The 55,692-nt window shown below is 67.8% G+C and carries 56 protein-coding genes and 1 riboswitch (1 of these 57 only partly in view); of the genes, 21 read left to right on the top strand and 35 right to left on the bottom strand.

The window, feature by feature from the left end; all coding sequences use genetic code 11:
* The 3 genes from QGN32_RS15550 to pdxH all read right to left on the bottom strand — a co-directional run.
* Positions 1–195 carry the start of a citrate synthase gene (locus QGN32_RS15550; RefSeq protein ID WP_326545256.1) on the bottom strand. The gene continues 1,113 nt to the left of window position 1, outside the view, so only the first 195 of its 1,308 coding nucleotides appear in the window; the start codon lies at positions 193–195; its stop codon lies beyond the left edge, outside the window.
* A 95-nt stretch (positions 196–290) separates the two neighbouring features.
* Positions 291–941, bottom strand: coding sequence for a TetR/AcrR family transcriptional regulator (locus QGN32_RS15545; RefSeq protein WP_442791712.1), 651 nt, complete (start codon positions 939–941; stop codon positions 291–293).
* A 105-nt stretch (positions 942–1,046) separates the two neighbouring features.
* Positions 1,047–1,718, bottom strand: coding sequence for a pyridoxamine 5'-phosphate oxidase (gene pdxH / locus QGN32_RS15540; protein ID WP_326545254.1), 672 nt, complete (start codon positions 1,716–1,718; stop codon positions 1,047–1,049).
* 86 nt (positions 1,719–1,804) lie between these two features.
* Between pdxH and QGN32_RS15535 the strand changes: the two genes are divergently transcribed.
* Complete coding sequence (locus tag QGN32_RS15535) at positions 1,805–2,923, top strand: citrate synthase 2 (protein ID WP_326545253.1); 1,119 nt, start codon at positions 1,805–1,807, stop codon at positions 2,921–2,923.
* Positions 2,920–3,054 (top strand): hypothetical protein, encoded by a 135-nt coding sequence (locus tag QGN32_RS15530; RefSeq protein WP_326545252.1) that lies wholly within the window; start codon positions 2,920–2,922, stop codon positions 3,052–3,054. The genes QGN32_RS15535 and QGN32_RS15530 overlap by 4 nt, the downstream gene beginning before the upstream one ends.
* A 119-nt stretch (positions 3,055–3,173) precedes the next feature.
* Here QGN32_RS15530 and QGN32_RS15525 read toward each other — a convergent pair whose 3' ends face one another.
* The 3 genes from QGN32_RS15525 to QGN32_RS15515 all read right to left on the bottom strand — a co-directional run bounded on the left by QGN32_RS15525 (position 3,174) and on the right by QGN32_RS15515 (position 6,529).
* A complete protein-coding gene (locus QGN32_RS15525) occupies positions 3,174–4,862 on the bottom strand; it encodes an FAD-dependent oxidoreductase (RefSeq protein WP_326545251.1) in 1,689 nt (562 codons plus the stop codon).
* Positions 4,863–4,871: 9 nt separating this feature from the next.
* Positions 4,872–5,888, bottom strand: coding sequence for an AurF N-oxygenase family protein (locus tag QGN32_RS15520; protein WP_326545250.1), 1,017 nt, complete (start codon positions 5,886–5,888; stop codon positions 4,872–4,874).
* A 155-nt stretch (positions 5,889–6,043) separates the two neighbouring features.
* A complete protein-coding gene (locus QGN32_RS15515; RefSeq protein ID WP_326545249.1) occupies positions 6,044–6,529 on the bottom strand; it encodes a CAP domain-containing protein in 486 nt (161 codons plus the stop codon).
* A gap of 150 nt (positions 6,530–6,679) precedes the next feature.
* Between QGN32_RS15515 and serC the strand changes: the two genes are divergently transcribed.
* The gene (serC, locus tag QGN32_RS15510; protein WP_326545248.1) at positions 6,680–7,825 is read left to right on the top strand and encodes a phosphoserine transaminase; all 1,146 of its coding nucleotides are present in this window, start codon (positions 6,680–6,682) and stop codon (positions 7,823–7,825) included.
* 116 nt (positions 7,826–7,941) lie between these two features.
* On the top strand, positions 7,942–8,757 hold the full coding sequence (gene sepH / locus QGN32_RS15505; RefSeq protein ID WP_326545247.1) for a septation protein SepH: 816 nt from the start codon (positions 7,942–7,944) through the stop codon (positions 8,755–8,757).
* A gap of 17 nt (positions 8,758–8,774) precedes the next feature.
* Here the strand turns inward: sepH and QGN32_RS15500 are convergent, their stop codons facing one another.
* Together QGN32_RS15500 and QGN32_RS15495 are read right to left on the bottom strand one after the other, a co-directional pair.
* Positions 8,775–9,044, bottom strand: a complete 270-nt coding sequence (locus QGN32_RS15500) for a DUF2537 domain-containing protein (RefSeq protein ID WP_326545246.1) — start codon at positions 9,042–9,044, stop codon at positions 8,775–8,777.
* Positions 9,041–9,859 carry a TrmH family RNA methyltransferase gene (locus QGN32_RS15495; protein WP_326545245.1) on the bottom strand — a complete coding sequence of 273 codons (819 nt, stop codon included), beginning with the start codon at positions 9,857–9,859 and terminating at the stop codon, positions 9,041–9,043. The genes QGN32_RS15500 and QGN32_RS15495 overlap by 4 nt, the downstream gene beginning before the upstream one ends.
* A gap of 30 nt (positions 9,860–9,889) precedes the next feature.
* Between QGN32_RS15495 and QGN32_RS15490 the strand changes: the two genes are divergently transcribed.
* Both QGN32_RS15490 and QGN32_RS15485 read left to right on the top strand, forming a co-directional pair.
* A complete protein-coding gene (locus tag QGN32_RS15490) occupies positions 9,890–10,129 on the top strand; it encodes a DUF2530 domain-containing protein (RefSeq protein WP_326545244.1) in 240 nt (79 codons plus the stop codon).
* A gap of 29 nt (positions 10,130–10,158) precedes the next feature.
* A complete protein-coding gene (locus QGN32_RS15485) occupies positions 10,159–10,611 on the top strand; it encodes an SRPBCC family protein (RefSeq protein WP_326545243.1) in 453 nt (150 codons plus the stop codon).
* Here the strand turns inward: QGN32_RS15485 and QGN32_RS15480 are convergent.
* Positions 10,608–11,369, bottom strand: coding sequence for a DUF3027 domain-containing protein (locus tag QGN32_RS15480; RefSeq protein ID WP_326545242.1), 762 nt, complete (start codon positions 11,367–11,369; stop codon positions 10,608–10,610). The two genes, QGN32_RS15485 and QGN32_RS15480, sit on opposite strands and share 4 nt — an antisense overlap.
* Before the next feature lie 88 nt (positions 11,370–11,457).
* On the opposite strand from QGN32_RS15480, the gene QGN32_RS15475 reads away from it, so the two are divergent.
* Both QGN32_RS15475 and QGN32_RS15470 read left to right on the top strand, forming a co-directional pair.
* Positions 11,458–13,143, top strand: a complete 1,686-nt coding sequence (locus tag QGN32_RS15475; RefSeq protein WP_442791711.1) for an MFS transporter — start codon at positions 11,458–11,460, stop codon at positions 13,141–13,143.
* The gene (locus QGN32_RS15470; protein WP_326545241.1) at positions 13,140–13,619 is read left to right on the top strand and encodes a DUF2771 domain-containing protein; all 480 of its coding nucleotides are present in this window, start codon (positions 13,140–13,142) and stop codon (positions 13,617–13,619) included. Before QGN32_RS15475 ends, QGN32_RS15470 begins: the two co-directional genes overlap by 4 nt.
* Positions 13,620–13,626: 7 nt before the next feature.
* Here the strand turns inward: QGN32_RS15470 and QGN32_RS15465 are convergent, their stop codons facing one another.
* Together QGN32_RS15465 and QGN32_RS15460 are read right to left on the bottom strand one after the other, a co-directional pair.
* Positions 13,627–14,640 (bottom strand): glutathione S-transferase family protein, encoded by a 1,014-nt coding sequence (locus QGN32_RS15465; protein WP_326545240.1) that lies wholly within the window; start codon positions 14,638–14,640, stop codon positions 13,627–13,629.
* A 49-nt stretch (positions 14,641–14,689) separates the two neighbouring features.
* The gene (locus tag QGN32_RS15460) at positions 14,690–15,100 is read right to left on the bottom strand and encodes a cold-shock protein (RefSeq protein WP_326549090.1); all 411 of its coding nucleotides are present in this window, start codon (positions 15,098–15,100) and stop codon (positions 14,690–14,692) included.
* A 174-nt stretch (positions 15,101–15,274) separates the two neighbouring features.
* Here QGN32_RS15460 and QGN32_RS15455 point away from each other — a divergent pair, with 174 nt between their 5' ends.
* The 4 genes from QGN32_RS15455 to QGN32_RS15440 all read left to right on the top strand — a co-directional run bounded on the left by QGN32_RS15455 (position 15,275) and on the right by QGN32_RS15440 (position 18,548).
* A complete protein-coding gene (locus QGN32_RS15455) occupies positions 15,275–15,691 on the top strand; it encodes a YccF domain-containing protein (protein ID WP_326545239.1) in 417 nt (138 codons plus the stop codon).
* Positions 15,688–16,734: a GTP 3',8-cyclase MoaA gene (moaA, locus tag QGN32_RS15450; RefSeq protein WP_326545238.1), complete on the top strand. Its 1,047-nt coding sequence runs from the start codon at positions 15,688–15,690 to the stop codon at positions 16,732–16,734. Before QGN32_RS15455 ends, moaA begins: the two co-directional genes overlap by 4 nt.
* Before the next feature lie 13 nt (positions 16,735–16,747).
* Positions 16,748–17,014 carry a MoaD/ThiS family protein gene (locus tag QGN32_RS15445; protein ID WP_326545237.1) on the top strand — a complete coding sequence of 89 codons (267 nt, stop codon included), beginning with the start codon at positions 16,748–16,750 and terminating at the stop codon, positions 17,012–17,014.
* Between the two features lie 250 nt (positions 17,015–17,264).
* Positions 17,265–17,447, top strand: a riboswitch (cyclic di-AMP (ydaO/yuaA leader).
* Between the two features lie 9 nt (positions 17,448–17,456).
* On the top strand, positions 17,457–18,548 hold the full coding sequence (locus QGN32_RS15440) for a transglycosylase family protein (protein ID WP_326545236.1): 1,092 nt from the start codon (positions 17,457–17,459) through the stop codon (positions 18,546–18,548).
* Between the two features lie 14 nt (positions 18,549–18,562).
* Here QGN32_RS15440 and QGN32_RS15435 read toward each other — a convergent pair whose 3' ends face one another.
* The 4 genes from QGN32_RS15435 to QGN32_RS15420 are packed head-to-tail and all read right to left on the bottom strand — an operon-like array spanning position 18,563 to position 20,138.
* Positions 18,563–18,991 (bottom strand): molybdenum cofactor biosynthesis protein MoaE, encoded by a 429-nt coding sequence (locus QGN32_RS15435; RefSeq protein ID WP_326545235.1) that lies wholly within the window; start codon positions 18,989–18,991, stop codon positions 18,563–18,565.
* Positions 18,988–19,464 carry a MogA/MoaB family molybdenum cofactor biosynthesis protein gene (locus QGN32_RS15430; protein WP_326545234.1) on the bottom strand — a complete coding sequence of 159 codons (477 nt, stop codon included), beginning with the start codon at positions 19,462–19,464 and terminating at the stop codon, positions 18,988–18,990. Before QGN32_RS15430 ends, QGN32_RS15435 begins: the two co-directional genes overlap by 4 nt.
* Positions 19,461–19,889 (bottom strand): cyclic pyranopterin monophosphate synthase MoaC, encoded by a 429-nt coding sequence (gene moaC / locus QGN32_RS15425; RefSeq protein WP_326549089.1) that lies wholly within the window; start codon positions 19,887–19,889, stop codon positions 19,461–19,463. Before moaC ends, QGN32_RS15430 begins: the two co-directional genes overlap by 4 nt.
* Before the next feature lie 51 nt (positions 19,890–19,940).
* Positions 19,941–20,138, bottom strand: coding sequence for a hypothetical protein (locus QGN32_RS15420; protein WP_442791710.1), 198 nt, complete (start codon positions 20,136–20,138; stop codon positions 19,941–19,943).
* Between the two features lie 59 nt (positions 20,139–20,197).
* On the opposite strand from QGN32_RS15420, the gene QGN32_RS15415 reads away from it, so the two are divergent.
* Positions 20,198–22,456, top strand: a complete 2,259-nt coding sequence (locus QGN32_RS15415; RefSeq protein ID WP_326545232.1) for a helicase-associated domain-containing protein — start codon at positions 20,198–20,200, stop codon at positions 22,454–22,456.
* 97 nt (positions 22,457–22,553) lie between these two features.
* Positions 22,554–24,203 carry a DNA repair helicase XPB gene (locus QGN32_RS15410; protein ID WP_326545231.1) on the top strand — a complete coding sequence of 550 codons (1,650 nt, stop codon included), beginning with the start codon at positions 22,554–22,556 and terminating at the stop codon, positions 24,201–24,203.
* Here the strand turns inward: QGN32_RS15410 and QGN32_RS15405 are convergent.
* Positions 24,200–24,544, bottom strand: a complete 345-nt coding sequence (locus QGN32_RS15405; RefSeq protein WP_326545230.1) for a cupin domain-containing protein — start codon at positions 24,542–24,544, stop codon at positions 24,200–24,202. The genes QGN32_RS15410 and QGN32_RS15405 overlap by 4 nt on opposite strands.
* A 142-nt stretch (positions 24,545–24,686) precedes the next feature.
* On the opposite strand from QGN32_RS15405, the gene QGN32_RS15400 reads away from it, so the two are divergent.
* On the top strand, positions 24,687–25,262 hold the full coding sequence (locus QGN32_RS15400; RefSeq protein ID WP_326545229.1) for a hypothetical protein: 576 nt from the start codon (positions 24,687–24,689) through the stop codon (positions 25,260–25,262).
* 11 nt (positions 25,263–25,273) lie between these two features.
* Here QGN32_RS15400 and QGN32_RS15395 read toward each other — a convergent pair whose 3' ends face one another.
* On the bottom strand, positions 25,274–26,266 hold the full coding sequence (locus tag QGN32_RS15395; protein ID WP_326545228.1) for an LLM class F420-dependent oxidoreductase: 993 nt from the start codon (positions 26,264–26,266) through the stop codon (positions 25,274–25,276).
* 263 nt (positions 26,267–26,529) lie between these two features.
* Between QGN32_RS15395 and QGN32_RS15390 the strand changes: the two genes are divergently transcribed.
* The 3 genes from QGN32_RS15390 to QGN32_RS15380 are packed head-to-tail and all read left to right on the top strand — an operon-like array spanning position 26,530 to position 27,808.
* A complete protein-coding gene (locus QGN32_RS15390; protein ID WP_326545227.1) occupies positions 26,530–26,739 on the top strand; it encodes a hypothetical protein in 210 nt (69 codons plus the stop codon).
* Between the two features lie 45 nt (positions 26,740–26,784).
* The gene (locus QGN32_RS15385) at positions 26,785–27,210 is read left to right on the top strand and encodes a pyridoxamine 5'-phosphate oxidase family protein (protein ID WP_326545226.1); all 426 of its coding nucleotides are present in this window, start codon (positions 26,785–26,787) and stop codon (positions 27,208–27,210) included.
* 4 nt (positions 27,211–27,214) lie between these two features.
* Positions 27,215–27,808 carry a class I SAM-dependent methyltransferase gene (locus QGN32_RS15380; RefSeq protein ID WP_326545225.1) on the top strand — a complete coding sequence of 198 codons (594 nt, stop codon included), beginning with the start codon at positions 27,215–27,217 and terminating at the stop codon, positions 27,806–27,808.
* Here QGN32_RS15380 and QGN32_RS15375 read toward each other — a convergent pair.
* From QGN32_RS15375 to QGN32_RS15365, 3 genes are all read right to left on the bottom strand, one after another.
* Positions 27,784–29,274, bottom strand: coding sequence for a class I adenylate-forming enzyme family protein (locus QGN32_RS15375; RefSeq protein WP_326545224.1), 1,491 nt, complete (start codon positions 29,272–29,274; stop codon positions 27,784–27,786). The genes QGN32_RS15380 and QGN32_RS15375 overlap by 25 nt on opposite strands.
* Positions 29,275–29,367: 93 nt before the next feature.
* On the bottom strand, positions 29,368–31,512 hold the full coding sequence (locus QGN32_RS15370; protein ID WP_326545223.1) for a 3-hydroxyacyl-CoA dehydrogenase NAD-binding domain-containing protein: 2,145 nt from the start codon (positions 31,510–31,512) through the stop codon (positions 29,368–29,370).
* Positions 31,513–31,514: 2 nt separating this feature from the next.
* A complete protein-coding gene (locus QGN32_RS15365) occupies positions 31,515–32,726 on the bottom strand; it encodes an acetyl-CoA C-acetyltransferase (RefSeq protein WP_326545222.1) in 1,212 nt (403 codons plus the stop codon).
* 203 nt (positions 32,727–32,929) lie between these two features.
* Here QGN32_RS15365 and QGN32_RS15360 point away from each other — a divergent pair, with 203 nt between their 5' ends.
* The gene (locus tag QGN32_RS15360) at positions 32,930–34,102 is read left to right on the top strand and encodes a pyridoxal phosphate-dependent aminotransferase (RefSeq protein WP_326545221.1); all 1,173 of its coding nucleotides are present in this window, start codon (positions 32,930–32,932) and stop codon (positions 34,100–34,102) included.
* On the opposite strand, the gene QGN32_RS15355 is transcribed toward QGN32_RS15360, so the two are convergent.
* Together QGN32_RS15355 and QGN32_RS15350 are read right to left on the bottom strand one after the other, a co-directional pair.
* A complete protein-coding gene (locus QGN32_RS15355) occupies positions 34,099–34,539 on the bottom strand; it encodes an SRPBCC family protein (RefSeq protein WP_326545220.1) in 441 nt (146 codons plus the stop codon). The two genes, QGN32_RS15360 and QGN32_RS15355, sit on opposite strands and share 4 nt — an antisense overlap.
* Before the next feature lie 57 nt (positions 34,540–34,596).
* Positions 34,597–35,676, bottom strand: coding sequence for a CaiB/BaiF CoA transferase family protein (locus tag QGN32_RS15350; protein ID WP_326545219.1), 1,080 nt, complete (start codon positions 35,674–35,676; stop codon positions 34,597–34,599).
* A 109-nt stretch (positions 35,677–35,785) separates the two neighbouring features.
* Here QGN32_RS15350 and QGN32_RS15345 point away from each other — a divergent pair, with 109 nt between their 5' ends.
* On the top strand, positions 35,786–39,025 hold the full coding sequence (locus QGN32_RS15345; RefSeq protein ID WP_326545218.1) for an ATP-binding protein: 3,240 nt from the start codon (positions 35,786–35,788) through the stop codon (positions 39,023–39,025).
* Positions 39,026–39,071: 46 nt separating this feature from the next.
* On the opposite strand, the gene QGN32_RS15340 is transcribed toward QGN32_RS15345, so the two are convergent.
* The 5 genes from QGN32_RS15340 to QGN32_RS15320 form a co-directional block, all read right to left on the bottom strand.
* The gene (locus QGN32_RS15340) at positions 39,072–41,630 is read right to left on the bottom strand and encodes an ABC transporter permease (RefSeq protein WP_326545217.1); all 2,559 of its coding nucleotides are present in this window, start codon (positions 41,628–41,630) and stop codon (positions 39,072–39,074) included.
* Positions 41,630–42,367: an ABC transporter ATP-binding protein gene (locus tag QGN32_RS15335; RefSeq protein ID WP_326545216.1), complete on the bottom strand. Its 738-nt coding sequence runs from the start codon at positions 42,365–42,367 to the stop codon at positions 41,630–41,632. The genes QGN32_RS15340 and QGN32_RS15335 overlap by 1 nt, the downstream gene beginning before the upstream one ends.
* Positions 42,364–42,687, bottom strand: coding sequence for a hypothetical protein (locus QGN32_RS15330; RefSeq protein WP_326545215.1), 324 nt, complete (start codon positions 42,685–42,687; stop codon positions 42,364–42,366). Before QGN32_RS15330 ends, QGN32_RS15335 begins: the two co-directional genes overlap by 4 nt.
* 99 nt (positions 42,688–42,786) lie before the next feature.
* Positions 42,787–45,363: a helix-turn-helix transcriptional regulator gene (locus QGN32_RS15325; RefSeq protein ID WP_326549088.1), complete on the bottom strand. Its 2,577-nt coding sequence runs from the start codon at positions 45,361–45,363 to the stop codon at positions 42,787–42,789.
* A gap of 102 nt (positions 45,364–45,465) precedes the next feature.
* Complete coding sequence (locus QGN32_RS15320) at positions 45,466–45,906, bottom strand: SRPBCC family protein (RefSeq protein ID WP_326545214.1); 441 nt, start codon at positions 45,904–45,906, stop codon at positions 45,466–45,468.
* A 31-nt stretch (positions 45,907–45,937) separates the two neighbouring features.
* Here QGN32_RS15320 and QGN32_RS15315 point away from each other — a divergent pair, with 31 nt between their 5' ends.
* Positions 45,938–46,381 carry a nuclear transport factor 2 family protein gene (locus tag QGN32_RS15315; RefSeq protein ID WP_326545213.1) on the top strand — a complete coding sequence of 148 codons (444 nt, stop codon included), beginning with the start codon at positions 45,938–45,940 and terminating at the stop codon, positions 46,379–46,381.
* Between the two features lie 83 nt (positions 46,382–46,464).
* Here QGN32_RS15315 and QGN32_RS15310 read toward each other — a convergent pair whose 3' ends face one another.
* From QGN32_RS15310 to QGN32_RS15275, 8 genes are read right to left on the bottom strand one after another with little or no spacing between them, the layout of a single operon-like run.
* Positions 46,465–47,904, bottom strand: coding sequence for an MCE family protein (locus QGN32_RS15310; protein ID WP_326545212.1), 1,440 nt, complete (start codon positions 47,902–47,904; stop codon positions 46,465–46,467).
* 1 nt (position 47,905) lies between these two features.
* Positions 47,906–49,027 (bottom strand): MCE family protein, encoded by a 1,122-nt coding sequence (locus tag QGN32_RS15305; RefSeq protein WP_326545211.1) that lies wholly within the window; start codon positions 49,025–49,027, stop codon positions 47,906–47,908.
* Complete coding sequence (locus tag QGN32_RS15300) at positions 49,024–50,277, bottom strand: MCE family protein (protein ID WP_326545210.1); 1,254 nt, start codon at positions 50,275–50,277, stop codon at positions 49,024–49,026. The genes QGN32_RS15305 and QGN32_RS15300 overlap by 4 nt, the downstream gene beginning before the upstream one ends.
* Before the next feature lie 2 nt (positions 50,278–50,279).
* Positions 50,280–51,617, bottom strand: a complete 1,338-nt coding sequence (locus QGN32_RS15295) for an MCE family protein (RefSeq protein WP_326545209.1) — start codon at positions 51,615–51,617, stop codon at positions 50,280–50,282.
* Positions 51,614–52,606, bottom strand: coding sequence for an MCE family protein (locus QGN32_RS15290; protein ID WP_326549087.1), 993 nt, complete (start codon positions 52,604–52,606; stop codon positions 51,614–51,616). Before QGN32_RS15290 ends, QGN32_RS15295 begins: the two co-directional genes overlap by 4 nt.
* Positions 52,607–52,641: 35 nt before the next feature.
* Positions 52,642–54,027 (bottom strand): MCE family protein, encoded by a 1,386-nt coding sequence (locus tag QGN32_RS15285; RefSeq protein ID WP_326549086.1) that lies wholly within the window; start codon positions 54,025–54,027, stop codon positions 52,642–52,644.
* A 19-nt stretch (positions 54,028–54,046) separates the two neighbouring features.
* A complete protein-coding gene (locus QGN32_RS15280) occupies positions 54,047–54,853 on the bottom strand; it encodes an ABC transporter permease (RefSeq protein WP_326545208.1) in 807 nt (268 codons plus the stop codon).
* Entirely contained in the window at positions 54,850–55,614 is a 765-nt protein-coding gene (locus tag QGN32_RS15275; protein WP_326545207.1) for an MlaE family ABC transporter permease, read from the bottom strand. The genes QGN32_RS15280 and QGN32_RS15275 overlap by 4 nt, the downstream gene beginning before the upstream one ends.
* Positions 55,615–55,692: the final 78 nt, after the last annotated feature.

The following is a 55,692-nucleotide window of genomic DNA, read 5'->3' as shown; positions in this document are numbered from 1 at the left end:
GTAGGTGATCGCGCTCTTGGTCGACGCGGTGTTGACGAAGCCCTCGTCGTACGTGGTGTAGCCCGTCTTCGACAGCAGTGAACCCAACGCGATTCCATCGGCACCCTCGGAGGCGGGAACGACGTCAAGGTCGAGCGTGCCACCGGGGTACGAGAGGGTGGCTTGCCCTTCCCCACTCTTCGCGTTATCGGCCACGAGGATCCCTTCGTCGCTGCTGGGAATTGAACATTGCTTCTTACAAAAGGTAGTCCCATTCCGGCGGGGGTGTCCCGCCGGGGGCGGTCAGTTGCTCAGACGACCTGCCGAAGGTCACCCAGCAGGCCCGTGAATTCCGCGAATACCGTCTCCAGGCGGTCGATCAGGTCGTCAATGGTCACCCGTGACCAGTCCCTGCTGTTGTGCACGACGTCGCCGAGCGCAGTCATGATCACCGCACCCCACGTCACCGAGGCCAACCGGACCCGGCGGTCACCCAGAGTGACTCCCATCCGCGCGGCCAGCACGACATCGACCGCGTTGCCGCGGAACTCGACGGTGACCTGCCGCAGCGTCGGCGACGACACGATGATTCGGGTGATGCACAGCACCCGGTCTTCGGTCAGCTCACCCGGTGCCGCGTGCTTGGCCGTCTCGGCCATCGCGACGTAGGCGCGCAGGATCGCGTCGAAGTGGTTCGTTTCGAGCGGTTGACGACGCAGTTCGACGGCGGTTCGGTCGATGATCTCGTCCACCAACGCCAGCGCGATGGAGTCCTTGGTCGGGAAGTACCGGCTGAAGGTGCGTGGCGAGACATCGGCGATCGCGGCGATCTGGTCCACCGTGGTGTTGTCGAACCCCTGTCCGTTGCACAGTTCGACAGCGGCATCGAGAAGAGTCGCACGCGTGCGCTGTTTCTTGCGCTCGCGCAGCCCGAGAGTCTGCGCCCCCCGACCATCAGGCACGAAGGGCATCGTAATCCGCGAACAAATAATGAGGCACAGATTGGGCTAGTTGATACATCTCCGGCGTTAGGCCTACAGGCGGCGTCCCCGGGTCGCGAACGAATGCTACGGCTGCAACCGCTCGATACGATCGCCCTGAACGCGGATCCTGTTGTGCACACGATTCTCCCGGCCTTGCCAGAATTCGACGCTTTCGGGCGCGATCAAATAGCCGCCCCAATTCGGCGGCACAGGCACAACGGCGTGCGTCTCGAAGCGACGCGTCACCTCGGCGAGCTGCTCCAGGAGCGCAGCCCGCGAGGCGATCGGCTTGGACTGGTAGGACGCCCATGCGCCGAGCTGCGAACCCCGCGGCCGCTTCGACCAGTAGTCGGCGGTCTCCTCGGCGGACACCTTCGTCACCGGTCCGCGGAGGTGGACCTGGCGACCCAGCAGGTACCAGGGGAAAGTGGCCGACGCGTACGGCGCCGCGGCCAACTGCTCGCCCTTGTCCGAGTCGTAGTTCGTGTAGAACGTGATGCCGGCCTCGGCCACGCTCTTGCAGAGCACCGACCGGGTGACGGGCCGGCGATGCGTGTCGACCGTGCCGACCACCATGGCGTTGGGTTCGGCGACGCCGGCCCGCTCGGCCTCGGCTAACCACCTGCGCAGCAACGCAACCCAGCCGTCGGCCAACCAGTCGACGTCCAGATCGGGACTGCCGTCCTTCTCCGCCGAGCCGTATTCCGCCCGCATCCGCGCCAAGCGCTCTGGGTTTTCCGGGCCTACCTCCGCCATCGCGACAACGCTACGCCCAAGGCGTTTGCCGCTGTGTCATCAACCGGCAGGATGTGCCTCTGGCCGGCAGTGCGAGAATCTGGCCCATGAGTGCGGTGCCTGAAGATTTCGTACCCGGCCTCGAAGGCGTCGTCGCCTTCACCTCCGAGATCGCCGAACCCGACAAGGACGGCGGTGCGCTGCGGTACCGCGGCGTCGACATCGAGGATCTCGTCGACCGGCGGGTGACCTTCGGCGATGTCTGGGCGCTGCTGGTCGACGGCAGGTTCGGCAACGGTCTGGCGCCTGCCGAACCCTTCCCGCTGCCCATCCACAGCGGCGACGTGCGCGTCGACGTGCAGGCCGGCCTGGCGATGCTCGCCCCGATCTGGGGTTATCCCCCGGTGCTCGACATCGACGATGCGACCGCCCGTGACCAGCTGGCCCGGGCGTCGGTGATGGCGCTGTCCTATGTCGCACAATCCGCCCGCGGAATCTACCAACCGGCCGTCCCCCAGCGGGCCATCGACGAATGTTCAACTGTCACAGAGCGATTCATGACCCGCTGGCAGGGTGATCCGGATCCCAGGCACATCGAGGCCATCGACGCGTACTGGGTCAGCGCCGCCGAGCACGGCATGAACGCGTCGACGTTCACCGCCCGCGTGATCGCGTCGACCGGCGCCGACGTCGCCGCTGCGCTGTCCGGTGCGATCGGCGCGATGAGCGGGCCGTTGCACGGCGGCGCCCCGGCGCGAGTGATCCCGATGATCGAAGAGGCCGAGAAAACCGGCGACGCCCGCGCCGTCGTGACGGGCATCCTCGACCGCAACGAGAAGCTGATGGGCTTCGGGCACCGGGTGTACCGCGCCGAGGACCCCCGCGCCCGGGTGCTGCGCGCGACGGCCAAGCGGCTGGAGGCGCCGCGCTACGAGGTGGCCGCCGCGCTCGAGCAGGCCGCGCTGGCGGAGTTGCGCGAACGGCGACCGGACCGCGCCATCGAGACCAACGTCGAGTTCTGGGCGGCGGTGGTCCTGGACTTCGCGCAGGTGCCGACCAAGATGATGCCCGCGATGTTCACCTGCGGCCGCACCGCCGGCTGGTGCGCGCACATCCTCGAGCAGAAGCGACTCGGCAAGCTGGTGCGCCCGTCGGCGATCTACGTCGGGCCGGGCCCGCGCAGCCCCGAGTCGGTCGAGGGGTGGGACCAAGTCGTCCGGTCGTGACGACACCGTTCGCCGCTGCGGCCCACAGTTTCGCGGATCTGGTCCGCCGCATTCCCGACGACGCATGGCCCCGGCCGGGCCTGGGCGACTGGGTCGCCGCCGTCGTTCTCGATCGTCTGAGCCTGTCGTAGCGGCTGGGCCTTAACTGGTTGACTGCCCTCATCTCCTGCGTGCGATCAACCGTTTAGGGCGCGCATCGTTGAGCGCGGTCAGCCGTCGGGTACTCGTAGCCGAACAACCGAGCGGAACTCTAGCGCCGCAGCCCGGCCAGTAGGCGCCGACCGAGCGACGGCGCGGGAGCGTCCGCCGCGGCGGCCAGCATGTCGGCGACGGTAGTGAACTTGACGCGTGGCCGCTCGTCGCCGCCGCGGGCGACCTCGGCGGCGTCGATCGCCTGCCACCCCGCGGAGTCGACGACGTCGGCTCGCCTGCTACGCACGAAGTTGTCGAGCGCGGCGAGCTTGTGAACCGGGGCGCGCAGCTTGCCGTCGTTGTAGTCGGCGACGAGGTTGTGCACTGTCTGCGCGGCGCACGACTTGTTGGTGCCGATGAACCCGGTCGGTCCGCGCTTGATCCACCCCGCGACGTAACTGCCGGGTACGGCCGCGCCCGACTGAGGGTCGACGACGCGTCCGCCATCGTTGGGCACGACCGCCGCCGTCTCGTCGAACGGAAGTCCGCGAATCGGCTTGCCGCGGTATCCGATCGACGTCAACACCAGCCCGGCGTCCAGCCGGCGCACTTCGTCGGTGCCGGTGACGGTGAACTCGATCGCACCGGCGCAGTCGATGCCCACCACCCGCTTCGGTGTCAGCCGATAGGCCAGTCGGATATGCGGCCCCTGCTTTTCCGACACGACGCCGAGCTTGCTGAGGATCTCCAGCTTGTTATGCGTCAAGGGATCCTGCGCGGCAGCCAGGTCGCGGCCCACCAACTCATGGTCGGCGGGCGATAGCACCACCTCGCACGTCGACGTCAGCCCGATCACCTCCGGCAGCGTGAATGCCGAATTTGCGGGGTCGCGACGAGCCGCGATCACCACCTCGGACACCTTGGAGTCGCGCAGGACGGCGAGTGCGTGATCCGCGATATCGGTGCGCGCCAAGTCGTCCGGCGGTGTGGTGAGGATTCGCGCGACATCGAGGGCGACGTTGCCGTTGCCGACGATGACTACCCGCTCGTGGCTCAGATCCATTGGCAGCAAGGTGAAGTCAGGGTGGCCATCGGGGTGGGCGTTGTACCAGGCCACCATCTCGGTGGCGGTGCCGGTGCCGGGCAGGTCCATGCCCTCGATGTCGAGGCGGCGGTCGTTGGCCGCACCGACCGCGTAGAGGACGGCGTGGTGGTGCTCGAGCAATTCCTCATGGGTCACGTCCGACCCCACCTCGACGTTGAGATAGAACGTGAACCCAGGCTGCGCTGCCACCCGGTCGAACAGCTTGGTCACCCGTTTGGTGCTCTGGTGATCGGGGGCGACGCCGGCGCGCACCAAACCGTATGGCGCGGGCAGCCGTTCGAAAACGTTGACCCGCACACCCTTCTGGGTGAGCAACTCGTCGGCGGCATACATCGCCGCCGGGCCGGAACCGACGATCGCGACCCGCAGCGGTCCGCCGGAGCGCGGATACACCACCGGCGCCTCGATGACCGGCGCCAGCTTCGACGTCGGAGGCAGCTTCCCATCCGGTTCGGGGTAGAACGCGGCGTTCAGCGCGACGAACGGAAGTTGTGCCGGCTCCAGTTTCGAGTCGTGCGCAATCGCCCCGACCGGGCACGCCGACACACAGGCCCCGCAGTCGACACACGCCACCGGATCTATGTAGAGCATCTCGGCGGTGGCGAACCCCGGCTCGTCGGGTGTCGGGTGGATGCAGTTCACCGGGCACGCATAAACACAGGACCCGTCGCTGCAACACGACTGGGTTATCACATGCGGCACGAACGCCCCCTACGCGGCAGCGACCACGTGCTGGCGGGCCGGTTCGCTGCGGTAGCGGCTCGGCTTACCGTCGATCTTGCACAGCCGCCACATGAGCTTGGCGGGCCGGTTCATCAGACCGGTCTCGTCGCACAGCATCCGGACGTCACCGAACATGTCGCGCAGGAACTGGCGGGACTTCGGTGCGCGGAAGAACAACTCCTTGCGCACGGACCGCGGGATGTCGAACTCCCGCCAGAACGCCTTGGGCGGCACGATGATCGCCTGGCACAGCACCCGCATGATGATCGGCACGTTCAGCGACAACCAGAACCGCTGACGACGGCTCAGATTCGGCACCCGCTTGCGCAGATACTCGTGGGCGAACGAAATGTGGCGGGCCTCCTCGGCCACGTGGATCGCCATCACCCGCTCCATGATCGGATGCAGGTCCTTGCCTTCGCGCAGCACGTTCTTCTGGGTGTGGTCGATGGGCTCCTCGCCCGCGAGCACACCGAAGAAGAACGGGATCGGCAGCGGACCGGCGACCAGCGGTATGAACGGCGAGAGCCAGCGCAACATCCGCGGCATGCCCGGCACGTCGGCGCCGATGCGGTTGATCATCTCCTGGAACATCATGGTGTGGTTGCACTCTTCGACCGACTCGTGCAGGCAGTAGCGGTACTCGGGTGAGCCGTTGGGCACCCAGAACGCGTAGTTGGTCAGGCCGCGGATGAGGATGATCTCGAACTGCAGCCCGACCTTGGCGACGTTGGCTTGGCGCCACATCCCGATCTCGATCTGCCGCTGCAGCGGTTGTGCCTGATACCAGGGATGTCCACCGAGCGGGTCGGTGGCCGGCAGCACCCAGCGGGCGTCGTTGTCGGTGACGGCGAACTCCGGGGAGTTCCAGTCGATGTCGGTATACGGGTTGAAGTTGCGCCGCACCGAACCCTCGGACAGCGTCGTGAGCGTGTCGACGTACTGGGCGTCGTCGCCGACCTCCATGTTGCGACGCCAACGCCTGACCACTCGAGTCCGGGCCATCTTCAAACCTTCCCTTGAGGTTTACATTCACGCCTTCGATGTCCAAGAACGGTACCGCAGGTACCGCCTACTGAACATACCCCGATGCGGGATGTGTCACACCGTCGCCAGCCGGCAGCCATGTGATCGCAGTCACACGCAGGACCTCCGCGGTGCTACTTCCTGCCGAACTCTCCTACGGCGGCGGCCCTGGCGCCATTGCGCACTACAGCGACCCCGGCTTCGGTCATCCCGCAGTCGGTGATGATCGCGCGGTGTCCCGGGCTGTTCATCCACCAGTTGACCGCCGCGGCCGGGACCGCGCCCACCCCGGTGCTCCAGAAGATGATCTCGCCGACGTTGGCGTATTGCGTGTAGCCGGCGGCGGTGATGCGCTGGCCGACGGAAGACCCGTCCGAGCCGGTGTGGCTCCGCACATTGTTGGCCAGCATGTCGTTGGCCTGCCGGGCGGCGGCCGCGCTCAGTTGCGGATTGGCCGCGACGGGGCCGCAACCGTTGGCCGCGCGCGCGGCGTTGATCTCGTTCAGCAACGCGCCGTTGTCGGCGCCGTCGGCGTGGGCCGAAACCGCGAACATCGAGGTGGACACCGCCACCGCCGCGGCGAAGACCGGAACGAGCTTCGCTCTGCTCTGACTGATCACAGGGCCCCCATGGGCTCGGGTGCAGTCCCCGACAGGTCACAGTATGGACACGCGGAGGTTTCGATAAACGCCGTTTACCCACTTTTCTAGAAAATCTCTGCCACCCCTCCCCGCCGCGGACGCGCACATCCGGTCATTAGTGTTGACCGCATGGCCCCGCCAGATGCTCTTCGCCCGAGCGGCTCATCGCCCCTGACAATCCCTGCCGACCTCAAACCGCGCGACGGCCGCTTCGGCTGCGGGCCCTCGAAGGTCCGGCCGGAACAGCTGGCAGCGTTAGCCGCCGCAGGTGACCTGTTCGGCACGTCGCATCGCCAGGCGCCGGTCAAAAACCTGGTCTTCAGGGTCCGCGACGGATTGCGGCAACTGTTCTCGGTGCCCGACGGCTACGAAGTGATCCTCGGCAACGGCGGCGCCACCGCGTTCTGGGATGCCGCGGCGTTCGGGCTGATCGACAAGCGTTCGCTGCACCTGACCTACGGCGAGTTCAGCGCGAAGTTCGCCTCGGCGGTGGCCAAGAACCCGTTCGTCGGCGACCCAGTCGTCGTCAAGGCCGACCCCGGCACCGCGCCGGCACCGCAGGCCGACCCGTCGGTCGACCTCATCGGCTGGGCGCACAACGAGACCTCGACGGGCGTCGCGGTGCCCGTACGACGCCCGGACGGGTCGGGGGATGCGCTGCTCGCGATCGACGCCACGTCCGGGGCGGGCGGCCTGCCCGTCGATATCACCGAAGCCGACGCCTACTACTTCGCGCCGCAGAAGAACTTCGCCAGCGACGGCGGCCTGTGGGTGGCCATCCTGTCGCCGGCTGCGCTCGCCCGGGTCGAGGCGATCGCCGATGCCGGTCGCTGGGTGCCGGAGTTCCTCTCGCTGCCGATCGCGATCGAGAACAGCCTGAAGAACCAGACCTACAACACGCCCGCGATCGGGACCCTGATCCTGTTCGCCGAGCAACTGGACTGGTTACTGGGCAACGGCGGCCTGGACTGGGCGGTCAAGCGCACCGCGGACTCCTCGCAGCGGCTCTACGGGTGGGCCGACGCGGCCGAGTTCGCGACGCCGTTCGTCACCGACCTCCAGTTGCGCTCGCAAGTGGTCGGCACCGTCGACTTCAACGACGACATAGATGCCAGCGCCGTCGCGGCCACTTTGCGGGCCAACGGCATCGTCGACACCGAGCCGTATCGCAAACTCGGCCGCAACCAGCTACGGGTCGGGATGTTCCCGGCGGTCGACCCCGAGGACGTCAGCGCGCTCACCGCGTGCATCGACTGGGTGGTGGAGCGGCTTTAGCCGCGACGAACAGCGAGGCGGCGGCTTCCTGTCCCCGCGTGTCCTACCAGGTAACGGGCGGATAACGCAGTAGTGTCCGGTTGATCGGGCTTGGCGCTAGCCCGGAGGAGGTCGCCATGCGGGAACTCAAAGTCGTCGGACTCGACGTTGACGGCAAACGAATCATCTGCGAGGCCGACGGCTCCGGCGAGAAGTTCATCCTGCGGCCCGACGACCGGTTGCGTGCCGCCGTCCGTGGTGACCACGTGGGCTCGAGCCAGCCGCGAGACGATGTCGAGGTACAAATCATGCTGCGCCCCAAGGAGATTCAGTCCCGGATCAGGGCTGGTGCGTCCGTCGAGCAGGTCGCCCACGCGTCGGGAGTCGACGTGGCCCGAGTCGAGCGGTTCGCCCATCCGGTGCTGCTCGAGCGCTCCCGGGCCGCCGAGCTGGCAACCGCCGCGCATCCGGTGCTCCCCGACGGTCCCTCGGTGCTGACCCTGCTGGAGACGGTCACGACGGCGCTGATCGCCCGCGGCCTTGACCCGGACGCCCCGACTTGGGACGCGTGGCGCAACGAGGACGGGCGCTGGACGGTGCAGCTGGCGTGGCAGGCCGGGTTGTCCGACAACGTCGCGCATTTCCGGTTCACGCCCGGCGCCCACGGCGGAACGGTGACGGCGTTCGACGACGCGGCATCCGAGTTGATCGATCCGAATTTCACGCGTCCGCTGCGTCCGGTGGCAGCGCTGCCCCAACCCAGACTCGAAGTCGAGGAGCCGATGCTGCCGATCGAGCCGCCGGTGCAGGTGAGCGTGCCCGAACCGACGACCGAGGCGGCGCCTGAACCGGTCGCAACGCCGCAGCCGAAAGCCCGCAAGGGCAAGCCCCATCCGGCGGTGCCGGCGTGGGAGGACGTCCTGCTGGGGGTGCGCTCCAGCGGCCAGCGCTGAGTTTCCCAACGCGAGGGTCAGCGGAGCGCGACGGCGAGCACGACCAGCCACGCGGCGGCCACCCCGACGCCGGAACCCAGTACGAACCACCGCCACACCGGCCGGTTGCGCCAGCCCCAGACCGTCGGCGCCAGGCCCCCGACGGCGACCAGGTTCAGCCCGATCGCCAGCAGCGGGTGCAACCGCGTCAGCCCGAGACTGAGCACCACGATCGCGGCCGCGATGACCGCGGCGACGAAGCCAGCCACCGTCAACCCCATCGCCCACGGCGTCGAGTCGTCGGTCATTTCGCCAATCTAACCCGCTCGTAGAACGCCAAGGCGGCAGCGGTCGCGACGTTGAGCGAATCGGTGCCGCGCGACATCGGGATCCGCACCCGCAGGTCCGCCGCCCGCATCGTCCGCTCGGTCAGCCCCGGCCCCTCGGCGCCGACCAGCATCGCCACCTTGTCGTCGCCGATACTGGACATGGCGTCGGCGAGGGTGCGCGCCGTCGCCGCAGGCGTCATCGCCAGCAGACGAAAACCATTGTTGCGCAACTGCTCCAGATCAGCCGGCCAAGTCTGCGCCCACGCGTACGGCACGAGCAGCGCATGGCCCATCGACACCCGCACGGCGCGTCGATACAGCGGATCGGCGCAGCCGGTGCCGAACACGACCGCGTCGACACCGAGGCCGGCCGCGTTGCGGAAGATCGAGCCGAGGTTCTCGTGGTCGTTGACGCCTTCGAGGACGGCGACGGTGCGGGCGCCGTCGAGTACCTCGCCGATCGCCAACTCACGCGGGCGCGACGCCGACGCCAGCACACCGCGGTTGAGGTGAAAACCCACCACCTCGGCCATCACGTCGGATTGCACGCGGTAGTACGGGGCCGAGACGCCCGCCAGGTCGGCCGCGAGCTCCTGTAGGCGGCGGTCGGTGCCCATCACCGCGCGGGGGACGAACCGCGACGCGAGCATGCGCTGCACCACCAGCACGCCCTCGGCGATCACCAGGCCCTTGCCGGTGGGCAGGTCGGGCCTGCGATCGACGCTGTTCAGGTCGCGGAAGTCGGCCAGCCGTGGGTCGGACGGATCGGCGACGTCGATGACGTTCTCACTCATGGGCGATGCAGTGGGCTACCTTTCATAGCGATGACCCCGCATCCGCCCCCGCTGCCCGACATCCTGCTCAAGCCGTGGCCGGTCGTCGTCGCGATCGCGGCCGGGTGGGTCGTCGCTGCAATCCTGGCGTTCACGGTGACCGGTCTACACGAGTGGCGGCCGTACACGGTGGCCGGGCTCGGCGTCGGCGCCCTTGGCACGGCGATCTGGTTGTGGCAGCGTCGCGCCGTGCGCCAAGGCTCGCGCGGGGCGCAGAGCGGACTGACCTGAGTACGAGCACCACAAGATAGGAGGGCGCGATGGGAGCGCCGCTGTTGCAGGCCGAAACCACGATCAACGCCCCGGTGGCGAAGGTGTGGGAGCTGATCTCGGACCTCAAGAACATGCCGCGATGGAGTCCGCAGTGCCGGCTGATGAAGACGTTCGGCCCGCTTCGTCCCGGGGCGAAGACGTTCAACCTCAATCGGCGGGGCTACCTGTTCTGGCCCACCAGGAGCCAGATCACCGAACTGATTCCGCAGAAGAAGCTGGCGTTCCGGGTGAACGACAACGGCACGGTGTGGAGCTACGAGCTCGAGCCCACCGAGTCCGGCACCCGGCTGGTGGAGACCCGGCACGCGGAGAACGGCGTGAAGCCGGTCTCCAATATGTTGGTCAACGCGTTCATGGGTGGGGTGCCGAACTTCGAGCGTGAGCTCGTCGAGGGCATGAACGAGTCGCTCGCGCGGATCAAGGCCGCGGCCGAAAGCTAGTCGGACGGCTCGGTCAGATCCAGCACGCCGTCGTCGTACGGGTCATGAAGCGGAGAGCCGCCGCCCGCGGCCTGCGGCGTGTCCGAGTGTGCGCCGCAACCGTATTCGGAGTCGACAACGTGACCGTCCGCGGAGAACTCGTTCGCGCACACACCGAACGTCGTGCCCAGCGATCCGGCGAGCGGCACGTAGAAACCACAGTCCCGGCAGACGCGCCGCGTCGAGCGCGCCATCGCCGAGTCGGGGCCATGCTCGCCGTCGTGCCAGCGTTGCGCGGCGTCCATGCGGCCCCACGGGCTGAGCACCTGGCGCCGCCCCAGGCCCACTTCGGCGGCGACCTCGTCGATCTGTGGGTCGCCGCTAGCCATATAGCCGGGCACGAGGCGGGGGTCGTCGGCGCGCGGGGCGAGCAGATCTCCCGGGCCCAGATCGCCGGGGCGGACGCGGTCCTGCCACGGCACCCACTTCGGCGCCAGCAACGCCGTCGGTCCCGGCACCAGCACGACCTCGCTGATGGTGGCGTGGTCGGCGCCCGGCCACGCCGCGACGACGACAGCCCACTGCCAGCCGCGGTAGCCCGGCATGTCGGCGAGGAACCGGTGCGTGGCCGCGGTGGGGTCCTCGAAGCTCGCGCCGAGGTACTCCCCGACGGTGTCCTCGCCGCTGAACTCGACGATCGCCGCGCGCGCGTCATCGACGGCGCCCAGGAGTACGGCCTCCAGGTCCGGGCGCTCGGCGGATTCGGTCACGCTGTCCATCGTCCTCAATAGTGCCTGACCGGCCGACCGGTAGCCACACCGGTTGGCTGCACGCCCGCTACCGCTTGGATGGTGGAGAATCGACATCGTGACAGGACCGCGTCGTGACCCCCGCGACTCGCCGGGCCGGCGCTACTACCCTCCGCGTCCGCCCGCCGACGACCCGCGCGCCGACGAGCATCCTGGCATGGCCAATTACCCGAGCGACCCCAGCTACCGCCGTCCTCGACGCAGTGGGCCCACGCCCAGCGCCAACCGCTGGCTCCCGCCGCTCGATGAGCCGGCCCGCGAGTTCGGTTACCAGCCTCCGCCGCACGGCATCGGCAGCGCGGCGGGCGAAAAAGTCACCGTCACAAGGGCGGCCGCACAACGCAGCCGCGAGATGGGCTCCAAGATGTACGGCCTGGTGCATCGGGCCGCCACCGCCGACGGCGCCGACAAGTCCGGGCTCACCGCGCTCACATGGCCGGTGGTCGCGAACTTCGCCGTCGACGCCGCGATGGCCGTCGCACTGGCCAACACCCTGTTCTTCGCCGCGGCCACCGGGGAGAGCAAGGGCAAGGTCGCGCTGTACCTGTTGATCACCATTGCGCCGTTCGCCGTCATCGCCCCCCTGATCGGGCCGGCCCTGGACCGGTTGCAGCACGGCCGCCGCGCCGCGCTGGCCGCGTCGTTCGCGCTGCGCACCGGGCTGGCGGTGGTGCTGATCGCCAACTACGACGGCGCCACCGGCAGCTTCCCGTCGTGGGTGCTCTACCCCTGCGCGCTGGGAATGATGGTGCTGTCCAAGTCATTCAGCGTGTTGCGCAGCGCGGTGACACCGCGCGTGCTGCCGCCGACCATCGACCTGGTGCGGGTGAACTCGCGGTTGACGACGTTTGGTCTGCTCGGCGGCACCCTGGTCGGCGGGGCGGTCGCCGCGGGCGCGGAGTACTTCTTCAATTTGTTCTACATGCCCGGGGCGCTCTACGTCATCGTCGCGGTCTCGGTGGCGGGTGCGGCGCTGGCGATGCGGATCCCGAAGTGGGTCGAGGTCACCGAGGGTGAGGTGCCCGCGACGCTGAGCTACCACGGCCGCCCGGACGAACCGCGGCGCCGCCCCGAACACCTGCCGCCGACGAAATCGGCGCGACAGCCTCTGGGCCGCAACACGATCGCCGCGCTGTGGGGTAACTGCACCATCAAGGTGATGGTCGGCTTCCTGTTCCTCTATCCGGCCTTCGTCGCCAAGTCCCACGACGCCAGTGGCTGGGAGCAGCTGCGCATACTCGGGCTGATCGGCGCGGCCGCGGCCATCGGCAACTTCGCGGGCAACTTCACCAGCGCGCGCCTCAAGCTGGGCCATCCCGCGCAGGTGGTGGTGCGCTGCACGGTCGTCGTCACCCTCGCCGCGCTGGCCGCCGCCCTGACCGGTGACCTTCTGGTGGCGGCGGTCGCCACCCTGCTCACCTCGGGGGCCAGCGCGATCGGCAAGGCGTCGCTGGACGCGTCGCTGCAGGACGACCTGCCCGAGGAGTCGCGTGCCTCGGCGTTCGGGCGCTCGGAATCGGTGCTGCAGTTGGCCTGGGTCGCGGGCGGCGCCGTCGGCGTGCTCGTCTACACCGAGCTGTGGGTGGGCTTCACGGCCATCACCTCGGTGCTGATCCTCGGGCTGGCGCAGACCGTGGTCAGCTACCGCGGCGATTCGCTGATTCCCGGCCTGGGCGGAAACCGGCCCGTGCTGGCCGAGCAGGAGGGCGGGCGCCCGGACACCGCGGCGGTGGCGCACGAGTGAAACGCGTACTCGCCGCGCTCGCGGTGGTGGTGGTCCTGGCGTCGGTGGGTACGGGTGTGCTCATCTGGCGGCTCAGCGACGACGAGTCACCGAAATACCCTGAAATCAGCGCATATTCGCACGGCCAGCTGGTCCGTGTCGGACCCTACCGCTACTGCGAGGTGCTCAACCCCACCGATTGTGTGGTCTTCGAAGATCAGGGCGAGCTGGGAGTGACAGAGCGCGGTGCGGTGCAGTTGTCGGTGCCGCCGGCGATCGCCAGGGCGCCGTGGGTGCTGTTGCGCCAGTACGAGGATTCCGACGTCATCGAGGAGTTCCGGCCCAACACACGGCTGGCGGTGACGATCCCCACCGTCGACGCGCAGCGCGGCAAGCTCACCGGGTTCGCGGTCCTGCTGCCCACGCTGATCCGCCTCGACGGCGAGGAGGTGCCCGCCCCGCACGCCGAGTGGTCGGTGCGGACGGTGTGGGCCTAGACCAGACCTAGGCCGAATGCGCCTGCGGGACCCGTTCCCCCTCGCGGGTCGGTCCCGGCGGTGTACCGTCGCCGAACGGACTGCCGCCCAACGACTCTCGGCCGTGCGGTGTGAGCCAGTTGGACAGTTCCGGCCCTTTCGGCACGACCCGCGTCGGATTGATGTCCGCATGCACGATGTAGTAGTGCTGCTTGATCTGGACGAAGTCGATGGTGTCGCCGAAGCCCGGGGTCTGGAACAGATCGCGGGCATAGGACCACAGCACCGGAAGCTCGGCGAGCTTGTGGCGGTTGCACTTGAAGTGCCCGTGGTAGACGGGATCGAAGCGCGCCAACGTGGTGAACAGCCGCACGTCGGCCTCGGTGATGGTGTCGCCCACCAGATATCGCTGGTTTTCGAGGCGGTCTTCGAGCCAGTCCAGCGCGGTGAACAGGCGGTCGTAGGACTTATCGTAGGCGCGCTGTGAGCCTGCGAAGCCGCACCGGTAGACACCGTTGTTGACCTCGGTGTAGATGCGCTGCGCCACTTCGTCGATCTCGTCGCGTCGGTCTTCGGGGTAGAGGTCCGGGGCGCCATCGCGGTGATAGTCGGCCCATTCGGTGGAGAAGTCCAACGTGATCTGCGGGAAGTCGTTGGTGACGACCTCACCGGTCGGCACGTCGACGACCGCGGGAACCGTGATGCCCTTGTCGTAGCCACCGAAGCGCTTCAGGTAGGCGTCCTTGAGTCGGGGGATGCCCAGTACCGGGTCTAGACCGTCGGGGTCGAGGTCGAACGTCCAGCTGTCCTCGTCATGCGTGGGACCGCAAAAGCCTATGGAGAGGACGTCTTCCAGCCCAAGGAGCCTGCGGACGATGATCGTACGGTTGGCCCATGGGCAGGCCCGCGCGACGACGAGCCGGTACCTGCCGGGTTCGACGGGGTATCCGTCGCGGCCGTCGGCCGTGATGCGCGTCGTGATGTATTCGGTGTCGCGGTTGAACTCGCCACTTGATTCGGATTCGTCGGCGACGTATGCCATAACGCCAGCATGCCCCGCCGAATCTGAAGTTATGCGCGTTGAAACAACCTCAGGACTCGAGCTCGCGGCCGACCGCGCGCACCACTTCGGACACCCGGCGGGCGACCTTGCGGTCCGGATAGCGGCCCTTGCGCAGCTCGGGCTGTACCGCGCTCTCCAGCAGCGTGATCATGTCCTCGATCATGCCGTGCAGCTCGTCGGGTGAATGCTTGCGCTCGGCGGCGGCCGCCTCGCGGCGCGTCCGCGACAGGCTCGGCGGCGGATCGATGAGTGTGAGCGTCAACGCCTGCGGCCCGCGCCGGCCCGCGGCCACACCGAACTCGACGCGCTGCCCTGCCTTGAGGGTCTCGACACCGGCGGGCAGCGCCGAGGATCGGACGTAGACGTCCTCGCCGTCCTCCTGCGACAAAAACCCGAAGCCTTTTTCGGCGTCGTACCACTTCACCCGGCCGGTCGGCACTGAACTCACCCGCTTGTCTTGGATCACTCACAAAAGGAAAGCGCCCCGAATGCGCCGGGACGCGTGCGGCTGATCCTACTCTGGCCTCTACCTCGCCAGCACCCCCTTATCGGTAGGCTGGACTTACCGCTGTCGGAGAGGAACCGCCCGGATTGCGATTGGATTGCGATTGATATGCGAGTGATCCTGAACATCATCTGGCTGATCTTCGGCGGCCTGTGGCTGGCGCTGGGCTATCTGCTGGCAGCGCTGATCTGCTTCGTGCTGATCATCACGATTCCGTTCGGGTTTGCGGCCCTGCGTATCGCGGCGTATGCGCTATGGCCCTTCGGCCGCACGATCGTCGACAAACCAGGACCGCGCCCCGGCGCGCTGGTCGGCAACGTCATCTGGGTCATCCTGTTCGGCGTGTGGTTGGCGCTCGAGCACATCATCACCGCGGTGGCGATGGCGATCACGATCGTCGGCATTCCGCTCGCGCTGGCCAACCTCAAGCTGATCCCGGTGTCGCTGATGCCACTGGGTAAGGACATCGTGCCGGTCGACACCTTGGCCGACCCCGCCGCCAACCCGTGGCGAGCCGCCGCGTGACCATCGTCGACCTCGGGGTGCCATCGGCCGCGCCGCCCTCGTCGGCCCCCACTGACGGGCCGCTGATCGACACATTCGGCCGGGTGGCCACCGACCTGCGGGTGTCGCTGACCGACCGCTGCAACCTGCGCTGCACGTACTGCATGCCCGCCGAAGGATTGAACTGGCTGCCGTCGGAGGAGCTGCTGCGGCCCGAGGAGCTGACTCGATTGTTGCGCATCGCCGTGACGAGGCTGGGCATCACCAGCGTGCGTTTCACCGGCGGGGAGCCGCTGATCGCCCGCCATCTCGAGGATGTCATCGCCGCGACGACGGCGCTGCGCCCACGGCCGGAGATCACGTTGACCACCAACGGGGTCGGCCTCGACAAGCGGGCCGAGGGGCTCAAGCGAGCCGGGCTCGACCGCATCAACGTGTCGCTGGACACCGTCGAGGGCGCGCGGTTCGCCGCGATCACCCGACGAGACCGGCTTCCCGACGTGCTGGCCGGCCTGCGGGCCGCGAAGGCCGCGGGCCTCGAACCGGTGAAGGTCAACGCGGTTCTCGACCCGGTCACCGGCCTTGACGACGCGGTCGCGCTGCTGCGGTTCTGCCTGGAACAGGGCTACCAGTTGCGCATCATCGAGCAGATGCCGCTGGACGCAGGCCACCAGTGGCAGCGGGGCAAGGCGATCGGCGCCGACGAGGTGCTCGACACGCTGCAACAGCATTTCCACCTCACCCCCGACACGGCACCGCGTGGGTCGGCGCCGGCCGAGTTGTGGCGGGTCGACGGCGTGGGCAAGGTCGGCATCATCGCCTCGGTGTCCCATGCGTTCTGCTCCGCCTGTGACCGCACCCGGCTCACCGCCGACGGCCAGGTCCGCAACTGCCTGTTCGCTCAGCGGGAGACCGATCTGCGTCAACTGATGCGCAGCGGTGCCGACGACGCCGTCGTCGAGGCCGCATGGCGCGCCGCGATGTGGGCGAAGGCGGCAGGCCACGGCATCAACGATCCCGACTTTGTGCAGCCCGCCCGGCCGATGAGCGCGATCGGCGGTTGATTCGAAGGATGAGATGACGACAACGACCTCGGTTGCAGTAAAAGTTCGCTACTTCGCCGCCGCGCGGGCTGCCGCCGGTAACGATGAGGAGACAATTCGCCTTCAGGCGGGAACCACGCTCGCCGAACTCGTCGTCGAACTGAGCGGACGCGACGAGAATCTTGCGAAAGTGCTGAAGCGCTGCTCTTTTCTGTGCGACGGGGTCGCCGTGCGTGACGACACGGTGGCCCTGAAAGACGCTCAAACGATCGATGTCCTTCCCCCTTTCGCCGGCGGCTAGCGGTGATTTCCGTCACATAACAGAATGGTCACAACCTGGCTACGGCGCGGTAGAGCGAGTCGTGGTCCTGCGGAAACGCCGAGAACTGCTGGGCATTTAGAGCATTTTTAAGATTTGCCGGAGAACAAAACGCCGTTACCGGCGAAAGATGACGCGGCCAAAGCGAGCCGTTACGGTTCAGTCCCAAGCCGGTCGACCTCAAACCGATTGGCCCGCCGTGCCCAACCGCGCCGAGCTCCATCCGTTGGCACACGGCATACCGACGAACAACTTGGATGGAGGCGGGGGACCCATCGGTCCGCCGAGTCAATAGCGGACCTGGAGCCGACCGGCTCCTTGGGGTGAAGCCGAATCGCACTGTGCGACACGGCCGGGCATAACCTCTCCAGCCCGAACCCGACAGCTGACCTCGCGGGCGCCGAAGAGAGGACTTAGTGCACCCATGAGTGGACGGCACCGCAAGCCCACTGCATCGTCCGTGAACGTCGCGAAAGTCGCCCTCACCGGCGCAGTGCTCGGAAGCGGGGGGCTCGCCCTCGCCGGGCACGCCGCCGCCGCGACCGACGGCGAATGGGATCGCGTCGCCAGCTGCGAATCCGGCGGCAACTGGGCGATCAATACCGGCAACGGCTACCAGGGCGGGCTGCAGTTCTCGCCCAGCACCTGGACCGGCCACGGCGGCGGTGAGTACGCCCCCGCAGCGCACCTGGCCTCCAAGGAAGAGCAGATCGCCGTCGCCGAACGCGTGCTCGCCACTCAGGGCAAGGGCGCGTGGCCGACGTGCGGTAAGGGGCTGTCGAGTGCGACCCCGCGCAACGTCGTCGATGACGCCGTCGAAGCGGTGAACAACGTGCTGCCGCCGCCCGCACCCGTCGACCCGTTCGCTCCCCCACCGCCGCCCCCGCCGGCACCCGTCGACGCACTGGCCGCGCCGGCGCCTCCGCCGCCTCCGCCGGCCGATCCGCTCGCCCCGCCGCCTCCGCCCGCTCCGGTCGATGCGTTGGCCGCGCCGCTGCCCGAAGCGCCGCCTGCGCCGGCCCCGCTGCCCGAAGCACCGCCCGCACCGGCACCCGCTCCGGTCGATGCGTTGGCCGCGCCGCTGCCCGAAGCGCCGCCTGCGCCGGCCCCGCTGCCCGAAGCGCCCCCCGCACCGGCACCGCTGCCCGAACCTCTGCCGCCCGCCCCCGCACCGGCTGATGCGGTGGCCGCCCCACTGCCGGAAGCACCGCCGGCGCCAGAACCTTTCGATGCGATGGCCGCCCCGCTCCCGGAGGCGCCCCCGGTCGATGTACAACCCGTCGGCAACTGGGACGTCGCACCCGAGGCGCCCGTCCCGGGCGAGCAGCCGGAACTCTGGTCGCTGCCCGTCGATGCGCCGCTTGAGCCCGCCCCGCAACCGCCGCCGGCGCCGGCTGCCGAGCCGCTCGCCGCGGACAACGATTCGGATGTCTCCTATTTGACGGAGATCTGGCACGCGATCGAGGCGCAGGACGTCACCGGCAAGGATGCGTTGCTCCCGCTGACCCAGCCGTAACTCGGCCGCGAAAACTATGCGGAGTTCACCCACTCGTCAGAGCCGTCGGCGAAGAACTGGTGCTTCCACACCGGCAGCCGCTCCTTGACGACATCCACCAGCCGGGCACACGTCTGGAAAGCTGCCGCGCGATGGTCGGCCGCTACGGCGGCCACCAATGCGGCGTCGCCGATCTCGAGAACCCCGGTGCGATGGCTGACCGCGACGGCCCGCACACCGACCGCTTCAGCGGCGATCTGAGCGGCCACCTCGGCCAGGGTCTGTGACGCCGACGGGTGCGCCGAATACTCCAGGCGCACGACCGCGCGGCCGCCGTCGTGGTCCCGCACCACACCGGCGAAGCTCACCACCGCGCCCGCCGAGGCGTTGGCGACCAGCGCCTCATGCTCGGCGAGTTCGATCGTCTGCTCACTCAGGTCGGCGCGCAGCACCACGGCTGTCATCGCGCGTGGTCCTTTCCGCCGAGCTGATCGAGCGCATGCTCGAGAACCCCGTCGAGCACCCCCAGCCCGTCTTTGACCCCGCCCGGCGAGCCGGGGAGGTTCACGATCAGCGTGCGGCCCTTGACCCCGCACACCCCACGCGACAGCACCGACGTCGGCACCTTGTCCTCACCGGCGCGCCGGATCGCGTCGGCCAGCCCTGGAATCAGATAGTCGACGATCTCGGCGGTGGCCTCGGCGGTGCGGTCGGTCGGCGAGATGCCCGTGCCGCCGGAGGTGATCACCACGTCGACGCCCTCGCCGACCGCGGCGCAGATGGCATCGGCGACCGCATCGCCGTCGGGGACCACGACGGGCGCCACGGTCGCGATGTCGCGGCCGGTGAGCCAGTCCACGACGATGGGCCCGCAGCGGTCCTCGTACACGCCGGCGGCCGCGCGGGTGGAGGCGATGACGACCCGGCCCGTCCTCATCGCCGCGTCCACGTTCCGGTCTTGCCGCCCTCTTTCCGCAAGACCTGGATTCCGTCGATGCGGGCGGCGGGGTCGACGGCCTTGATCATGTCGTAGAGGGTCAGCGCGGCCACGCTCACCGCCGTCAGGGCCTCCATCTCGACGCCGGTGCGGTCGGTGCTGCGCACGGTGGCGGTGATCCCGACCGCGACGTCGCCGATCTCGAAGTCGACGTCGACACCGGTGAGTGCCAACTGATGGCACAGCGGAATCAGGTCGCTGGTCCGCTTGGCGGCCAGGATCCCGGCGATACGCGCGGTGGCCAGCGCATCGCCCTTGGGCAGTCCGTTGGCGGCGATCATCGCGACGACGTCGGCCGTCGTGTGCACGGTGCCCGCAGCGACGGCGATGCGCCTGGTGACGTCCTTGGCGGTGACGTCGACCATGCGCGCCGCGCCGGACTCGTCGACGTGCGAGAGGCGGGGCCGCTCGGACACTTACTTGTTGACGACCGTCACCGGGTGCAGGTACGGGAGGTCGTCGGCGGGCAGCGGGAACGTGAGCTCGCCGAAGGGCGACAGCGCGCCGGTGCGGTCGGCGGCCAGCTCGCTGATCGCATGATCGTCCTCGCCGTCGAGCACCGGCCAGCCCGGATCGACGTATCGCTTCTTCCCTTTGTTGTCTGCCACGCCCACATTGTGGCAAATGCATCGGCCGGTGGCGACACCGACATACTCCTTTACGCTGGTCAGCAATGACCCAGAACGCTCCGGGACTTTCTCTGGGCGCCTGGTTGGCCGATCTCCCCGACGAGCGGCTGATCCGGCTGCTGGAGTTGCGGCCCGACCTGACCCAACCGCCACCGGGGACGATCGCTGCGCTGGCGGCGCGTGCTGCGGCCCGTCAGTCGGTCAAGGCCGCCACCGATGACCTCGACTTTCTGCGGCTGGCCGTGCTCGACGCGCTGCTGGTGCTGCACGCCGACGCCACCGCCGTCCCGACCACCAAACTCTTGGAGCTGATCGGCGACCGGGCGCCCGAGGCCGCGGTCACCGAGGCCCTGGACGATCTGCGCGAGCGCGCGCTGGTATGGGGTGACGCGACGGTGCGGGTGGCGGCCGAGGCGGGCGCGGGCCTGCCGTGGTATCCGGGGCAGGTGACGGTCGAGGAGACCGCGGAAGACCCGGAGGAGATCGCCACCCGGCTCGAGACACTCGACGAGGCGCAGTCCGAGCTGCTGCACAAGCTGCTCGAGGGCTCCCCGGTGGGCCGCACCCGCGACGCCGCACCCGGGACACCCCCCGACCGTCCGGTGCAGCGCCTGTTGGCCGCCGGACTACTGCATCAGGTGGATGCAGAAACGGTGATCCTGCCCCGATTGGTCGGCCAGGTGCTGCGCGGCGAACTGCCCGGGCCGGTGCAGCTGACCGAACCCGACCCGGTGGTGTCGACGACGACGGCGGCCGACGCCGACGCCGTCGCCGCGGGTGCCGCCCTCGACCTGCTGCGGGAAGTGGAGGTGGTGCTCGAAACACTCGGCGACACACCGGTTCCCGAGCTGCGCAGCGGTGGGATCGGCGTGCGCGACATCAAGCGACTCGCCAAGGTCACCGGCATCGACGAACGCCGGTTGGGGCTGATCCTCGAGGTGATCGTGGCCGCGCTGCTGATCGCCGCGGGCACGCCCGAACCCGAACCGGATGCCGGCAGCGGCCCCTATTGGGCGCCGACGGTGTCCGCCGACCGGTTCCTCCAGTCGCCGACGGCAGTCAAGTGGCACCTGCTTGCGACCACCTGGATGGACCTGCACGGCCGCCCCAGCTTGATCGGCAACCGCGGGCCCGACGGTAAACCCTATGGCGCGCTGTCGGATTCGTTGTTCTCCACCGCCGCACCACTGGACCGCAGGCTGCTTTTCGACGTGCTCGCGGGCCTGCCGCCGGGGGCGGGCGTCGATGCGACGGAGGCGTCGCGCGCAATGATCTGGCGCAGGCCCCGCTGGGGCGTCCGCTTGCAGCCGGGGCCGGTCGCCGATCTGCTGACGGAGGCGCACGCACTTGGCCTGATGGGTCGCGGTGCGCTGGCCACCCCATCGCGGGCCCTGTTCGCCGACGCACCCTCGGACGACGTGGTCAAGGCGATGGACAAGGTGCTTCCCGCGCCGATCGACCACTTCCTGCTACAAGCCGACCTGACCGTGATCGTGCCGGGCCCGCTGCAACGCGACTTGGCCGAACAACTGGCCGCGGTGGCGAGCGTCGAGTCTGCGGGTGCGGCGATGGTGTACCGCATCAGCGAGGCGTCGATCCGGCGGGCCCTCGACACCGGACGGACCGCCGGCGAATTGCACAAGTTGTTCGACCGTCACTCGAAAACTCCTGTGCCGCAGGGCTTGACGTATCTCATCGATGACGTGGCCCGCAGGCATGGGCAGCTGCGCGTGGGAATGGCGGCGTCGTTCGTGCGGTGCGAGGACGCCGCGCTGCTCGCGCAGGCCGTGGCGGCGCCGGCGACCGCGTCGCTGGAGATGCGCCTGCTGGCGCCGACCGTCGCGGTGTCACAGGCCCCGATCGCCGAGGTGCTGGCCGCGCTGCGGCAGGCCGGTTTCGCCCCGGCGGCCGAGGACTCGACCGGCACCATCGTCGACATCCGGGCACGAGGCGCGCGGGTGCCCGCCCCGCCGGGCCGCCGACGTCTCTACCGACCGGCCCCGGCCCCGACCAGCCAGACGCTCGGCGCGATCGTCGCGGTGCTGCGCAAGGTGGCGGCCATGCCGACCGGCGGTCTGCGACTGGACCCCGCCGTCGCAATCACCCAGTTGCAGGACGCGGCCATTGCGCAGGAGTCCGTGGTGATCGGCTACGTCGACCCCGCAGGGGTGGCGACGCAGCGCGTCGTCGCGCCGATCAACGTGCGCGGCGGGCAGTTGACCGCATACGACCCGGCCTCGGGACGGGTCCGCGATTTCGCGATCCACCGGATCACGTCGGTCGTCGCCGCCGATGAGCGGTAGCGAAAGACCGCAAAATGTACAGCTCAGGCGGTGTGTCCCGGGGCAAACACGGTCTCTCGCGGGAGGGCACGTCGGGCGGTTCTGGATAATGGACAAAATGACCGACGGCCCCCTGATCGTGCAATCCGACAAGACCGTGCTGCTCGAAGTCGACCACGAGCAGGCGGGCGCTGCGCGCGCGGCTATCGCCCCCTTCGCCGAACTCGAGCGTGCGCCCGAGCATGTGCACACCTACCGGATCACGCCGCTGGCGTTGTGGAACGCCCGCGCTGCGGGACACGACGCCGAACAGGTGGTCGACGCGCTGGTGTCGTTCTCCCGGTACGCGGTGCCGCAACCGCTGCTGGTCGACATCGTCGACACCATGGCCCGCTACGGGCGCCTGCAGTTGGTCAAGCATCCGGCGCACGGCCTGACGTTGGTGAGCCTGGACCGCGCGGTGCTCGAAGAGGTGCTGCGCAACAAGAAGATCGCACCGATGCTGGGCGCGCGCATCGACGACGACACCGTCATCGTGCACAACAGCGAGCGCGGCCGGGTCAAGCAGATGCTCCTCAAAATCGGCTGGCCCGCAGAAGATCTGGCAGGCTACGTCGACGGTGAGAAGCACCCGATCAGCCTCGCGCAGAACGGCTGGCATCTGCGCGACTACCAGGAGATGGCATGCGAGTCGTTCTGGGAGGGCGGATCGGGGGTCGTGGTGCTGCCGTGCGGTGCGGGCAAGACGCTGGTCGGCGCGGCCGCGATGGCGAAGGCCTCGGCGACCACGCTGATACTGGTGACCAACACCGTCGCGGGCAGGCAGTGGAAACGCGAACTGATCAACCGGACTTCGCTCACCGAAAGCGAGATCGGCGAATACTCCGGGGAACGCAAGGAGATCCGTCCGGTCACCATCGCCACCTATCAGGTGATCACGCGTCGCACCAAGGGCGAATACCGGCACCTGGAATTGTTCGACAGCCGCGACTGGGGACTGATCATCTACGACGAGGTGCACCTGCTGCCCGCGCCCGTGTTCCGGATGACCGCCGACCTGCAGTCACGTCGTCGACTCGGCTTGACCGCCACGCTGATTCGCGAGGACGGCCGCGAGGGTGACGTGTTCTCGCTGATCGGGCCGAAGCGCTACGACGCGCCCTGGAAGGACATCGAGGCCCAGGGCTGGATCGCGCCGGCCGAGTGCGTGGAGGTGCGCGTGACGATGACCGACAACGAGCGGATGCTGTACGCGACCGCCGAACCCGACGAGCGGTACAAGTTGTGCTCGACGGTGCACACCAAGATCGCGGTGGTCAAGTCGATCCTCGACAAGCACCAGGGGGAGCAGACGCTGGTGATCGGCGCCTACCTCGACCAACTCGAGGAACTGGGAACCGAACTCGACGCCCCGGTGATCCAGGGCTCGACGAAGACTGCCGAACGCGAGGCGCTTTTCGATCAGTTCCGCCAGGGCGAGATCTCGACGCTGGTCGTCTCGAAGGTCGCCAACTTCTCCATCGACCTACCCGAAGCCAGTGTGGCCGTGCAGGTTTCAGGAACGTTCGGATCCCGTCAGGAGGAGGCACAGCGGCTGGGCCGACTCCTGCGGCCCAAGGCCGACGGCGGCGGCGCGATCTTCTACTCGGTGGTCTCGCGCGACAGCCTCGACGCCGAGTATGCCGCGCACCGTCAGCGGTTCCTCGCCGAACAGGGCTACGGCTACGTGATCAAGGACGCCGACGACCTGCTCGGGCCCGCGATCTAGGTGTGCCGGCCGACCTGCTTGAGTACCGTCAAGAGCACCACGGCGTCCTCCATCGCGTCGAGCGCATGCCGGTCGCGCGGTATCACGATGTGATCGCCTGCCCAGCCCTCCCAGCTGTTCTCGCCGACGGTGAGCTTGGCCCGCCCGTGCAGCACCTGCAGTGTCGCCTCTTCGGGGCCGTCGTGCTCGTCGAGTCTGCTGCCCGCGGTGAGAGCGATCAGCGTCTGCCGCAACGAGTGCTCATGGCCGCCGTAGACGGTGTGCGCGCTGCGCCCGCTGTTCGCGGCGCGCGCTTTTTCGAGTTGCTCACGGGCGAGCGCTGTCAGTGAAGTCTTGTTCATCGCAGGCTTCCTATCGAGGGCTGTTTTATTCGCGGTATCACGGAAAGAACAATCCTAGTGACGGCCACAACTCGGTGAGCAGTCGCATCGGCACCGCTGTTACCCGAGCGCTCGTGACGCTCAGCCGCTAGCCTCCTTACCCATGACCAGTCGTCGTCGCGCCACGTCCGTCAAGGCGGCCAAGCTCGCGCTGGCCGGCGTGGCCGTGAGCCTGGCTGCGCTGACCTGTGTCGCCGTCGCCGGCGCGGATCCGGAAACCCCGCCCGGCGCACCGTCGGCGCCGGGGCAGCCGTATGCCGCGCCGGCAGACGCGGCCGATCCCCCGCCCGCGCCGCCGCCCGTCGGCCCACCGCCGGTGCCCGAGATCCAGAACCCGCAATACGGGCAGGGCTCGAGTCCGGGTCCACTCGGTTTCCTCAGGGACGCCTGGCGACAGGCTCAGGACCCGTACGGCTTCGCCGCGATGCCACCCGGTCAGCCACCAGTGGGGGCGCCACCGCCGCCCGGTGCAGGACCCGCGCCTACGCTGCCGCCCGGATACATCTCGCTGAACGCACCGGAGTCCAACGGGCGGCCGGTCGCGCCGCCGACGGAGGGCGGTCCGTCCCTGCCGCCCGGGTATTACCCGCTGGACGGCCCGCCGCCACCCGGGTACTACGACGCTCCTGCGCCCGGCCCCGCTATTCCCGCTGAGGGCCCGATTCCGCTGCGGCCCTGACCGCCGCCGATCTAGCTGAGCGCCGGAATCACCTGTTTCTCGAACAGTTCGATACCGGAGCGGTCGTACGCGGCCTCCGGGAAATAGAGAATCGCGTACTCGCAGCCGAGATCGCGCATGGTGGACAGCTTCTCGACGACCTGCTCGGGCGTGCCGCTTGCGGACTCGGGCGCCGAAACGGTGCTCAGCATCGCGTCCACCGCCGCCTCGTCGGCCTTGCTGACCTGCCGCGCACGCAGCCTCGCCACCCGGTCCTTGACGTCGGCCTCCGACTCGCCGATCACCGCGTTGAAGTTGGCCGAGCGCACGATCGCGTTGTAGTCGGTGCCGACGTCGCGGCAGTGGTCGGCCAGCACCTGTGACTTGTGCGCGAAACCCCCGGGCTCGGAGGTGAAGTTCGTGTACTGGGCGTACTCCGCGGCGATGCGCAGCGTCACCTTCTCCCCTCCGCCCGCGATCCACAACGGAATCCCGTTCTGCTGCAACGGTTTCGGTTCGACTATCGCCCGGGCAACCTGATAGTGCTCACCGTCGAAGCTGACCTTCCCGTCGCGCCACACGTCGCGCATGATCTGAACCCCCTCGTCGAGGCGGCCCAACCGCACCCCGGCCGACGGGAACCCGTATCCGTAGGCGCGCCACTCGTGCTCGTACCAGCCGCCACCGATGCCCATTTGAATCCGCCCGCCCGAGATGATGTCGCACGTGGCGGCGACCTTGGCGAGATAGACCGGGTTGCGGTAGCTCATCGCCGTGCACATCTGGCCGAGCTTGATGCGCGACGTCGTCGCCGAGTAGGCCGACATCAGCGTCCACGCCTCGTGGGTCGCTTCGGCGGTGGGCACCGGCACGGTGTGGAAGTGGTCGTACACCCACAGCGAATCCCAGGCGTCGCTGCCGTCCGCGTAGGCGGCGAGGTCGCGCATCACCGGCCACTGCTCTTCGGGAGGAATGTCCACCAGGTCGAGTCGCCAGCCCTGCGGAATGAACAGTCCGAAGCGCATGGCATCCGACTTTAGGCCACCAGGGCCTCCAGGTCAGTAGGTCGCGACGGCCCAGCCGTGCAAATAACTTAGCTGCGCTCAACACGATCACCACGCTGCGCGGGATTTCGCCACGCCCCCACACCAGCGCTACGCCGCGGCAGGGCGCAGGCGCGCTTTCCTCGCCGGCGCCGCCGATATGTTCGCTGACCGGCGCTTTCTGTTGTATGGTGTGGCTCACTCGCGGTTCTTTGTGTGATATTTGCCACAACTAGGAGGCGGACGTGTCCCGTGATCCGATCCCCGGGATGAAGACTCACCCGGTGCGTCCCGGCGGCACCATCGGCGTTCGCTGGTTCTATGTCCTCCTGCTCGCCGTGATCGCGATCGCCGCCGTCGCGGGCGTGGTGAGCACAGCGGCGATGGGACAGACTCCCGTCGCGATCGCGATCGGCCTCGTCGCGCTCGCGTTCTTCTCCCGGGTTGGGTGCTGACGCTCGATCCCCTGTTGTGATGGAGGCCGGGACTAGCCTGGCGCCATGGCCCTGTCAAAAGACGAACGCGAACAATTCCTGGCCGAACCTCATATCGCCGCGCTGTCGGTCAGCGCAGGTGACAAACGCGGGCCGCTGACCGTCCCCATCTGGTACCAGTACACCCCGGGCGGCGAGCCTTGGGTGCTCACCGGCGACGGCTCGCGCAAGCACCGGCTCATCGAGGCGCAGGGCGAGTTCACTCTGATGGCGGAGCGGCTCGAGCCGACGGTCCGGTACGTAGCGGTCGACGGCCCGGTCAGCCGCATCGAGCCGGGGACCGACGACCGACTCGTCGAGCTGACCAAACGGTATCTGCCGCCCGACAAGGTCGACGCCTACCTCGAGTTCGCCCGCCGTGAGCACGGCAACAGCGTGGTGATCTTCATGAAGCCGCAGCACTGGCTGTCGGCCGATCTGGGGTCGATGTGAGCCGATGTCGTCACGGCAGCTGCTCTTCAAGACGTTCTACCGGCTCGGCTTCGTGCCCTGGGACGGCCACCCGATCGCCGACAGCCTGCGCGACCTGGTCGACGACGCCGCGCTGCCGGCCGGCAAGGCACTCGACCTCGGCTGCGGCACCGGTGACAACTCCATCTATCTGGCCCGGCGCGGCTGGCAGGTGACGGGCGTCGACTTCGTGGCGAAGGCCGTCGAGCGGGCGCGCGCCAAAGCCGCGGCCGCCAGGGTCCCCGTCACGTTCGCTCATGCGGACGTGACCCGCTTGTCGTCGGAAGGAGTCGGATCCGGCTTCGACCTGATCGTCGACAGCGGGTGTCTGCACGGCATGAGTCCCGGGGACCGCGATGCGTACGTCCGCGAGATCACCGCGGTGGCGGCACCGCAGGCCCGGCTGCATCTGGTCGGCTTCATCCCCGGCGCGTCATTCGGTGTCCCAGGCATCGCTGCCGGTGAGGTGGCCCGCAGGTTCGCGGCGGGCTGGACGCTGGTTTCGTCGGGAAGCGAACCGGCGATGAACCACAACGGCAAAGACCCGGCACGTTACTACCTCTTGCAGCGCCGTTCGTAGAGCGCTGCGACCGCCGGCAGGCTGACCTTCAGCGCCGGGTTACGTGGCAGCTCGTCGACCACCGCAACGGCAACAGGCACGTTGTACGCCGGAAGGTGCTGGCGGACAAGACTTTCGAGCTCGGTGGCCAACGGCGGGGTGGTACCGGGTGCCACTTCGACCGCGGCGAACGGGACTTGGCCCAGCCGCTTGTCGGGCACGCCGACGACACAGGCGTCGCGGACAGCTGGATGCGATATCAGCACGCGGCGAACGGTTTCGGGCAGGATCTTGAACCCGCCGCGGTTGATGGCACCGTCCGCCCTGCCGTGCAGGGTGACGAAGCCGTCGTCGTCGATCGAGGCGATGTCGGTGGTGCGGATCCAATCGGGGCTGATCGGAGCGACTTTCGCCTCGAGCAGACCGTGTTCGCCCGCGGACAGCTCGGCGCCGGTGTCCGGATCGACCACACGCACCTCGGTGTCGGGGAGCGGCCTGCCGACGCTGTTGCGTTTGGCCTCGCCGAACCGCTCGACGTCGTCGGGAGTCCACGCGCACAGTGAGCCCGCGAATTCGGTTGCGCCGTATGCCAACCGGATCGGAATATCGAAGTTCTTCTCGAACTCGTCGCGGGTTTCCGGGTCCAGCGGACCGGACGCGCTGATCAGGAACTCCAGTGACGCGAGATCCTCCTTGGCCACGTCGGCGTCGAGCAGCATGCGGAAGACGGCGGGCTGCACGCCCGATCGCTGGATGCCATGGGTCTTGATCGCCGACACGAACCCGTCGACACTGAACCTCTCGAGCATCACTATGCGTCGCGTGTTGTACACGCCCGCGACCAACTGGCACACACCGATGCCGCCGAACTGCCAGTAGGCGAGTTCGGGTGGGGCGTCGGCGGCCGCGGCTTCCCCGCTGGTGACGCTGAAGACGGTGCGTTCGAGCACGGCGGTCTTGATCGCCTGGCGCTTCGGTGGACCAGTGGTGCCACTGGTCAGAATCTGCAGTGCGACATCGGGTTCCGCGGCGGCGTGCCGGTGGACCGGGTCGCAGTGCTCCAATCCTGCGACGACCACGACCGTCGGCTCCGTCAACGCGATCGCTACACCCACGCAGCCGGTTCGCCCGGCGGCATCGACGACGGGCGCCGTCCAGTCCTCGACGTCGGCGACGACGGCCGAAAGGTTCAGCTTCTCGACGTCGCGGCCGATCGCCTCGGGCGACTGGAACGAGTAGGTCATCGACAGCGGCCTGCCCGCGGCGAGGAAGCCGATGATCGCGGCGGCATGTTGCAGCCGGTTGCGCACCACCAGTCCGACCGGCGCGTCGTCGGGAACGCCTGCGCCTTTCAGCGCCGAGGCAATGGCGTCCGCGTACGCGGTGAGGTCCGCGCCGGTGTACCAGCGGCCCTCGAACTCGATGCACTGCCGATCGCCGTAGCTCGCCAGGCCTGCCGCGAACCGTTCGGTGAAGCTCTCGGGCACGGCCACAATCTAGCCAATTCCGCGAGCGCTCACCCTGGTACGGTTTCAGTCCGCTGAAACGTACGCAGGTGAGCGCTCGCCGCGCCGTTCGCCTTACGTCAGCGACGCCGGCGGATTGAACCGCTCTCCGTACTTGGCGGCCAGTTCCTTGGCGCGGGCCACGAAGGCCTCCTTGCCGACGCCACCCGGACCCTGGTAGCCGACGATGAACTGCGCCGAGCCGCCGGTGTAGGGCGGGAAGCCGATGCCCATGATCGAGCCGATGTTCGCGTCGGCAGTCGACGTCAGCACGCCTTCGTCGAGACACTTCTGGGTCTCCAGCGCCTCGGCGAACAGCATCCGGTCGATCATGTCCTGCAACGGGATCGACGTGCTACCGGAGTTGAACGTCTCGGCGAGACCCGGCCACAATCCGGCCCGCTTGCCGTCGGCGTACTCGTAGAAGCCCGCGCCCTTCAACCGGCTGGGTCGGCCGATCTCGATCATCTTCTCGACGACGGCCTCGGCCGGGTGCGGCTCATAGGTGCCACCCGTGCTCTCGACGCCCTTGCGGGTGGCGACGGCGATCTTGTGCATCAGCTCGAGGTTGAGCTCGTCGGAGAGCTGCAGCGGCGGCGCCGGATAGCCCGCCTGCGAACCGGCCTGCTCGATGCTCGCGGGCGCGATGCCCTCGCCGAGCATCGCGAGTGCCTCGTTGACGAAGGTGCCGATGACGCGGCTGGTGAAGAAGCCGCGGCTGTCGTTCACCACGATCGGGGTCTTGCCGATCGCCAGCGTGTAGTCGAACACCCGGGCCAGCGCCTCGTCCGAGGTCTTCTCGCCCTTGATGATCTCCACCAGCGGCATCTTGTCGACCGGGGAGAAGAAGTGGATGCCGATGAAGTCCTCCTGGCGCTTCACCCCGGTCGCCAGGCCGGTGATCGGCAGCGTCGAGGTGTTCGACCCCAGCAGCGCGTTGGGCTCGACGATGTCCTCGATCTCACCGAAGACCTTGTGCTTGAGGTCCTGGTCCTCGAACACCGCCTCGACGACGAAGTCCACGCCCTTAAGATCGGCCGGGTCACCCGTCGGCGTAATGCGGGCCAGCAGCGCGTCGGATTTCTCCTGCGTGGTCCGGCCGCGCTCGAGCGCCTTGGCCTCGAGCTTCTCCGAGTACCCCTTACCCTTCTGCGCGGCCTCGAGACTGACGTCCTTGAGCACGACGTCGAACCCGGCCTTGGCCGAGACGTAGGCGATGCCGGCACCCATCATGCCCGCGCCCAGCACGCCGATCTTGTTGATCTTGACGGGGTCGATACCGTCGGGCCGGCTGCCTCCGCCGTTGATGTACTGCAGGTCGAAGAAGAACGCCTGGATCATGTTCTTGGCGGTCTGCCCGGTGACCAGCTGCGTGAAGTAGCGGCTCTCGATACGGCTCGCGGTGTCGAAGTCGACCTGCGCGCCCTCGACGGCCGCGTTCAGGATCGCCCGCGGCGCCGGCATCGGCGCACCTTTGAGCTGCTTGCGCAGCAGCGCCGGGAACGACGGCAGGATGCTCGCCAGGGCCGGCGATGTCGGAGTTCCGCCGGGCATCTTGTAGCCCTTGGCATCCCACGGCTGCACATGCGCGTCGGGATTGGCCTTGATCCAAGCCTTCGCGGCGGGCACCAATTCGTCGACGCTGCCGACCAATTCGTCGACCAGGCCGGTCTCCTTGGCCTTGCCCGGCTTGAAGCGGGTGCCCTGGGAAAGCACCTCCATGAAGGCCTTCTGGATGCCGAACATCCGCACGCTGCGCGTTACGCCGCCCGCACCCGGCAGCAGGCCCAGCGTCACCTCGGGGAACCCGACGACCGCACCGGGCACATCGGCGATGATGCGGTGATGCGAGGCCAGGCAGATCTCCAGGCCGCCGCCGAGCGCGGCGCCGTTGATGGCCGCCACGACGGGCTTGCCCAGCGTCTCCAGCGCACGTAGATCACGCTTGATGCCCTCGACCTCGGCGAAGAACTCGCCGGCGTTCTCCGGGCCCGCCTGGACGATGGTGTTGAGGTCGCCGCCTGCGAAGAAGGTCTTCTTCGCGCTGGTGATGACCACACCGGTGATCGAATCCTTCTCCGCGACAAGACGTTCGACCGCGTTGCGCATGGATTCCCGGTAGTGCTCGTTCATCACGTTGGCCGAGCCGGTCGGGTCGTCCAGCGTCAGGGTGACGATACCGTCGGCATCCTTGTCCCACTTGATCGTGTTCTCCGCCATTTTCAGACCCTCTCGATGATGGTGGCCACGCCCATGCCGCCGCCGATGCACAGCGTGATCAGCGCACGCCGGGCGTTGCGACGCTCGAGCTCGTCGACCATGGTTCCGGTGATCATGGCGCCGGTGGCGCCCAACGGGTGACCCATCGCGATGGCGCCACCGTTGACGTTGAGCTTCTCGTCGGGGATGTCGAGGTCCTTCTGGAACTTCAGCACCACCGAGGCGAACGCCTCGTTCAGCTCGAACAGGTCGATGTCGTCGACTGTCAGGCCGGCACGGTCGAGCACCTTGCGAGTGGCCGGGGTCGGCCCGGTCAGCATGATGACCGGATCGGCGCCGCTGGTGGCGGTGGCCACGACGCGCGCCCGCGGGGTGAGACCCTGAGACTGGCCGGCCTTCTCGGAGCCCACCAGCACCAGCGCGGCGCCGTCGACGATGCCGGAGCTGTTGCCGCCGGTGTGGACGTGGTTGATCTTCTCGACGAAGTGGTACTTCTGCAGCGCCACGTCGTCGAATCCACCCATCGCACCCACTCCGTCGAACGCGGTCTTCAGCTGGCCGAGGCCCTCCAGCGTGGTGTCGGGACGCATGTGCTCGTCGTGGTCGAGGATGACCAGACCGTTCTGGTCGCGCACCGGGACGACGGACTTGGCGAAGTAGCCACCCGACCACGCCGCGGCGGCCTTTTCCTGGCTGCGCAGCGCGTAGCGGTCGACGTCTTCGCGGGAGAAGCCCTCGATCGTCGCGATCAGGTCGGCGCCGATGCCCTGCGGCACGAAGCCGATGCTGTAGTTCGTCTCCGGGTCGCTGGCCCACGCGCCGCCGTCGGAGCCCATCGGAACACGGCTCATGGACTCGACGCCGCCCGCGAGAACCAGGTCGTCCCAGCCGGAGCGGACCTTCTGTGCGGCGGTGTTGACCGCCTCCAGACCCGAGGCGCAGAACCTGTTGAGCTGGAACCCGCCGGTGGTCTCGGGCAGTTTGGCCACCAGCGCGGCGGTGCGGGCGATGTCGCCGCCTTGGTCGCCGACGGGCGACACGCACCCGAGGATGACGTCGCTGATCAGGTTCTCGTCGAGATCGGGGTAACGGCTGCGCAGCTCCTCGATCAGCCCGACGACCAGGTTGACCGGCTTGACCTCGTTCAGCGCACCGTTCTTGTTCTTGCCGCGAGGCGTGCGGATCGCCTCATAGATGAAGGCTTCTTCAGACATGGAGACATTTCCTGTTCAGATTGGGTTGGGGGATGCCTGTCCACTTGGACGGTAGTCCTCTGCCCGGCAGCCTAACAGCCTCGGCCAACCTGTTGGTTGGGCACTGCACCGTCGCTTTCTCGCCGCCGACGTGCACTCACTGCGAAATTTCGGCTCGATCTTCGCAGTGGGCGCACGCTGGGCGGCGCCTACGCTCATCGGCTATGACGGTTCGCAGGCTACAGCCGTATGCGGTGACTATCTTCGCCGAGATGTCGTCGCTGGCAGCCCGTATCGGCGCAGTCAACCTCGGACAAGGCTTTCCCGACGAGGACGGGCCGTCGGCGATGCTCGAGATCGCCCAGAACGCGATCGCCGAGGGCGTCAACCAGTACCCGCCCGGTCTCGGTATCGCGCCGCTGCGCGAGGCCATCGCCGCGCAACGCGAACGCGCGTACGGCACCGAGTACGACCCGCACTCCGAGGTGCTGGTAACCGTCGGCGCCACCGAGGCGATCGCGTCCGCTGTCCTGGGCCTGGTCGAACCCGGCTCCGAGGTGCTGCTGATCGAGCCGTTCTACGACTCCTACTCCCCCGTCATCGCGATGGCGGGCTGCGAGCGCCGGGCGGTCCCCCTGCTTCAGGACGGGCGCGGATTCGCAATCGATGTCGACGGCCTGCGAAACACCGTCACACCCAGGACCAAAGCGCTAATCGTCAACTCGCCGCACAACCCCACCGGCATGGTCGCCGGTGACGACGAACTACGGGCGGTGGCCGAACTGGCCGTCGAGGCCGACCTCCTAGTGATCACCGACGAGGTCTACGAGCATCTGGTATTCGACGGCCGCCGCCATATTCCGCTGGCGTCCTACCCCGGTATGGCCGACCGCACGATCACGATCTCGAGCGCCGCCAAGATGTTCAATGTCACCGGCTGGAAGATCGGCTGGGCTTGTGGCGCAGCCGATCTCATCGCGGGTGTGCGAGCCGCGAAACAGTACCTGTCCTACGTCGGGGGCGCACCGTTCCAACCGGCCGTGGCGCACGCGCTCAACAATGAAGACGCCTGGGTGGCCGCGCTGCGAGAGTCGTTGCAGGCCAAGCGCGACCGGCTGGGCAGCGCGCTGGCCGACCTCGGCTTCGGGGTACACGACAGCTTCGGGACCTACTTCCTGTGCGCCGACCCGCGCCCGCTGGGTTTTGCCGACAGCGCCGCGTTCTGTGCGGAGCTGCCGCAGAAGGCGGGGGTCGCGGCCATCCCGATGTCGGCGTTCTGCGATCCGGGCGCCGAGCACGCCGGCGCGTGGAATCACCTGGTGCGCTTCGCGTTCTGCAAGCGGGACGAAACCTTGGACGAGGCGATCCGCCGACTGGAAGTGCTGCGCAACGGCTAGGTAGCCGCGGCCATCACCCGACGGCGCAGGTTCTCGGTCGCGATGTCGAGCACGATCTTCTTGGCGCGGCGCACCAGAAACTCGGGAATCGGCGCGGCCAGGTCGAGGATGATGTCGAAGCGCACGCGGGTGCGGTCCTCGCCTTCCGGGGTGAGGTTGTACTCGACGTGCTGACCGCGCTGCTGCATGTTGGCCTTGGCGTCCCAGACCATCCAGTCGTCGCCCCAGTGGTACTCGAGCAACTCCTTGTCGGTGATTCCCATGATCTTGACCGTCGCCTTGACGTGGTGGGGACGGCCGTCCGGATACCGGTCGAGCACCTCGGTGTGCTTGTGCACAGGCGACCACAAGGGGACCGCGTCGATGTCGGCGAGCGTCTCCATGATCGCGTCCTTGGGCGCCTCGAAGACCACTTCCCTCGATGCCCGCACTGCCATACGGCAAATCGTAGCTAACTCGACAGCCTAGTGCCTAGCCTTTTCCAGCAAATTTTCCTACCACCCGATATCGGTGATCGGAGTGGCGGCCTGCGGCGGTGCGCCGACGGGGCCGGCCGGGGTTCTCGAGAACCGAGGCGCCGGGGCGGCCTGGTCTACACCATTGGCCCGCACCAGCGTTGAGCGTGCGCGTAGATGGTCGTTGTGTGCCGCTTCATTCCACGTCAGTACCGGCGTGACGCATGCGTCGGTGCCCACGAAGATCTCGGCCCACTGGTCGCGGGTCTTGCCCGCAAACCGGGCGGCGAACAGCTTGTGCATCTGTGGGAACGCTGACTTGTCCAGTTGCCCGGGTACCTCGTCGGCGCTGAGCCCGAGGCCCGCCAACAGCTGAGCGAAGAACTGCGGCTCGATCGCCCCGACCGCCATGTACTTGCCGTCGGCCGTCTCATAAGTGCGGTAGAACGGGGCGCCGCCGTCGAGCATGAACGACTCACGCTCGTCGCGCAGCGTGCCGGTCGACTTCATCGTCCACATGTCCTGAGTCAGCGAGGCCACGCCGTCGACCATCGCCGCGTCGATCACCTGGCCCAGTCCCGAGCGCTCCCGCTCGTACAGCGCGGACACGATGCCAAGCAGCACGAGCATCGACCCGCCGCCATAGTCGGCGACCAGGTTCAGCGGTGCGACCGGCGGCCGGTCCCGGTAGCCGATCGCCGACAGCGCGCCGGTCTGCGACAGGTAGTTGATGTCGTGGCCCGCGGTCTGCGCTAGCGGACCGTGCTGGCCCCAACCGGTGATCCTGGCGTAGATCAGCCGCGGGTTCACCGCCGCGCAGTCGTCGGGTCCGATGCCGAGCCGTTCACAGGTGCCGGGCCGGAAGGGGTCGACGAGCACGTCAGCCTTGGCGGCGAGGTTCAGCAGTGCGGCCCGGTCCTTCTTCACGTCCAGGTCGACGACGCGCTTGCCGCGGTGCAGGAGGTCGACGTTCTCCGCGGGCATCTGCAGTCCGCCGGGTCTGCGCACGCGGACCACGTCGGCGCCGAGGTCGGCCAGCACCATCGCGGCGTGCGGTCCCGGACCGATGCCACCGAGCTCGATGACCTTCACGCCCGCTAGGGGGCCGGTATCCGTCACGCGACCTCACGCTACTAGCGGCGTCCGCTTCGAGGGCTCGCCGTCAATATCGTCACTTCTTCTCACTCCCACCGAGCTGCGGTCATACGCTTGGCGAATCGGGCGGTCCATGCATGCGCCGCCCGGATCGGCGGTGATGCTATTGACGTCGGCGGCAGCGCTGTGCCGGTCCTGCGGGGCGGCACCACACGAGGGCGCTCGATTCTGTGACGCCTGCGGGACTCCGCTGCTGGCGTCAACCGATGCGGCCGAGTACAAGCAGGTGACGGTGTTGTTCGCCGACGTAGTGCGCTCGATGGATATCGCTGCCGCACTCGACTTGGAACGATTTCGCGGGATCATGACCGAGCTTGTCGAGCGGTCGGCGGCGGTGGTGCAACGCTACGGCGGCGGAACGGTGGAGTACACCGGAGACGGAGTGATGGCACTATTCGGCGCCCCAATCGCGTTCGAGGATCACGCTTTCCGAGCCTGTTTGGCGGCACTGGCGATCCAGGACGAGGTCAAGCGGCTGGCCACCGACGTGCAGCACCGCGACGGAATCGATCTGCGTGTGCGCATCGGCCTGAATTCAGGTCAGGTGATCGCCGGCGACATCGGTTCGGGGACTCTGGGGTACGCCGCGATGGGTCGTCAAGTCGGCTTCGCGCAGCGGATGGAATCCGCGGCGCCCCCGGGCGGGGTGATGCTCTCGGAGTCGACCGCGAATCTGGTCGAGCGCACGGCGACGCTCGGTGAGCCGGAGTGGGTGCACATCAAGGGGACCGACGCACCGGTTTCCGCGCGCCGTCTGCTGGCGATCGGCCCGCGCGACGCTGTGATCGCGCGCCCCGAGGCGAGCATGTTCGGTCGAGGCTGGGAGATGGCGGCGCTCGACGCGATGGTCGACCGCACGATCGGGGGCCGCGGCAGTGTGGTGACCGTCGTGGGCCCGCCGGGAATCGGCAAGAGCCGAGCGGCCAGAGAGTTGGCGGCGTCGGCCGCAGGACATGGGCTCGAAGTGCTGTGGACCTTCTGCGAGTCGCACACCAGCGACGCTTCTTTTCATGTGGTGGCGCGACTGCTACGGGCATGGATCGGGATAACCGACCTCGAAGGCGAAGCCGCCCGCGCCCAGGTGCGTGCGCGACTTCGCGATGCCGACCCGCAGGATCTGTTGCTGCTCGATGATCTGCTTGGCATCGCCGACGCGGATGCGCCGCTGCCCCAGATCGACCCGGACGCGCGACGGCGCCGGTTGAGGGCGCTGATCAACGCCGCGTCGTTGGCCCGCACCGAACCGGTGCTTTTCATCATCGAGGATGTGCACTGGATCGATGAGGTCAGCGAATCGATGATCGCCGAACTCCTGGCCGTCATCCCGCAGACGCCGTTGATGGTGCTCATCACCGCCCGCCCCGAATACCAGGGTGTTCTGACACGGGTGCACGGCGCCCAGACGATCGCGCTTGCCCCCCTAGGTGATTCGGACAGCATCGCACTGATCGTCGAGCTGCTGGGTTCAGATCCCTCGGTGGGTGAGCTGGCGGCGATCATCGCCGAGCGCGCTGCGGGAAACCCGTTTTTCGCCGAGGAGATGGTGCGTGAGTTGGCCCAGCGCGGTGTGCTGGCCGGTGAGCGCGGCGACTATGTCTGTCGGGTGGATGTCGCCGAAGTGAGTGTTCCGGCCACGGTGCAGGCGACCATCGAGGCGCGCATCGACCGGCTGAGCACCAGGGCCAAGCGGACACTGACCGCGGCGTCCGTGATCGGCGCGCGCTTCGATGCAGAGCTGCTCGCCGCGTTAGGCATCGATGCAGAGGTCGATGAGCTGCTGGACGCGGAGTTGATCGATCAGGTGCGCTTCACTCGCAGCCCGGGGTACGCGTTCCGGCATCCGCTGATCCGTGCGGTGGCCTACGAATCGCAGCTCAAATCCGATCGCACCCAGTGGCACCGGCGTCTGGCCGGAGCAATCCAGGAGCGTGCGTCCGACTCGGTGGAGGAGAACGCGGCGCTGGTCGCCGAACACCTCGAAGCAGCGGGCGAGCTGCACGCGGCGTATGGCTGGCACATGCGCGCAGGTGCGTGGTCAGCCAACCGCGATGTCCACGCTGCGCGGGTCAGCTGGGAGCGGGCCCGCCGCATCGCCGACACGCTGCCTGTCGACGACACCGACCGACTGTCGATGCGCATCGCGCCGCGAACCATGCTGTGCGCCACCGACTTCCAAGCCCGAGCAGTCCAGGAAAGCCGAGGCCGCTTCGCTGAGCTACAGGAGTTGTGCAGCGCAGCCGGTGACAAGGTCTCGCTGGCCATCGGCATGACCGGGCTGGCATCCGAGCTCCTCTACGCGGGGCGTTCGCGCGAGGGATCCCGGCTGGCGTCCGAACAGATGGCACTGCTCGAGTCGATCGGCGATCCCACCTTGACCATGGGTTTGGCGTTCATCGGTTTCCTCAACTGGTTCAACGTCGGTGCATTCGGGGAGATCTTGCGGTGGTCGCAGACCGTCGTCGACCTGGCCGGCGGTGACCCCGCCAAGGGGGCCGGCTTCGGTCTGGGATCACCGCTGGCGGCCGCGTTGGCATGGCGCGGTGTCGCCCGGTGGTGGCTGGGCCGTCCCGGCTGGCGCCAAGACCTCCACGACGCCCTCGCGATGGCCCGACACAGCGACCCGACAACTCTCGCGCTTGTCGTCGGCTGGACCTACGGTGCCGCGACAACCTATGGCGTGCTTCGGCCCGATGACTCGGCGCTGCTCACGTGCGAGGAGGCGGTGCAGACCGCCCAACGGGCCAGCAGCGATATCGCGGTGATCTTCGCCGAGTTCTCGTTGGCTTGCGCGCTGCTATATCGGGACGCCGAAGCCGATCGTCACCGCGGGCTGGACCTGATGATGCAGGTCCGCGACAGGTTGCGCGAGCGTATTCCCTCCTTGATCCCGCTCACCGAGTTGCTGGCCGCCCCGGAGAGGGCCAGACGCGGCGATCGGGAAGCTGCCATCGGTGTCATGCGAGAAGCCGTGACCGAACTGCACCAGGCGGCGCGGGTCGGATATGTCGTTTTCGGGACCGGCGTACTGGTGGAGGCGCTGCTGGAGCGGGGCGCCGAGGGAGATGTGGCCGAAGCCCAAGAGGCGATCGATCGGTTAACGAACCTGCCTGCAGACAATGGTTCGGCGGTCGTCGACATCACGCTACTGCGGTTGCGCACGCTGGTAGCCCGGGCACGCGGCGACGATCTTGCCTACCGGGACCTGGTGAGTCGCTACCGCGCGACGGCGGAATTGCTTGGTTTCAAAGGACATATCGCCTGGGCCGAAGCCATGCGGGAGGCCGACGAAGCCAATGCGAGCCAACAAGATTGAACGCCAGCCTACCCCTCGCAGGCTGACGTCCAATCCGCCGCTCACCTCAAGCGGTTCGCAGCACGTCGACCGCTTCCAACCGTCGCGCATGAAAGACCGGATAGACGGCCGCAGCCAGCACGAGCACGATCACCGCCACGACGCCGCTTCGTAATGGCCCGTCCAGCACCGCCCAGTGGACCTTGATGCCGTAGTACACCGGCGAGCCCAGCGTCCACAGATACGTCAGACCGAGGCCGCCCAACGAACCGAAGACGGCGGCAGCGAGGCCGAGTAGGCCGGCATGCGCGAGCACGACCGCCTGCTCCTGCCACGGTGTCACACCGATCGCGCGCAACGCCGCGCGCTCCCGCTTGCGTTGTACGAGTCCGAGTACGAACACATTCAGCACGCTCAGGCCCGCCAGCGCCATCACGATGTACCCGCTGATTGTGAACGGCTCCAGGAAGCGGGTGATCCCCTGCGCGGCCACCGAACGCCACTGCTCGTCATCGTAAACCGCAAGTCCGGCATCGAGATCCAGGAAGTCCCGACGATGGACGGTTGCCTCGGCGGGAGACGAATAGCGCACCGCGGCCTGGTCGCGGACGGCTGCCCAGTCGGTGCGCGCCAGCTGTTCTGACGTCAGGACGATGTCGCCCACCGCCGTGTCGTCGATCATCCGCGGGTGAAAGACCCCGGCCACGCGGTACCGCTTCGCTCCGTCGACCGTCGGCAGTTCGACCGTATCGCCCGCGGTGACGCCCAGCCGACTGGAGGCGACCTCGCTCAAGCCGATCTGCCCGTCGCGCAGGCCCTGCCACATTTCATCGTCGGCACCGGTCGGTTGATAGCGCGCTCGGCTGTACCAATCGCCCGGCGTCACACCGATGACAAGGCGCGACAACGTCCCTGACGAGATGGTCGACCGCCAGCGCGCCGACGTGTTGTGGCCGTCGGCGGCACCGGCCACCAACTCGAACGTGGAGTCCGCGAGGTGGCCGTCTCGCTGATCGAGCACCGATTGGGCCGTGACGAGCAAGGCCGCGGGCAAGCGGTCCGTTTTCTGCTCTGCCACCTGTGAGCTGGCGAGCAGTTGCATGCCATGTGAGCCGATGGCCAAGCCGCTGCCGACGGTGAGCAGGGCGACGGACATCGCGAACAGCAGCGTGTAACGCCGGACATCGGCACGCAGCAGGCGCCCGGCGTCTGGTCGGACGGCGGTCAGCAACTCGATCAGCGGCCCCGCTCCGCGCGGAGCGATCCACAGCGCCACAAACGCGACTCCATAGAGCCCGAGCGCGATGCCGTTGATGCCGACGTTCAGCGGTAGCGACCCGCGCTCGAAAATCCGCAGCGCGACGTGGGAGGCCGCCAGCATCGCTGCGCCGATGACGAGCGGCCACACCGGGATCGTCCTCACGCGCTGCATCCCGCCGGCGCCGGCCATCGAGGCCAACGGGCCTTCACGGACGAGTCGCAGGGCCGGCCCGATCATGGCGAGGACTCCCGAGACGGTACCCGCGGCCGCGCCGATCGCGATCAAGCTCGGCGTGAAATGCGCTACGGGGGTGGCGCCGGAGCCGGCCAAAATGGCTTGGCCGTGCCGATGCACCAGATACGTCCCGAGCAGAAAGCCGCTCGGCACCCCCGCCAGTCCCCCGAGTACTCCTACCACGGCGCCTTCGCCGAGCATGCCGGCGAACAAGCCGACCGGCTTCGCGCCCATCGCGCCGATGCTTCCCATCACCGCCCGGCGGTCCTCGACCGCGAGCAGGATGGTGTTGACGGCGATGAGAAAGCCGATCAACACTCCTGCCAGCACCGTCAAGTTGAAGCTCGGCCTACCGTTCTCCAGCACCGCAGGCAGATGCGGCCGGGGCGGACCCGCCGTCGCGATACCGGCGATGACGCGATCGATCTCGGTCATGATCGGCGCGCCGGGTCTGGGCAGCACGAACGCGGCGGTGACGTAGCCCGGTGTGGAGAGCATGCGCGCGGCGGTCTCCCAGGAGGGCGCGAACAGCACGTAGCCGTTGTTGATGGCCTCGACGCGGTCGAACTCCGGGAACGTCCAACCCAGATGTGCCGAGCCCGGTGGCAGGCCGGGGATGCGTAATTCGTCCCCGAGCCGCAAGCCATGACGCTCGGCGACGACCGTCGCCATCTGCAGTGGTACACCTGGACCGTCAGCGGGCTTCTCGCCTCGAGTGCGCTGTTCGCAGTTGAAAGGGCCGACCAGCAACTCGATTTGGCAGGACCCGCCGAGCAGGAAGAAACCCTGCTCGTCGCCCGCGACGTCCACCGGCGTCAAGCCGGCGACGACCGGGATGACGGCCCGCGCCCCCGTGACCTCGGCGCGCAGCCGGTCGACGGTGTCGATCGGCAACCGGCCACCCACATTCGGGCTGACCTCGACGACCCCGGCGGCGGCGGCGTGGGTGAGCGAGGGCCCATACGAGTCGAACGGGCGCAGGAGTTCGGCCTTGAGTATCAGCGACCCGACCACCACGGTCACCCCGACGGCGACACCGATCACGCTGAGCAGCGTCCGGCGCCAGTCTGCGATCAACGCGGCGAGGTGGATCCGCTGAAACGGCACCCATACGCCGCGCAGCCGATGCATCACCTCTCCCCGACAGGGGCGGCGTCGACCTCGTACGCGCACCCGTCGACAAGGTGTAGTTCACGGGAGCCGTAGCGGGCCGCCGTTTGGTCGTGGGTCACCATCACGACCGCCGCACCGTCTTCGTCCGACAGCGAGCGCAGGAGTTCCAAGACCTCGATCGACGAATGACGATCCAGGTTCCCCGTCGGCTCATCGGCGAGGATGATGGCAGGTCGGGCCACCAGAGCGCGCGCCACCGCCACCCGTTGCATCTGTCCGCCCGACAGTTCGGCCGGCAGGTGCGCGACCCGGTCGGCGAGCCCCACCCGGTGCAGTAACGCCTCCGCGCGCGCATCCGCAACTCGCGTCGGCATGCCGTCGAGCACCAGTGGCAAGGACACGTTCTGGACCGCGGTCAGCATTGGCACCAGGTTGAAGAACTGGAACACGAATCCGAGGTTGCGCCGCCGGAACGCGGCACGCGCGCCGGCTCTCATCGTCCACAGGTCTTGTCCGGCAACGGCAACCGTGCCGGTGTCCGGTGCGTCCAGGCCACCGGCGACATGCAGGAGCGTCGACTTGCCAGACCCCGACGGTCCGCTCACGACGACGAATTCACCTGCCGCCAACGTCAAGTCGAGATCGCTCAGCGCGTGCACCCGCTCGTCGCCCCGGCGGTAACTCTTCGTCACGCCCTCGAGCTTGAGCACCGGCGCGATGTCGCGATACTCGCATCGGTCTTGGAACAAGGTCACAGCCTTCGCATCTCTCGCGCCATGGCGGCGGATTCGAGGAAGGCTTCGCGACGTGGCGGATAGTGATGTGGCGGATAGTGCCGTGGCGGAGCGTGCTCCTCTGCCGGCACCGCAACCTGGGCGTGAGTCGACAGCAGCGCGCGCACGGCGGCGATCACGCCATAAGCGGGCCGGGTGCGGGCCGGCGCCGCAGCCGCTGCGGTGCTGAAGGCCACTTCTCGCACCGTGATGACCACCGGGTCGCAGGCTTTCTCAACTGATTGCCCGGTATTTTCGACGGCTTCTAGATGATCGGTCGGAACCGTGAACAAATCGGCCACTTCGTGCCTCCTCACTCGTCAGTTGCGTCCAATCGTCATTCGGGTACGTCGCGACGAACGCAGTAGGCCGCCACTGCAATCTGTGCGGTCTGGAGCCGATCAGTACTTAGCGGCCGTGCGGTGAGGTAGCAGCGCGGCGAGTTCTTCGCGGCTGGTGGTGCCGGTCTTCGCCATGGCCCGGTAGATGTGACTTTCGACCGTGCGCACGGACAACGTCAGTCGCTGGGCGACCGCGCGGTTCGACAGCCCCTCACCGATCATCATCACGATCTCCTCTTCGCGATCGGTCAGCGGCAAGGGTTCGGCGGCCTGACGCAACGCCGGAGTGCTGGCGCCGCACCGCTCGGCCAGGGCGACGGCGCGGCTCACGCATCCCAGCGCCGAGCCTCTCTTGTCTTCTCGGCGGTATGCCAGCGCAGCGTGGGCGGTCGCGTCGATCGCCGCAACGAGATCGCCTATGTGCTCGAATTCCCCTGCCACCGAGTCCAACCCGGCGGCATCACCGTTGCCCAGCGCCTCGGCAAATCGCGCGGCCAGGCCGGCACGGGGTCCCTCGACCATGGCTTCGAGCTCGCGCAACCTGGGCCCGCTGCTGCGCTCACCGAATTGTGTGGCGGTCTGCAGGCAAAGCGCCTCGGCCGCGAATTGCCCGTCTGCGCAGGCTCGCCGAGCAGCTGAGAGCGCTATGGTGATCGCCTCGCTGACGGCGCCCTGACTTGCCGCCACCCACGCTCGCATCAGCGACTGGTCGTGGTCCAGGAAGCGGAATCGGCGCGCCATCCTGGCCAGCGTGGTCTGCGCGGCGGTCGCCTCTCGGGTCATTCCGCGCATCGCGAGCGCGGTCACATGGGGTATGCGGTATCGGTATCCCCAGCCGTCGGGATGTGTTGCGTGCAATCCGTCGACGGCCTGCTCGAGCAGTGCGCATGCGCGGAGCAGATCACCGGCGCCGAGCGCGGCCCGGCCGGCCACCGCGGCGCCGAGCAGGTGCGCGACCCCTGGCAGATCGGCCGCTTGTTCGCGGGTCCGCTCGGCTACCGTCGTCGCGTCCTGGACCAGGCCAGCGAGAAGCAAGGCACTGACTTGCGCATCCGCGATGTTGAACCTCATCTGCGGGGCGTCGAGCGTGCGAGTCGCGACGGAGTAGCCGGAATCCGCGTACGCCATGGCGTCCGCGGTGCGTCCGGCATCCGCACAGATCTGGGCAAGCGACCAGGCTACTTCGGCGCCGACGACAGGAACATCCGCCAAGGCAACGGTTTTCGAGACCCGCAGCGCCTTCGCCGGCTGATCCATCGCGAACCAGTAGACGGTGAGGAAGGCGTCGAGGTAGGCCCGGGCGTCGGAGGGCGTGGCGGGCAGAACGTCGTCGATGAGTGCCTTTGCGCGCGCCGGATCGCCGAGCGCCCACAGCATGTTGCTCGACCGTAGAAAGGTGAGCCTGGCGCGGTCATGGTCGGTCAGCAGGCTGGTGTCGATCCCGGCGAGTACATCCTCGGCCTCCTCGCCTCGGCCCAGCCAGGAAAGCGCGTGCGCGCGAACGAAGTTCGGCTCCGCCGCCGCGCCGGCGTGGATCGCTGCCTCTGCGAGTCGATCCGCGAGGACCAGGTCTCCCAGCCAGACAGCACCGTAGGCCGCTCTGACGAGCAGATCGGCTTCGGGTGCGAGATCGGACTCGAGACTCAACGTCGCACGGCGCACGACGGCGCTTACGTCGTCGGGATCAGTCGATGCGGCGAGTTCCGACGCAACCGATCCGCGGAGCCGTCGTAGCCGGCTGTATGGCGCCCGCCTACGGCGGACCTCCGCGTAGAGCGGATGCGCCACCCGCACTTCGATTCCGCCGCCCGCGGGTTCCAGGCAAATCAGGCCACGGGTTTCGGCCTCCTCGACGGCGGGCGCATCGGTGATCCGCGTGAGGGCGCCGAGGTCGATCGGCTCTGCGACAGCTACCACGTCGATCACGTCACCGACCGGCGCCGGCAGGACTCCGATGCGCGACTCGATGAGCTCGATCAGGCCCGGCGGCATGACCGGATCGCCGACCCAGCGCCACGCTCCGTCTTCCCGCACGATCCGGCCGTCGGCGACCTCCTGCTCGACGATGTTCCTCAGATAGAGAACGTTGCCGCAGGTCAGCATCCACAACCGCCGAGCGGCATCAGAAGCCACCGGGCCGCCCAACGTCGCTTCCAGCAATGTGGCCGTCTCGCTCAACGACAGATGCTGCAGATCGAGTCGGCCGAACTCGTTGGCCGTCCACAACTCCTGCACAGCGGCGGGGACCGGCTCACCGTCGCGAACCGTGAGGATCACCTTGGCGGCGCCGCGCTGAACAATCTGGTGCACGACGAAGGTCGACAGATCGTCGAGCAGGTGTGCGTCGTCGACGCCGAGAACCACCCTGGCGGTCGACGAGGCGGGGGCCAGCGCCTCCATGACCCCGCGCAGCAGCTGGAAGGTGTCCGTGACGCCCGCCGGCGCCCAGGCCGCGAAAGCGCCGAGCGGGACCGCTCGGGCCGAGGACGCGCCCGCCGTCCATCGAGTCTCGAAACCTCGCGACGCCGCCTCCGACAACGCCTCGTGGGCGAGCCGGCTCTTGCCCACGCCTTCGGATCCGCAAAGGAGAACGCCGCACAAATCCGGGCCCGCGACAGCGGCCCCGATCGTTCGCATCTCCTGCGTGCGGCCAATTAACGGCCACGACAAGCGCACGCAAAGAGACTATGAGCCGGGATACCGCAGCGCGGGGATTTCGCGAGTTCGAACTGCGCAGCGTCAACCCTTCTTAAGCTTCAGCACCTGCTTGCGCAGACCATCGGTAGCCGACTCCAGGCCGCCCTTCATGGCACGCTTCAACACGAAGCCGGGGATCGGCACGGCAGGGTCGACGGTGATCTCGAAGCGCACCTTGGTCTTGTCACCGTCGGGAGTCAGTGTGTACGACGCGTCCTGGGTTTTGAGCTGACTGGATTCCAGCAAGGTCCAGCCGGCCTTGTTCTCGGTCCAGGTGTACTGCACGACCTGCTCGTCGGAAATCCCCATGGTTTTCAGCTTGATGCGGACCTTCGACGGTCTCCCGTCGGCGTGCCGGTCGAGCACCTCGGCGCCCTGGTGTTGGGAGGACCACTCCGGTGCACGCTCGACGTCGGCGATGACGTCGAGAATCTCGGCCGGGCTCGCGTCGATCACGACCTCGCGGGAATCGCTGGTAGCCATGCCTGACCCTAACCCCGTTACGGTTGACCGCATGGAGCTTTGGGAGCTTTGCGCCCGCGAACGGATCAGAGACACGCTCGCCCAGTACAACTGGTCGGGTGATGCGCTGCGGCTCCCCGAGCTTGCCGCCGCCTTCTGCGATGACGGGGTGCTCGAGGTGCGGGGCAGCGAACCGGTGCAGGGCCGCGCGCAGATCGTGAACTTTCTCGGCGGTGCCGTCGCGCAGCCGAATGCGACCGCCTCGCAGCCCAACGTCAAGCGCATCGTGCGCCACAACGTGACGAATATCCGGTTCACCGATCTGACGCCGCACGAGGCCCGGGTCGCGTGCTACTTCACGGTGTTCACCGAGATCGGGCTCGACCACTACGGCCGCTACCGCGACGTGTTCGTTCCGGTCGGCGGCAACTGGCTGATCCGCCACCGCTTCGTCTCGACGGACTGGGCCGCACCAGGCTCGACGATGGCTCGCTGAACACACGTCGCGAGTTCTGCGCCAGCGCTACTTTCGCCGGCCATGACCCTGGCTAAGAAGTCGGCGCAAGATCTGGTCCCGGACTACCCCGGCGGCACCAGCATCGACTGCCAGTCCTTGGATTGCGGGTGGGCGAGGTCGGCCTGCGTGTGTGCCTTGCCGTCGGGGCCGACGTAGACACCGGTGGCCGGGTCGTAGGGCACTGAGGCGACGGGCGCCGTCGGTCGCGGGTCCTGGCCGGGCGCGTACTGCGGCACGCCCTGCCCGCTGCGCGTCGCGTTCGGATCGCCCTTCCAGTTGTACCCGTCGTTGAGTGGGACGTACTGCTCGTCGCTCTCGCACAACTCGACCGTCGGGGCACGCTTGCCGGGCACCGTCTCGCACGGGATATTGCGAACGCCACGGACATTGAGGTCCGAATCCTGCGGCACGCGGCAGTACAGGTCCCCGGCCGGGCGTTCGGGGGCGTCCTGCTCGGACGGCGAGCGCTGTTGACGCACGGGCAGGAACCCGGTGTTGCAGGGCGGCGGCAGGTTCAGGTTGAGGTTGAAGTCGAGATAGATGCCCCGGTAGTCCTGTTTCGTGTTGGCGTTCGGAAGAACGATCGCCGACATCACGGCGGTGCCCTGCGGGAAAAGCACCAGCAGTTGTTCGATGTCGTTACGGTACGCGATCGCGATCTCGCCGAGGCTCACCATGTTCGCCAGAAGCAACGGCAGCGCGGACGCGATGCGGTCGAAGACGGCCCGGCCCTCCTCCAAGGTGGGGCCCGCCGAGTCGAGCAGACCGGCGAAGGCCGTGTCCTGCGCCTTCAACTGTCCGGTGATCGATGCCATCCGGTCGGCCCAGGTTTGGATCGAATCCGCGCTCTGCACTTGGGAATCGAGGACCGGCGGCGCCTCGTCGATCAACCTGGTGATCGGGTCGACGGTCTTGCCCGCATCGATTGCCAGCGCCGTCGACCCGTCGACGATGCGCGACAGTTCCGGTCCCAGACCGGCGACCGCGGTGGCCGCCTCGTCGACCACGGTGCGCAAGTTGTCCTGCGGAATCGCCTGCAGCGCCCGGTTGGTGGCGTCGAGCAGGTTCGCGATGTCCGCCGGCACCCGCACTCTGCCCGCGGGGATAACGCTTCCGTCGCGCAGCGGCTGGGCGGTCGCCGCATCGGTACCCGGTGCCGGCGTCAGCTCCACGAACTGTTCGCCGACGGCCGAGCGGCTGTGCACCGCCGCCGAGACATCGGCGGGGACCTTGGTCGACGAGTCGAGTTTCAGGACGGCCCGCACACCGTCGCGGGTGGGCCTCACCGATGTGACCTGGCCGATCTCCGACCCTCGGTAGGTCACCACCGACGACGGGTAGAGCCCGCCGGAGGACGGCAGGTCGAGCGTCACGTTGTAGCGGCCGATACCGAGCAGGGCGGGAACGTGGACGAAGCCGAAAGCCATGATGCTGCAGGCGATCACCGTGACGCCGAACAGGATTCCCAGCTGGATCCAGACCGTGCGGGGTAGCCGGACCATGTCAGTACGCCCCCCACCGGTACGGGACGACCAGCGGGTTGCCCGCCGTGTACGGGCTGGGCTTCTGACCGATCGTGCGACCCCACTGCAGTTCGAGTTCGGTGAGGTCGCCCTCCCACCTCGTGCCGGTGAAGAGGCCGGCGTCGATGCGGCTCAGCGTCAGGTCGATGACGAGTGTGATGTTGGCGAAGTCGCCGCGAAACCAGTTCGGAATGGTGCTTTTGACCCACGGGTAGGTGGACAGAAAATCCAGGCCCCTGGTGAGCGCCGGACCGGCGTCGGCGAGTTCCCGCAGCACCGGCGCGATGCTGCGCAGGTTCGCCGCCAGTGACTCCCTGGTCTGGTCGACCGTCGAGGTGGCGATGGCGCTGAACTCGCCGAGCGCATCGACGGCGTTGGCCAGCTTCTCTCGCGAATCCGCCAGCACCGAAATGGCTTGCGGAATCGTGGCGAGTGCCGTGTCCACGGCTTCGTCCTTGGCCGCCACCTGCCCCGCGAGGGCGTTGAGGTTCTCGGTGGCCGTGATGATGTCGTCTGCCTGCTCGTTGAGGCGGCCGATGAAGGTGTCGAGCTGGCTCAGCAGGCTGCGCATGTCGTTCTCACGGCCGGCGAGCGCCTTGGCGAAAGCCTGGTTGATCTCCTGGAGCTGGCCCAATCCCCCGCCGTTGAGCAGGATCGAGGCCGACGCCAGCGTCTGTTCGGTGGTCAGGTAGGTTCCGGCTGCCGCCAGCGGGATCACCGACCCCTCTTGGAGTTCCCCGCGCGGTGGTTCGTCGGTCGGGGGCGCCAGCTCGATGTGCATCGATCCCAGCAGGCTGGTGGTGCCGACTTTCGCAGTGCTGTTCGCGGGCAGGTGTACGTCCTTATTGATGCGCATGGTGACCAATGCGTGCCAGTCCTGCACCTCGATCCTGGTGACGTTGCCGACGTTGACGTCGGCCACGCGGACACGGGTGTTCTGTTGAATGACGACGACATCGGGAAGCTGCGCCTGGATGGTGTAGGCCCCCTCGCCGGTGCCCTCGACGCCCGGCAATGGCAGCGAGTTCAAGCCACGCCACTCGCATCCCGTCGACGCCGAGAGGCACAGCAGCGTGAGCACCGCCGTCAGCGCGCGGCTCACCGCGAGCCACCCTGCGGCACCATCAAACCCGGCAGGCCAAGGGCCGGATCGGTGGGCGTCGCGGCTGGCGGCAGGTTCGGGTTCAGCGCGTCCTCGCTGTAGGTGATCTCGTTGGGCCGCGCCGACGCCCCCACGAACGGATTGACGCCGAGCGGCGGGAAGTTGTACTGGCGGTTCTTGATAATAGGCGCGAGATACTGGACACATAGCTTCGCCGAGTGCTCGAACCCCTGTCGGGCAGCGGCTTCGATTGCGCTGCAGATGAATTGGACCGTATTCGCGAAGTTCACCGGTGCCAGGATCCCCGTAATCGAACTCTGCGCCGGCTGGTAGATGTTGGTAAAGTTCTGAAACACCGTCGGCGTGATGTGCAAGACCTGCTTGACGTCTTGCCGGCTGTCGTTAAGCGCGGCGGTGATCGAAGCGAGGCGGTCGAACGTCACGCCCAGCCCTTCGCGGTTCTCGGCGACGAACCCGCGCAGGTCCGTCACCGCCCCGTCGATGCTCTTGGTCGCCTCGGCCACTTCGTCAGGGGTGTTGGACAGCACGGTGGTGATGTCGGCGAGGTTGGCGTTGAACTGCGCAAGCAGATCGCTGCTCGACGACAACGCCGACACGAGTAACTGCAGGTTGCGCACGGTGCTGAAGATGTCGGTGCTGTGGTCGCCCAGCGCCGAAACCGCCTGCGACAGCTTGATCACCGTGTCGCGCGCGGTGGCGCCGTTGCCCCGAAGGTTGTCAGCGGTGGTGTTGACGAACTCGCCGATGGCGCTGACCCCGCCGGGGCTGGCGGGTTGCAGCGATTCGGTGAGTTTCTCCAGTTGCCGGCGGAAGTCGTCCCATTCGACGGGGACGGCGGTGCGGTCCTGCGGAATGGTCGCGCCCGCAGCAAGTTTCGGGCCACGGGAGTAAGCGGGAACGAGCTGGACGGCCCGCGCACTGACCAGTGAGGGCGACAGGATCGCGGCGCGTGCGTCGGCGGGCACCGGGTAGCGCTTGTCGACCGAGAACGTGACTTTCGTCCGGTCGGGCTGCGGCTCGATCGCCTCCACTGTCCCGACCTCGACGCCGAGGATGCGGACCTCGTCGCCGGTGTAGAGGCCGTTGGCGTTGGCAAAGTATGCGACGAAGGTGTCCTTGGCCACGCGGTCCCACCAGGGGGTCGCCACGACGGTGATCGCGGCGACCAGGACGATGGCCAGGGTTGCCGCGGTGGTGATCCGTACCGCACGCAGGGTCGTGGGCTGCATCGTCACTGCCCTCCGGCCTGCGCCTCGGGAACCGGCGGACCCACCGTCGGTGGCGGCAGTTCACCAGGCCCGGGCCCAGCTGCAGGCGGACCGGGCGGTGGGCCGCCGGGCGGCGGTGCGGGTAACGGTTCGCGGTACGGGTAGCGGCCGGGAAACTGGGCGGGCAGGTTCGGGTCTCGATTACCCGTGATCGCGTCCGGCACAGTCAGATGCGGTTCGCCACCCTGTCCGGTACGGGGGAATGGCACCGGCAGTGCCGGCGTACCGGGTTGGCCGACCCCTGGGTCGACGAGTTCGGACGGCAACAACACGTTCGGGTCCAGGCCGAGATCGGAGAACGCGGCGTCGATGAACGGTTGGGCGAACTGGCCGGGCGCCAGGTTGACCAGCGACGCTTTGAAGAATGGGCCGGCGCCGAGCACCTCGCCGAACGACATCGCGTAACGCCGCAGCAGATAGAGTACGCGCCGCAGTTCGGCTTTGCGGTTGTCTAGCATGGTCAGCACGCCGTTGAGTTTGCCGACCGCGGGTTTGAGCTGGGTGCGGTTGTCGGCCACCAGTCCGGAGATCTGCTGCGACACCGCGGTGATGTTGACCATCAGGGCGTCGACCGAATCGCGCTGTGACAGAACCTCACTGAGCAGTGAATTGGTGTTGACCACCAAGTCGGCGATCTGGTCGCTGCGCTTGCCCAGGACGGCGGTCACCTTGTTTGCGTCGGCGAGCAGGTATCGCAGCTGGGCGTCACGGGTGTTGAGGGTGTCGGAGAACCGGGCGACGCCTTCGAGCGCCGCCCTCAGTTCGGGTGGGGTGTCTTTGAACGTGTCGGCCAGCGTCGTCAGCGCCGAGGAGAGCTGGGTGGTGTCCAGCGCGCTGATGGTGGTGGTCAGATCGCCGAGCGTGGTGGGCAGGTCGTATGGCGACGTGGTGCGTTCGAGCGGAATGGTGCCGGTGAGTGCGCCTTCGCCGCGGGGAGTGATCTCGAGCATTCTGTTGCCGAGCACGGTCTCGGTCTTGATTGCGGCCTCGGTGCGGTCGCCCAACTCGACTCCGTTGCGGACGGTGAAGGCCACGAGCACCTTGGTGCCCTCCAGCCTGACCCCGGACACCCTGCCGACGGACATGCCAGAGACCCGCACGTCGCTGCCGGGTTTGATGCCACCCGCCTCGGCGAAGTAGGCGGAGTAGTCCGAGGTGCCCTTGATCATCGGGATCTTGTCGTAGGAGATGGCGGCAATCACCATGGCTACGACGACACCGATGCCGACCGCGCCGACGGCCAATCTGTTGCGTTCGGCGAGTGGTTTGAACGTCGGCCGCCGCAATCGGATTCGGCTCATTTCGCTGCGCACCGCCCTGTGCTCTGCCCGACGAGTTTGACGAACACCGGTTGGCCGCCTTTTCCGTTGGCCTTCAGGATCGCGTCGCAGAGGTAGAAGCCGAAGTAGTCGCCGTATAGGCCCTGGCGGGCGAGGATCTGATACGCGTCGGGCAGGGTCTTGAGCAAGTCGTCGACGTATTCATGGTCGGCCAGAACCTGGCCGGCGAAGCGGTCGGTCTGCGTCACGGTCTCCTTGATCGGCTGGCGCGTCTCGGTGAGCAGGCCGGCCACCGATCCGGCAGCGGCGTTGAGGTAGGCTGTTCCGGTCGCGATATCGGATTTGCGCGCGGCCAGTCCCTCGGCTAATTGCGAAAGTTTTTCCAGCCCTTCGGCGAACTGGTCGTCGCGGGCCGCGAAGGTACCGAGCACCGTGTTCAGGTTCGTGATGACCTGACCGACGAGCTCGTCGCGGCCGGCGAGAGTGGTTGTCAACGTCGAGGTGTGAGCCAGCACCGAGGCGATCGTGCCGCCCTGACCCTGGAACACCCGCAACAGTTCCCCGGACAGGGCGTTGACCTGATCGGGATCCAACGCACGAAAGAGCGGGCGGAAGCCGCCGAGCAACGCGTCGATGTCCAGAGCCGGTGAGGTGCGAGCAAGCGGAATCGTCTGCCCCGGTTGCAGTTTGCGTACCGAGCCCACGCCTTGTTCGAGCGACAGGTACCGGTCGCCGACCAGGTTCTCATAGCGGACCGCCGCCTTGGTGCCTTCGGTCAGCGCGAAGCCCTTGTCGATGGCGAACTCGACGGTGACGGTGCCGTCTCTGTGCAGGGCCATGTTCTTGACCTTGCCGACTTCGACGCCCGCTATGCGCACGAAGTTGCCGCCTTTGAGACCCGACACGTTGGTGAACACCGCGCTGTAGGTTGCGCGCGAGTCGAAGCGGATTTGCCCGAACACCGTCACCAGTACGAACATGAACGCAAGGCACATCGCGGTGAACAGCATTACGCGGGTCAGGGCCCGTCCGGTGCCTCTGCGCCTCACCGTGGTCCCTCCGGCGCGGGGGGTGGTGGTGGAGTCGCTCCGGGTACCGGCGGCCCGACGGGCGGGTAGAGCAGCGCGGATCCGTCGGGGGCGAAACGCGGTGCCCCATAGGGCGGCTCGCCGGGGTAGGTCGGCCCCGGACCTGGGGCCGGACCACCCGGATAGCGGATCCGCGGCGGTTCGGGTGCCGCCTTGGTCACCGGGAAGTAGTTGGCGAAGCCGGGGAATCCGATTCCGGGATTAGGTCGTACGTCGAGCCCGGCACCGAATCCCGTGTCGGTGACGAGGTATTTCACCGGGTAGTTCGCGCCGATGTCGGGCAGCGATCCGCAGCTCGGTTTGCCGCCGGGCCCGCCTTTGGCGTTGACTCTCGGAAGGTTCTCCGGATAGCGGTACGGGTCGTCCCCGGCCAGCAGCGCGGCGTCCATGATCACCGATTTTCCGTTGCCGCCCATTGCGTCTCGGCCGCCATTCTCCAGAAACCATTGAGCGCCCATGAAGAGGCAGGTGTACGTCGGCGAGTACTTGTCGAGCAGTTCGGTGGTGGGCGCGGCGGTGTTGATCGCCCGCACCAGGGCCGGCTGGTTGGCTCCGACCGTGTCGATACCGGACCGCGAGAACCCGACGGCCGAAAGCAGGAGATGGTCCAGCACCTCGGCGTGCGACGATATCGTCGTGCTCGTCGCGGAGAATGAGTCGAGGATCGACAAGATGTTCTGTGCAGCAGCCGAATACACCTCAGACGTCGCACCGAACAGCTGCCAGTCACGCCGGACGGTGTCCATCCGCGGGTTCACGGCGAGCAGTACGTTGTTGGAGTCGGTGATCGCCTGGCCGATCACGTCGCCCTTGCCGCGCACCGATTCGGCCACCGCGGACAGCACGGCATTCAGCTTCGCCGGGTCGATGGCCTGCACCACCGATTGCAGGTTCTGGAACACAGTGTTGACCTCGACGGTGACGTTGCGCGAGTGCAGTACCGAACCCGCCTGCAACGGTCCGGAACTCGCGTCGGCCGGTATGGAGAGCTCGACGTATTTCGCCCCGAACGCGGTGCTCGCCTTGATCTGCGCCTCGACGTTGTCTGGTAGCAACTCGAAAGCTCCCCGGTCGATCTTCAGGGTCAGCTTCGAGGAGTCGCCGTCCGCGCCGGATTCGACGTCGATGTTTCTGACCTCGCCGATCTGCACGCCCCGAAGTTTCACCTTGGCGCCGTCCTCCATCACCAGGCCGGCCCGGTCGGAAACCAGGGTCAGCGGCACCGTCCTGAGCAGCGTCCCGGAGAACAGCAGGGCGGTCATCGCGATCAGGGCTCCGCCCACGAGGAACAGCACGGGGGCCCACCAGATGGGGTCGATCCGGTCGCGCCGGGGCGAGTTCATTCCGCTGTCGCTCACGGCGTCACCCCGACAGGTGGAAGTTGCCGGACTGCCCGTACACCGACAGCGTGATGGTCAGCAGGATGAAGACGCCCACGGTGATCGACATGCGTACCGCGCGGCCGACGGCCTCCCCGACCCCGGCCGGGCCGCCGGTGACGGTGTAGCCGTAGTAGGTATGCACCGCCATCACAGCGGCGGCCATAGCCAACGCCTCGACGAAGGACCACAGCAGATCCGTCGGATGCAGGAACGTCGAGAAGTAGTGGTCGTAGACGCCCGCCGATTGGCCGTAGATGACAGTTGTGCCGAACCGGGTCGCCAGAAACGACATCAGCACCGCGACGGTGTATATGGGGATGACTGCCACGACGCCTGCCACGATGCGGGTGGCGGCGAGGTAGGTGATGACCCGGATACCCATCACCTCGAGCGCGTCGATCTCCTCGTTGATCCGCATCGCACCGATCTGCGCGGTGGCGCCCGCGCCGATGGTCGCAGCGAGGGCCACTCCTGCGGTGGCGGGTGCGATGAACCGGACGTTGAGGAAGGCGCCCAGGAAACCGGTGAGCGCTTCGATGCCGACGTTGGACAGGGTGTTGTAGCCCTGGACGGCGATCAGCGCCCCGGTGGACAGGGTGAGGAACCCGACGATGACGACCGTGCCGCCGATAACGGCGAGCGCGCCGGTTCCGATTCCCATACCTGCGATCTGGTGCAGCACCATGGTCGGATAGCGCCGGACGGCGTCGGGGGTCGACGCCAGCGCTTGACCGTAGAAGGCGGTCTGCTCCCCCAACTTGCGGGTGGCGCCCAGCACCGTGCTCACGGTGCGACCTTCACGCCGAACGCCGTGGCCAGAATGTTGATCAAAAACAGTGCCATGAAAGCGAAGACGACGGTTTCGTTCACCGCTGCGCCCACGGCCGTCGAGCCACCGCCGACGTGCAGGCCCTTGTAGCAGGCGATGAGACCGGCGGAGAGCCCGAACAGCAACGCCTTCACAAGAGACACGATCACCTGCGGCAGTCCGGTCAGCAGCGTCATCCCCGCGACGAACGCTCCGGGCGTGACGTCCTGAACGAACACCACGAAGAAGTAGCTGCCCGCCAACCCGACGACCGCCACCACCGAATACAGCATCAGCGCGACGAAAGTCGCCGCAATAACCCGGGGCACCACCAGCGCCTGAATGGGGTTCACGCCGATGACCTTCATCGCGTCGATCTCCTCGCGGATGGTTCTGGCTCCGAGATCGGCGCACATCGCGGTGGATCCGGCGCCGGACACGACGATGGCGGTGACGACCGGGCCCACCTGCGTGACCGACGCCAGTGCGGCGCCCGCGCCGGAGAGGTCGCCGGCGCCGACCTCGATAAGGACGATGTTGAGCGTGAACACGATCAGCACCGTGTAGGGGATCGACAGCACGAGCGTGGGCACGATCGACACCCTCGCCACGAACCAGATCTGGTCGATCGATTCGCGCCAGGCGAACGGCGCGCGGAACATCGCCGCGAACGTCTCGCCCGCGAGCACCACGAAGTCACCCATGGCGACGGCGGGCCTCGACCAGGTCGTCCCCGTCATGATCGACGACCCACCAACGGCTGCACCGGCCACCTCAAGTTCCCATCCCGTCGTCGTCAGGCTGCGCGGGACGCTAAG

The organism is Mycolicibacterium sp. ND9-15 (genome assembly GCF_035918395.1).
Classification (GTDB): domain Bacteria; phylum Actinomycetota; class Actinomycetes; order Mycobacteriales; family Mycobacteriaceae; genus Mycobacterium.
Note: the sequence above shows the minus strand (reverse complement) of the source record. Positions and strands in the feature narration are given on the sequence as shown.

Excerpts from the sequence above, each read along its gene's own strand:
- pdxH (WP_326545254.1), bottom strand. The coding sequence starts at position 1,718 with ATGGCGGAGGTAGGCCCGGAAAACCCAGAGCGCTTGGCGCGGATGCGG.
- QGN32_RS15535 (WP_326545253.1), top strand. The coding sequence starts at position 1,805 with ATGAGTGCGGTGCCTGAAGATTTCGTACCCGGCCTCGAAGGCGTCGTC.
- QGN32_RS15520 (WP_326545250.1), bottom strand. The coding sequence starts at position 5,888 with ATGGCCCGGACTCGAGTGGTCAGGCGTTGGCGTCGCAACATGGAGGTC.
- serC (WP_326545248.1), top strand. The coding sequence starts at position 6,680 with ATGGCCCCGCCAGATGCTCTTCGCCCGAGCGGCTCATCGCCCCTGACA.
- sepH (WP_326545247.1), top strand. The coding sequence starts at position 7,942 with ATGCGGGAACTCAAAGTCGTCGGACTCGACGTTGACGGCAAACGAATC.
- QGN32_RS15500 (WP_326545246.1), bottom strand. The coding sequence starts at position 9,044 with ATGACCGACGACTCGACGCCGTGGGCGATGGGGTTGACGGTGGCTGGC.
- QGN32_RS15495 (WP_326545245.1), bottom strand. The coding sequence starts at position 9,859 with ATGAGTGAGAACGTCATCGACGTCGCCGATCCGTCCGACCCACGGCTG.
- QGN32_RS15490 (WP_326545244.1), top strand. The coding sequence starts at position 9,890 with ATGACCCCGCATCCGCCCCCGCTGCCCGACATCCTGCTCAAGCCGTGG.
- QGN32_RS15485 (WP_326545243.1), top strand. The coding sequence starts at position 10,159 with ATGGGAGCGCCGCTGTTGCAGGCCGAAACCACGATCAACGCCCCGGTG.
- QGN32_RS15480 (WP_326545242.1), bottom strand. The coding sequence starts at position 11,369 with ATGGACAGCGTGACCGAATCCGCCGAGCGCCCGGACCTGGAGGCCGTA.
- QGN32_RS15465 (WP_326545240.1), bottom strand. The coding sequence starts at position 14,640 with ATGGCATACGTCGCCGACGAATCCGAATCAAGTGGCGAGTTCAACCGC.
- QGN32_RS15455 (WP_326545239.1), top strand. The coding sequence starts at position 15,275 with ATGCGAGTGATCCTGAACATCATCTGGCTGATCTTCGGCGGCCTGTGG.
- QGN32_RS15445 (WP_326545237.1), top strand. The coding sequence starts at position 16,748 with ATGACGACAACGACCTCGGTTGCAGTAAAAGTTCGCTACTTCGCCGCC.
- QGN32_RS15440 (WP_326545236.1), top strand. The coding sequence starts at position 17,457 with ATGAGTGGACGGCACCGCAAGCCCACTGCATCGTCCGTGAACGTCGCG.
- QGN32_RS15435 (WP_326545235.1), bottom strand. The coding sequence starts at position 18,991 with ATGACAGCCGTGGTGCTGCGCGCCGACCTGAGTGAGCAGACGATCGAA.
- QGN32_RS15430 (WP_326545234.1), bottom strand. The coding sequence starts at position 19,464 with ATGAGGACGGGCCGGGTCGTCATCGCCTCCACCCGCGCGGCCGCCGGC.
- moaC (WP_326549089.1), bottom strand. The coding sequence starts at position 19,889 with ATGGTCGACGTCACCGCCAAGGACGTCACCAGGCGCATCGCCGTCGCT.
- QGN32_RS15415 (WP_326545232.1), top strand. The coding sequence starts at position 20,198 with ATGACCCAGAACGCTCCGGGACTTTCTCTGGGCGCCTGGTTGGCCGAT.
- QGN32_RS15410 (WP_326545231.1), top strand. The coding sequence starts at position 22,554 with ATGACCGACGGCCCCCTGATCGTGCAATCCGACAAGACCGTGCTGCTC.
- QGN32_RS15405 (WP_326545230.1), bottom strand. The coding sequence starts at position 24,544 with ATGAACAAGACTTCACTGACAGCGCTCGCCCGTGAGCAACTCGAAAAA.
- QGN32_RS15400 (WP_326545229.1), top strand. The coding sequence starts at position 24,687 with ATGACCAGTCGTCGTCGCGCCACGTCCGTCAAGGCGGCCAAGCTCGCG.
- QGN32_RS15395 (WP_326545228.1), bottom strand. The coding sequence starts at position 26,266 with ATGCGCTTCGGACTGTTCATTCCGCAGGGCTGGCGACTCGACCTGGTG.
- QGN32_RS15385 (WP_326545226.1), top strand. The coding sequence starts at position 26,785 with ATGGCCCTGTCAAAAGACGAACGCGAACAATTCCTGGCCGAACCTCAT.
- QGN32_RS15380 (WP_326545225.1), top strand. The coding sequence starts at position 27,215 with ATGTCGTCACGGCAGCTGCTCTTCAAGACGTTCTACCGGCTCGGCTTC.
- QGN32_RS15370 (WP_326545223.1), bottom strand. The coding sequence starts at position 31,512 with ATGGCGGAGAACACGATCAAGTGGGACAAGGATGCCGACGGTATCGTC.
- QGN32_RS15365 (WP_326545222.1), bottom strand. The coding sequence starts at position 32,726 with ATGTCTGAAGAAGCCTTCATCTATGAGGCGATCCGCACGCCTCGCGGC.
- QGN32_RS15360 (WP_326545221.1), top strand. The coding sequence starts at position 32,930 with ATGACGGTTCGCAGGCTACAGCCGTATGCGGTGACTATCTTCGCCGAG.
- QGN32_RS15355 (WP_326545220.1), bottom strand. The coding sequence starts at position 34,539 with ATGGCAGTGCGGGCATCGAGGGAAGTGGTCTTCGAGGCGCCCAAGGAC.
- QGN32_RS15345 (WP_326545218.1), top strand. The coding sequence starts at position 35,786 with ATGCATGCGCCGCCCGGATCGGCGGTGATGCTATTGACGTCGGCGGCA.
- QGN32_RS15340 (WP_326545217.1), bottom strand. The coding sequence starts at position 41,630 with ATGCATCGGCTGCGCGGCGTATGGGTGCCGTTTCAGCGGATCCACCTC.
- QGN32_RS15325 (WP_326549088.1), bottom strand. The coding sequence starts at position 45,363 with ATGCGAACGATCGGGGCCGCTGTCGCGGGCCCGGATTTGTGCGGCGTT.
- QGN32_RS15320 (WP_326545214.1), bottom strand. The coding sequence starts at position 45,906 with ATGGCTACCAGCGATTCCCGCGAGGTCGTGATCGACGCGAGCCCGGCC.
- QGN32_RS15315 (WP_326545213.1), top strand. The coding sequence starts at position 45,938 with ATGGAGCTTTGGGAGCTTTGCGCCCGCGAACGGATCAGAGACACGCTC.
- QGN32_RS15310 (WP_326545212.1), bottom strand. The coding sequence starts at position 47,904 with ATGGTCCGGCTACCCCGCACGGTCTGGATCCAGCTGGGAATCCTGTTC.
- QGN32_RS15300 (WP_326545210.1), bottom strand. The coding sequence starts at position 50,277 with ATGCAGCCCACGACCCTGCGTGCGGTACGGATCACCACCGCGGCAACC.
- QGN32_RS15295 (WP_326545209.1), bottom strand. The coding sequence starts at position 51,617 with ATGAGCCGAATCCGATTGCGGCGGCCGACGTTCAAACCACTCGCCGAA.
- QGN32_RS15290 (WP_326549087.1), bottom strand. The coding sequence starts at position 52,606 with ATGCTGTTCACCGCGATGTGCCTTGCGTTCATGTTCGTACTGGTGACG.
- QGN32_RS15285 (WP_326549086.1), bottom strand. The coding sequence starts at position 54,027 with ATGAACTCGCCCCGGCGCGACCGGATCGACCCCATCTGGTGGGCCCCC.
- QGN32_RS15275 (WP_326545207.1), bottom strand. The coding sequence starts at position 55,614 with ATGACGGGGACGACCTGGTCGAGGCCCGCCGTCGCCATGGGTGACTTC.